Annotated in this window: 45 protein-coding genes (1 of these 45 running past the window's edge); 34 read left to right on the forward strand and 11 right to left on the reverse strand. The window is 68.7% G+C overall.

Going from position 1 to position 57,671, the window contains the following annotated elements; genetic code table 11:
* From LGN17_RS18155 to LGN17_RS18200, 10 genes are all read left to right on the forward strand, one after another.
* Positions 1 to 401, forward strand: partial view of a DUF3304 domain-containing protein gene (locus LGN17_RS18155; protein ID WP_226198011.1) — the 3' portion only. 220 nt of this gene lie to the left of the window's left edge; 401 of the gene's 621 nt are visible here — the last part of the coding sequence; its start codon lies beyond the left edge, outside the window; its stop codon occupies positions 399 to 401.
* The gene (locus tag LGN17_RS18160; protein ID WP_226198012.1) at positions 398 to 2,797 is read left to right on the forward strand and encodes a T6SS phospholipase effector Tle1-like catalytic domain-containing protein; all 2,400 of its coding nucleotides are present in this window, start codon (positions 398 to 400) and stop codon (positions 2,795 to 2,797) included. The genes LGN17_RS18155 and LGN17_RS18160 overlap by 4 nt, the downstream gene beginning before the upstream one ends.
* A 61-nt stretch (positions 2,798 to 2,858) precedes the next feature.
* A complete protein-coding gene (locus LGN17_RS18165; RefSeq protein ID WP_226198013.1) occupies positions 2,859 to 6,575 on the forward strand; it encodes a type VI secretion system Vgr family protein in 3,717 nt (1,238 codons plus the stop codon).
* A 20-nt stretch (positions 6,576 to 6,595) separates the two neighbouring features.
* Positions 6,596 to 7,501 (forward strand): hypothetical protein, encoded by a 906-nt coding sequence (locus LGN17_RS18170; RefSeq protein WP_226198014.1) that lies wholly within the window; start codon positions 6,596 to 6,598, stop codon positions 7,499 to 7,501.
* Between the two features lies 1 nt (position 7,502).
* Complete coding sequence (locus LGN17_RS18175; protein ID WP_226198015.1) at positions 7,503 to 8,519, forward strand: hypothetical protein; 1,017 nt, start codon at positions 7,503 to 7,505, stop codon at positions 8,517 to 8,519.
* 70 nt (positions 8,520 to 8,589) lie between these two features.
* A complete protein-coding gene (locus tag LGN17_RS18180; protein WP_226198016.1) occupies positions 8,590 to 11,394 on the forward strand; it encodes a type VI secretion system Vgr family protein in 2,805 nt (934 codons plus the stop codon).
* Between the two features lie 5 nt (positions 11,395 to 11,399).
* Positions 11,400 to 12,290, forward strand: coding sequence for a DUF4123 domain-containing protein (locus LGN17_RS18185; RefSeq protein WP_226198017.1), 891 nt, complete (start codon positions 11,400 to 11,402; stop codon positions 12,288 to 12,290).
* Positions 12,287 to 12,673, forward strand: a complete 387-nt coding sequence (locus tag LGN17_RS18190; RefSeq protein WP_226198018.1) for a DUF805 domain-containing protein — start codon at positions 12,287 to 12,289, stop codon at positions 12,671 to 12,673. The genes LGN17_RS18185 and LGN17_RS18190 overlap by 4 nt, the downstream gene beginning before the upstream one ends.
* Positions 12,670 to 13,149, forward strand: coding sequence for a hypothetical protein (locus LGN17_RS18195; RefSeq protein ID WP_226198019.1), 480 nt, complete (start codon positions 12,670 to 12,672; stop codon positions 13,147 to 13,149). The genes LGN17_RS18190 and LGN17_RS18195 overlap by 4 nt, the downstream gene beginning before the upstream one ends.
* A gap of 5 nt (positions 13,150 to 13,154) precedes the next feature.
* Positions 13,155 to 15,278: a phospholipase effector Tle1 domain-containing protein gene (locus LGN17_RS18200; protein ID WP_226198020.1), complete on the forward strand. Its 2,124-nt coding sequence runs from the start codon at positions 13,155 to 13,157 to the stop codon at positions 15,276 to 15,278.
* Between the two features lie 65 nt (positions 15,279 to 15,343).
* Here the strand turns inward: LGN17_RS18200 and LGN17_RS18205 are convergent, their stop codons facing one another.
* Both LGN17_RS18205 and LGN17_RS18210 read right to left on the reverse strand, forming a co-directional pair.
* Complete coding sequence (locus tag LGN17_RS18205) at positions 15,344 to 16,579, reverse strand: transglycosylase SLT domain-containing protein (protein WP_226198021.1); 1,236 nt, start codon at positions 16,577 to 16,579, stop codon at positions 15,344 to 15,346.
* 414 nt (positions 16,580 to 16,993) lie between these two features.
* A complete protein-coding gene (locus LGN17_RS18210) occupies positions 16,994 to 18,154 on the reverse strand; it encodes a porin (RefSeq protein WP_226198022.1) in 1,161 nt (386 codons plus the stop codon).
* 482 nt (positions 18,155 to 18,636) lie between these two features.
* On the opposite strand from LGN17_RS18210, the gene LGN17_RS18215 reads away from it, so the two are divergent.
* From LGN17_RS18215 to LGN17_RS18230, 4 genes are read left to right on the forward strand one after another with little or no spacing between them, the layout of a single operon-like run.
* Complete coding sequence (locus LGN17_RS18215) at positions 18,637 to 19,146, forward strand: sigma-70 family RNA polymerase sigma factor (protein WP_175953068.1); 510 nt, start codon at positions 18,637 to 18,639, stop codon at positions 19,144 to 19,146.
* Between the two features lie 3 nt (positions 19,147 to 19,149).
* Positions 19,150 to 20,136 carry a FecR domain-containing protein gene (locus LGN17_RS18220; RefSeq protein ID WP_226198023.1) on the forward strand — a complete coding sequence of 329 codons (987 nt, stop codon included), beginning with the start codon at positions 19,150 to 19,152 and terminating at the stop codon, positions 20,134 to 20,136.
* A 53-nt stretch (positions 20,137 to 20,189) separates the two neighbouring features.
* Positions 20,190 to 22,730 carry a TonB-dependent siderophore receptor gene (locus LGN17_RS18225; protein ID WP_226198024.1) on the forward strand — a complete coding sequence of 847 codons (2,541 nt, stop codon included), beginning with the start codon at positions 20,190 to 20,192 and terminating at the stop codon, positions 22,728 to 22,730.
* Positions 22,731 to 22,785: 55 nt separating this feature from the next.
* Positions 22,786 to 23,565, forward strand: coding sequence for a hypothetical protein (locus LGN17_RS18230; protein WP_226198025.1), 780 nt, complete (start codon positions 22,786 to 22,788; stop codon positions 23,563 to 23,565).
* Positions 23,566 to 23,773: 208 nt separating this feature from the next.
* Here LGN17_RS18230 and LGN17_RS18235 read toward each other — a convergent pair whose 3' ends face one another.
* The gene (locus LGN17_RS18235) at positions 23,774 to 24,649 is read right to left on the reverse strand and encodes a LysR family transcriptional regulator (protein ID WP_226198026.1); all 876 of its coding nucleotides are present in this window, start codon (positions 24,647 to 24,649) and stop codon (positions 23,774 to 23,776) included.
* A gap of 112 nt (positions 24,650 to 24,761) precedes the next feature.
* Here LGN17_RS18235 and LGN17_RS18240 point away from each other — a divergent pair, with 112 nt between their 5' ends.
* Together LGN17_RS18240 and LGN17_RS18245 are read left to right on the forward strand one after the other, a co-directional pair.
* A complete protein-coding gene (locus LGN17_RS18240) occupies positions 24,762 to 25,187 on the forward strand; it encodes a VOC family protein (RefSeq protein ID WP_226198027.1) in 426 nt (141 codons plus the stop codon).
* A 133-nt stretch (positions 25,188 to 25,320) separates the two neighbouring features.
* The gene (locus tag LGN17_RS18245; RefSeq protein ID WP_226198028.1) at positions 25,321 to 25,905 is read left to right on the forward strand and encodes a flavin reductase family protein; all 585 of its coding nucleotides are present in this window, start codon (positions 25,321 to 25,323) and stop codon (positions 25,903 to 25,905) included.
* 42 nt (positions 25,906 to 25,947) lie between these two features.
* On the opposite strand, the gene LGN17_RS18250 is transcribed toward LGN17_RS18245, so the two are convergent.
* The gene (locus tag LGN17_RS18250; protein ID WP_226198029.1) at positions 25,948 to 26,844 is read right to left on the reverse strand and encodes a LysR family transcriptional regulator; all 897 of its coding nucleotides are present in this window, start codon (positions 26,842 to 26,844) and stop codon (positions 25,948 to 25,950) included.
* 97 nt (positions 26,845 to 26,941) lie between these two features.
* Here LGN17_RS18250 and LGN17_RS18255 point away from each other — a divergent pair, with 97 nt between their 5' ends.
* From LGN17_RS18255 to LGN17_RS18265, 3 genes are read left to right on the forward strand one after another with little or no spacing between them, the layout of a single operon-like run.
* Positions 26,942 to 28,240, forward strand: a complete 1,299-nt coding sequence (locus tag LGN17_RS18255; protein ID WP_226198030.1) for a CitMHS family transporter — start codon at positions 26,942 to 26,944, stop codon at positions 28,238 to 28,240.
* A 40-nt stretch (positions 28,241 to 28,280) separates the two neighbouring features.
* Positions 28,281 to 29,639 (forward strand): acyclic terpene utilization AtuA family protein, encoded by a 1,359-nt coding sequence (locus LGN17_RS18260; protein ID WP_226198031.1) that lies wholly within the window; start codon positions 28,281 to 28,283, stop codon positions 29,637 to 29,639.
* Complete coding sequence (locus LGN17_RS18265; RefSeq protein ID WP_226198032.1) at positions 29,639 to 29,950, forward strand: hypothetical protein; 312 nt, start codon at positions 29,639 to 29,641, stop codon at positions 29,948 to 29,950. The genes LGN17_RS18260 and LGN17_RS18265 overlap by 1 nt, the downstream gene beginning before the upstream one ends.
* Before the next feature lie 30 nt (positions 29,951 to 29,980).
* Here LGN17_RS18265 and LGN17_RS18270 read toward each other — a convergent pair whose 3' ends face one another.
* On the reverse strand, positions 29,981 to 30,802 hold the full coding sequence (locus LGN17_RS18270) for a nitrilase-related carbon-nitrogen hydrolase (RefSeq protein ID WP_175953057.1): 822 nt from the start codon (positions 30,800 to 30,802) through the stop codon (positions 29,981 to 29,983).
* Positions 30,803 to 30,975: 173 nt separating this feature from the next.
* A complete protein-coding gene (locus LGN17_RS18275) occupies positions 30,976 to 31,767 on the reverse strand; it encodes a response regulator transcription factor (protein WP_226198033.1) in 792 nt (263 codons plus the stop codon).
* A 105-nt stretch (positions 31,768 to 31,872) separates the two neighbouring features.
* On the opposite strand from LGN17_RS18275, the gene LGN17_RS18280 reads away from it, so the two are divergent.
* Together LGN17_RS18280 and LGN17_RS18285 are read left to right on the forward strand one after the other, a co-directional pair.
* Complete coding sequence (locus tag LGN17_RS18280) at positions 31,873 to 32,640, forward strand: hypothetical protein (protein ID WP_226198034.1); 768 nt, start codon at positions 31,873 to 31,875, stop codon at positions 32,638 to 32,640.
* 56 nt (positions 32,641 to 32,696) lie between these two features.
* A complete protein-coding gene (locus LGN17_RS18285) occupies positions 32,697 to 33,509 on the forward strand; it encodes a topoisomerase IV (protein ID WP_226198035.1) in 813 nt (270 codons plus the stop codon).
* Positions 33,510 to 33,551: 42 nt separating this feature from the next.
* On the opposite strand, the gene LGN17_RS18290 is transcribed toward LGN17_RS18285, so the two are convergent.
* On the reverse strand, positions 33,552 to 34,481 hold the full coding sequence (locus tag LGN17_RS18290; protein WP_175971775.1) for a phosphatidate cytidylyltransferase: 930 nt from the start codon (positions 34,479 to 34,481) through the stop codon (positions 33,552 to 33,554).
* Between the two features lie 37 nt (positions 34,482 to 34,518).
* Positions 34,519 to 35,151 carry a lysophospholipid acyltransferase family protein gene (locus LGN17_RS18295; RefSeq protein WP_166962972.1) on the reverse strand — a complete coding sequence of 211 codons (633 nt, stop codon included), beginning with the start codon at positions 35,149 to 35,151 and terminating at the stop codon, positions 34,519 to 34,521.
* Positions 35,152 to 35,617: 466 nt separating this feature from the next.
* Here LGN17_RS18295 and LGN17_RS18300 point away from each other — a divergent pair, with 466 nt between their 5' ends.
* From LGN17_RS18300 to LGN17_RS18315, 4 genes are all read left to right on the forward strand, one after another.
* A complete protein-coding gene (locus LGN17_RS18300; RefSeq protein WP_041492804.1) occupies positions 35,618 to 36,223 on the forward strand; it encodes a CDP-alcohol phosphatidyltransferase family protein in 606 nt (201 codons plus the stop codon).
* Between the two features lie 81 nt (positions 36,224 to 36,304).
* Complete coding sequence (locus LGN17_RS18305) at positions 36,305 to 38,074, forward strand: bifunctional alpha/beta hydrolase/class I SAM-dependent methyltransferase (protein ID WP_226198036.1); 1,770 nt, start codon at positions 36,305 to 36,307, stop codon at positions 38,072 to 38,074.
* Positions 38,071 to 39,477 (forward strand): phosphatase PAP2/dual specificity phosphatase family protein, encoded by a 1,407-nt coding sequence (locus tag LGN17_RS18310; protein WP_226198037.1) that lies wholly within the window; start codon positions 38,071 to 38,073, stop codon positions 39,475 to 39,477. The genes LGN17_RS18305 and LGN17_RS18310 overlap by 4 nt, the downstream gene beginning before the upstream one ends.
* Entirely contained in the window at positions 39,477 to 39,929 is a 453-nt protein-coding gene (locus tag LGN17_RS18315; protein WP_226198038.1) for a hypothetical protein, read from the forward strand. Before LGN17_RS18310 ends, LGN17_RS18315 begins: the two co-directional genes overlap by 1 nt.
* An 81-nt stretch (positions 39,930 to 40,010) precedes the next feature.
* Here the strand turns inward: LGN17_RS18315 and LGN17_RS18320 are convergent, their stop codons facing one another.
* On the reverse strand, positions 40,011 to 41,033 hold the full coding sequence (locus tag LGN17_RS18320) for a sensor domain-containing diguanylate cyclase (protein ID WP_175971770.1): 1,023 nt from the start codon (positions 41,031 to 41,033) through the stop codon (positions 40,011 to 40,013).
* A 478-nt stretch (positions 41,034 to 41,511) separates the two neighbouring features.
* Here LGN17_RS18320 and bcsB point away from each other — a divergent pair, with 478 nt between their 5' ends.
* The 9 genes from bcsB to LGN17_RS18365 are packed head-to-tail and all read left to right on the forward strand — an operon-like array spanning position 41,512 to position 56,173.
* Positions 41,512 to 43,818 (forward strand): cellulose biosynthesis cyclic di-GMP-binding regulatory protein BcsB, encoded by a 2,307-nt coding sequence (gene bcsB / locus LGN17_RS18325; RefSeq protein ID WP_226198039.1) that lies wholly within the window; start codon positions 41,512 to 41,514, stop codon positions 43,816 to 43,818.
* A 3-nt stretch (positions 43,819 to 43,821) separates the two neighbouring features.
* A complete protein-coding gene (gene bcsZ / locus LGN17_RS18330) occupies positions 43,822 to 45,051 on the forward strand; it encodes a cellulose synthase complex periplasmic endoglucanase BcsZ (RefSeq protein WP_226198040.1) in 1,230 nt (409 codons plus the stop codon).
* Positions 45,036 to 48,902, forward strand: coding sequence for a cellulose synthase subunit BcsC-related outer membrane protein (locus LGN17_RS18335; protein WP_226198041.1), 3,867 nt, complete (start codon positions 45,036 to 45,038; stop codon positions 48,900 to 48,902). The genes bcsZ and LGN17_RS18335 overlap by 16 nt, the downstream gene beginning before the upstream one ends.
* A 9-nt stretch (positions 48,903 to 48,911) precedes the next feature.
* Positions 48,912 to 50,885: a cellulose biosynthesis protein BcsE gene (gene bcsE / locus LGN17_RS18340; RefSeq protein WP_226198042.1), complete on the forward strand. Its 1,974-nt coding sequence runs from the start codon at positions 48,912 to 48,914 to the stop codon at positions 50,883 to 50,885.
* Complete coding sequence (locus tag LGN17_RS18345; protein WP_226198043.1) at positions 50,882 to 51,100, forward strand: hypothetical protein; 219 nt, start codon at positions 50,882 to 50,884, stop codon at positions 51,098 to 51,100. The genes bcsE and LGN17_RS18345 overlap by 4 nt, the downstream gene beginning before the upstream one ends.
* On the forward strand, positions 51,097 to 51,876 hold the full coding sequence (gene bcsQ / locus LGN17_RS18350; RefSeq protein WP_226198044.1) for a cellulose biosynthesis protein BcsQ: 780 nt from the start codon (positions 51,097 to 51,099) through the stop codon (positions 51,874 to 51,876). The genes LGN17_RS18345 and bcsQ overlap by 4 nt, the downstream gene beginning before the upstream one ends.
* Positions 51,873 to 54,410 carry a UDP-forming cellulose synthase catalytic subunit gene (gene bcsA, locus LGN17_RS18355; protein WP_226198045.1) on the forward strand — a complete coding sequence of 846 codons (2,538 nt, stop codon included), beginning with the start codon at positions 51,873 to 51,875 and terminating at the stop codon, positions 54,408 to 54,410. The genes bcsQ and bcsA overlap by 4 nt, the downstream gene beginning before the upstream one ends.
* Before the next feature lie 27 nt (positions 54,411 to 54,437).
* The gene (bcsG, locus tag LGN17_RS18360; protein WP_226198046.1) at positions 54,438 to 55,994 is read left to right on the forward strand and encodes a cellulose biosynthesis protein BcsG; all 1,557 of its coding nucleotides are present in this window, start codon (positions 54,438 to 54,440) and stop codon (positions 55,992 to 55,994) included.
* On the forward strand, positions 55,976 to 56,173 hold the full coding sequence (locus LGN17_RS18365; protein ID WP_175971761.1) for a hypothetical protein: 198 nt from the start codon (positions 55,976 to 55,978) through the stop codon (positions 56,171 to 56,173). The genes bcsG and LGN17_RS18365 overlap by 19 nt, the downstream gene beginning before the upstream one ends.
* A gap of 148 nt (positions 56,174 to 56,321) precedes the next feature.
* Here LGN17_RS18365 and LGN17_RS18370 read toward each other — a convergent pair whose 3' ends face one another.
* Positions 56,322 to 57,221, reverse strand: coding sequence for a pirin family protein (locus tag LGN17_RS18370; protein ID WP_226198047.1), 900 nt, complete (start codon positions 57,219 to 57,221; stop codon positions 56,322 to 56,324).
* 30 nt (positions 57,222 to 57,251) lie between these two features.
* A complete protein-coding gene (locus LGN17_RS18375; RefSeq protein WP_226198048.1) occupies positions 57,252 to 57,644 on the reverse strand; it encodes an OsmC family protein in 393 nt (130 codons plus the stop codon).
* Positions 57,645 to 57,671: the final 27 nt, after the last annotated feature.

The following is a 57,671-nucleotide window of genomic DNA, read 5'->3' on the forward strand; positions in this document are numbered from 1 at the left end:
TCGGTGCGTTCTACGTCGACGGCACCTGGGGCGGGACGGTGCCGGCGCGCATCGGCAGCGGCGGCGGCGCGATCATCTGCTGCGTCGCGTTGCCGAAGCAATGGCATCCGGGGCTGACCGTCAATCTGCAGTGGCGGGACGACAACCTGTACAGAAAGGATCCGAAGGCGCTCGCGAGCCGGGTCGTGCCGGTCGAGCGCTACGACACCTTCTCGGACGGCTTCCTGTGGGTCCTGTTCTTTCCGCACGACCGCATCAAGGTTTATGCGTCGCAGTGGATGCCCGGCTACCGCGGCTTCCCCGAAAATCTGCAGGCGCCCGACGAAGCGTGTCCCGGGCACTTCACGCTGCGCAACAGCGACCCGCAGTGCCCGAATCCCGACAGGAGGATTGCGCGATGAGTTTCCGCTTCGCGAGCGCCGATCGGCCTGACGTCGGCGTCGTCACGCGGGAGGAGCAGGACGCGATCATGCGCCGGTTGCACGACGACGACGGGATGAGTTGCTGCAAGACGCTGCATGTGGGCATCTTCTTCGACGGCACGCGCAACAACGCCGATCGCGATCGTGCGGGCGGCAAGCACAGCAACGTCGCGCGGCTGTTCGACGTGTTTCCCCGCGACAAGTATCACAGCGCCATCTACGTGGCCGGCGTCGGCACGCCGTTCGTCGACGAGATCGGCGACCAGGGCGTCGGGCTGCAGGCAGCGGCCGGCGCCGCGACGGGGTGGGCCGGCGAGGGACGCATCAACTGGGCGCTGCTGCAGATCCACAACGTCGTGCATGCGCACGCGTTCGGCAATTCGCTGTCCGCGGCGCTCGGCAAGAGCGACAAGGAACTCGCGAAAGCCGTCAGCGTCGACCTGAATTTCAAGGGCATCGATCTCGGCGGTACGCCGCCCAAGCCGGGCAGTCTCGGCGACATCAACGCACGCGGCAGTTCGAGCGTCGGTGCGCTGAAGCTGATGGCCGCCGAGCAGAACGGGATCGAACTGACCTGGGATCGGGACACGATCTGGGCGCAGCTCAAGGGCGAAGTCGATACCGCGAACTGGACCGCGACGATGCGTGCGTGGGACGAGAAACGCCGCGTCGCATTGCGGGCCCGCTGCGCGCAGTTGCAGGCCCGCGTCGGCGATCTGCTGGTCAAGGGCAAGCCGAAACTGCAGCGCATTCGGCTGTACGTGTTCGGTTTTTCGCGCGGCGCGGCCGAGGCCCGCACGTTCTCGAACTGGCTGGCCGATGCGCTCGATCCCGATTTCAGCCTGTGCGGCGTACCCGTGTCGTACGACTTTCTCGGCATCTTCGATACGGTCGCGTCGGTCGGCATCGCGCAAAGCACGGCCGCAACGCTGTTCGACGGGCACGGCGGCTGGGGGCGCAAGGAACTGATGAGCGTGCCGCAGTACGTGCGCCGCTGCGTCCACATGGTCGCGGCCCACGAGCCGCGCGGATCGTTTCCGCTCGACCTGATCGACGCGTCGCTGGACGGGCGTGAGGAGATCGTCTATCCGGGCGTGCATTCGGATGTCGGCGGCGGTTACGGGCCGGGTGAACAGGGGCGCGGCACCGGCGATGCGGACAAGCTGTCGCAGGTGCCGCTGCTCGACATGTATCGCGAAGCGCGCAAGGCCGGTGTCCCGCTCGACATCAAGGGGCCGGGCGTCGCCGCCGAAGCGGCGGCGGCGTTCGCGATTTCGCCGGCGCTCACGCGCGCGTTTTCCGCGTACGTGAACACGAGTGCGAGCTACTACTACGCGAAGGAGTACGGCACGCCGGGCCTGATGCGTGCGCACTACGGGCTTTACCTGCGCTGGCGGAAGATGCGGCTCGACAATTTGCGTTCGCAACCGTCGTTTCTCGCCGCCAAGGCCGCCTATCCGCAGGATGCCGTCGATCTCGACAGTGCGAACGAGGAACTGCGGCTCGAATGGCGCGACCTGCTCGAATGCGAGAAAGCAGGCGGACCGACCGTAAGCCGGTACGCGGGCAACGCGGTCAGCCGGAAGATCACGCAGAACCCGAAGGCGGCGGCCGTCATGTCGCCGGCCGTCCTGCCGATCGCCGCGGGCCTGCAGTCCTCGATTCCGTTCGTTGGCCCGCTGGTGCGCGCGAGCGCCAAGCGCGCCGAGGATTTCTTCCAGCTGCAGCTCGACGAGAAATGGAAGCAGTGGCTCGAGGTGCGCGGTGACTGGAACATGGGGCCGCCGGAAGCGCCGATCAGCACGCTGTACGACAACTTCATGCACGATTCGCGCGCGTGGTTCAAGCCGCTCGGCGACGACGACGACGTGTGGAATCACAACCAGATCAACGCGCTGAAAACGCGCCAGGCCGAGTTCGAGCGCCGGCATGCCGAGTGGAAGAAGCGTCAGCAGCTCGGCGTGCCGGGACCGTCGCAGATCATGCAGGCGATGGGAGCAGGGGCGCTCGGGCTCGGGCCGGCGGTCAACGTTGCGCCGGAGCCTGAACCGCGTTCGCCGTTGACCGCGCAGCAGATCGATGTTCTGAAACGCTACGACGCCGCGCAGCAGGCCGCGCAGAAGGCTCGTGCGGCCCGAGACGCAACCGCGCCGACCGATAGCGCGATCCTGACCGACCCGAAAGTCACCGGGGGGCTCGCGCTGCAGGATTCGGGGCGCGAGTTTTCGTTCGTCTGGGGCTACCTGCGCTGGCGCACCGTCTACGTGAACGGCGTGCGCTGGGACGCGCCCCATGTGCCGAGCGTGCAGGAAGACATGGAAGCGATGCGCCAGCAACTGCAGCGCAACGTCGACATGAGCAAGCTGTTCCGATGAACCGATTCGATACGAACCAGCCGGCGCGACACGCATGCGCGCGCGATTGCCGAGAAACGACATGGATCTAATTGCCGCATTGACAGGGTACGGGCAGGCGACCCGTCATATCCAGATCGATACCGCGATGCCGGGGGCCCTCGTGGTCGAGCGCTTTCACGGTCGTGAAGGGATCAGCGAATCGTTCCGGTTCGAGATCGACGTACTGTCGAGCGAGCCGTTTCTCGATCTCGCGCCGCTGATCGGCAGCGCCGCGCGGCTGCGTCTGGCGACGGCATCGGGCGAACGATGCTGGAACGGCTACGTCACGCATGCCGCTTATGCGGAGAGCGACGGCGAATTCACGCGCTACCGGCTCACGATGGAATCGTGGCTCGCGTTGCTGCAGCTGCGCCGCAATTGCCTGTATTTCGTCGATCTCGATGTCGAGGGTATCTGCGATCGCGTGTTCGGCGACTATCCCGAAGCGAAGTGGCGCCATGAACGCGTCGAGCCGCTGCGATCGTTTCGCTTGCGCGGCCAGTATCGCGAAACCGATCTCGAGTTCGTGTTGCGGCAGTTGTCCGAAGCCGGATTGTCGTTTCGCGTCGAGCATGGGCAGGATGCGGGGAAGGCGCCGTCGGGCGACCATACCGTCGTCGTGTTCGACCGCCATGCGCGGTTGCCCGACGGCAGCGCGATCGCGTTCAATGCGCAGGACGTCGGCGATCCGGACGGCGTGATGACGCAATTCTCCGATCGGCGTCAGCTCGTGCCGGATCGTGTGGTGGCGACGAGCTGGAAAGCCAGTGAACTCCATGCGATCGCCGGCCATGTGCAACAGCCGGCCGATGCCAACGCGCCGCTGCTGCCGGTGCGGGAAATCTTCGACGGCCAGCGCGCCGGCCGCTTTGACACGAGCGGCGACGCGCAGCGTTACGCCGAACAGCGTCTCGACGCGCTGCAGCTCGCGAAGCGGATCTACCGCGGTGGCGGCTCGTCGCGCACGCTCGAGACCGGCAAGGTACATACGCTGAACGATTATCTGGGCGGCGCCGTTCGTTTCGTGCCGCTGTCGATCGAGCACGAGGCCGTGAACAACCTCGGCGCGCAGATCGGGCAGCTGTTCGGACGCGGCGAGCTCGACAAGGGGCTGTATCGCAACCGTTTCGTCGCGGTGCCGGAAGGCACGCCGATCGTGCCGCCGTTTCGCGACCGGCCGACGGTATATGGCGTGCAGACCGCGATCGTGGTCGGCGAGCCGGGCGGGCGGGTCAGCAGCACGCGCGATCACCAGGTGCGCATCCAGTTTCCGTGGATGCGCGGTGTCGCGCCGTTGCCGGGCGGGCTGACGGAGACGGCAAGCCGGTCCAATCCGGCCGGCCATGCGCCGGGCGATCACCGTTCGGGCATCCTGGTTCGCGTCGCCGAACAGGCGGCCGGGCCGAATTTCGGTCATGCGTTTGCGCCGCGCGTGGGGGCGGAAGTGGTGGTCGGCTTCGAGTCGGGCAACATCGATGCGCCGGTCGTGCTGGGCCAGGTGTATGGCGGCCGCGTACGTCCGCCGTTCTCGGCCGGCGAGGGCAGCGATGCCAATCATCCGGGAACGCTGACGGGCCTGCAGACGCAAACCCTCGATGGACAGCCGGGCAGCCGCTGGGTGATGGACGATGCGGCCGGGCAACTGCGTCACGAACTGAGCAATTCGACTGCCGGCACGCGACTCGCGCAGGGCTATCTGATCGACCAGCAAGGCACGATGCGCGGCGCGTATCGCGGAGAAGGCTTCGAACTGGCGACGCAGGGGTGGGGTGTCGTGCGGGCCGGCGCGGGCGTGCTGATGTCGAGTACCGCGCGCCGGCTCGGCGCGTCGACGCAGATGGATGTCGCCGAACGCGTGGAGCAATTGAAGGACGCGGCGAAAACGGCGCAGGAACTCGACACGGCGGCGACGGGGGCGCAGGCGGTCGGCCTGAGCGCGAACGCGGCGCAGACGGATTTCCTGAAGGCGATCGATCCCGCGCAGGACGGCAAGTATGCGGGTAGCGTGGGCGGCCAGAGCGCGACCAAGCCGACCGGGACGCAGCGCGACGGCGGCAACCCCGTCGAGCGATTCGCGACGCCCGCGGTGCTGATGGAGTCGCCGGAGAACATCGTGGTGACGACGCCGGAGAGCGCGGTGTCGTATGCGGCACGGCATGTTCACCTGACGTCGCAAGGCGATGCGCACGTGGGCGCCGGTGCGACCGTGGCCGCTGCGACCGGCGATGCGATGAGCCTGTACAGCGTGGCGGGCGGGCTCAAGGCGATCGCGGGCGAAGGGCCGGTGAGCGTCGAGGCGCACGCGTCGACGATGGAGATTCTCGGCGACCAGACCGTGCGCGTGACGTCCACCGACGAGCGCGTCGACGTGCTCGCGCAGGAGGCGATCGTGCTGCAGCAGGGGCCGAACCGCATCACGCTGAAGGGCGGCGACATCATCGTCGAGACGCCGGGGCAGTTCGCGGTGAAGGCAGGCGGGCATCCGTTCCCGGGGCCGCGCGCGACGAGCATGAAGCTGCCGGCGCTGCCGGTGTTGCCGCAGGGCGATCCGTGCGACTTTCTCGTGCAGGCGCTGGCGGCGAGTCCGGCGGGGCGGGGGGCGGTGGGGGCGGGCGGAAGTCTGGCGGGTGCGGCGAGTTCGGTCGCCGGTGCGACGGCATCGGGGGCGAGTGGTGCGGTGGGCGCGGCGCGGACGTTCGCGAGTGCATCGAACCAGCCGATCTCGATGCCGACACTGCCCGCTCAGCCGGCCGCAGCCGACTCCACATTGTCGCGGGAGCCGCAACTCGGACATTCGGCTCCCGTGCCGGTGTCGGACGAACTCGAGGGACTACCCAAGAGCGGCCCTAGCGGGTCCGTCGCCCCATGCAACCTTCATGTTCCGCCACTCAAGGAGCGGGAATATCGGCCGGATATGGGGCTTGTCGACTACTATCAGACTGACGCGAACGGCCGAGCAGTGCTCGAAAATCAGAAGCCGATTCTGCTTCGCTTTTCCGGGTCGACCGGCATGTACGACATCGAATACACGCCGGCAACGGCTACGTTGACCGCAACGGTTCGCCTTCGGGTCGTGCTCATGGATCAGCATGAGTATACGAACGGCCGGTTGCTGGTGGACAGGAAAACCGGTAAGCCGGTTTCGATACCGTACGACGGCGATGGGCCGCAGGATGACAGGGTCGTCTGGGAGAAGGTCGAGAGGCCTGGCAATTCGGCCGATCTCGCGGGTTTCAAGCAGCGGATCGAAAGCGGCCTGAACCGAAACCACTACTACATGCAGCCGAAGAAATGTCCGCTCGGCAAGAACTGTACCTGCAAGGTGAAGTTGAAGCAGGAAATCGAATTCGTCACGACGACCGGGCCATTTCACAGCACCATCAGTCTGTACCCGATGGAGGCGCGGGCAAATTCGGAGAACTGGGGCGAGGTGCAGGTCACGTGGGATCCAGTGAAGAAGAAGGCAACGCGTGAGGCTACGCAAAACGCCATCATTCACGAGGCAGGACACCACTATGGCTGGCCGGACGAGTACTTCGAGAACAAAGGGACCGTTTACGGCGCCTATATTAATGCGCAGAAACTAGTCGACGTCACGATGCCGCAGCTCCAGGACAATTGGCAGCGGACTTCTTCGACGAATCTGATGGGGGAGGGGATGTTTCTGCCGCATCCCGAGATTCCGAAGTACTACATGTACGGATTCCGCGACTGGTTCCAGAAGAAGACCGACATCGAGTGGGAAGTCCTGAAATGATGCGTTTTACACGGGTTCTGATGGCGATGACACTGATTCTTGGAGTGACGGACATGGCGTCTGCGAAAAACGAGCGTGGCTATTTCGAAATCCGCAGCGGGTCCGGACAGACCAACCCCGCGCCGACCATGGTGATCAAGGATGACGGCAAGACGCTTTCCTACTATTCGCGCGGAAGAGACCTCGATCACAGTTCGCAGGGCCGCTATCTGGGCATCGGGAAATATACGGTCGAATCGAGCGACACCTATGCGGGACAGCTCGCGGAAATTCGGCACGTGTTGAGCAAACGTGATGCGGCGGTCCGGGACGCGGTCAACGCGGGACCTGTTCTGTCCTATTCGTTCGACATGGAAGGACACCACTACGAAGGTGCGTTCAACTACCAGGCGGAAAAGCCGGTACAGGACAAAATCATCGCGTTGTATTCGCTTGCGAAGGAACTGTTGAGCCACGGAGAACCCGAGATCAATCTTCGTCCGGCATTGTCGATTCGTTCCGACTCGAATCGCTTGCTGGTCGAAGTCGAATTCCGGAACGAAGGCCGGCGCGAGGTCGTCATCGATGGTCCGGATACCTGGACGGACAACCTTGCGATCCCGAGTCGGCAATACGTCGAAATCCGGGGGAGCAACAGCGCGGGCGCCGACTTCAAGGTCCGCCTCTGCAGCAAGTATCTGATCGAAACGTCGCGCCGCTACGCCGGTGGAATCACCGTCAAGCCGGGCGACGTGATCCGGCTTGGGTTCGCGGTTCCCTACGATGCTTTGTCGTTCGACAGCGATTCGCCCATTCAGCGCATGGAAACCGGCACCTACGATTTTGTCGGTCGCATGCAGGGCAATGTCGACAAACCGGACGAGATGTCCGGCAGGTTCCTTACATGGACGGATCCGGTTCCGTCAGTCGGTTTGACGCGGGAATGACATGATTCAGGCTGAACGCACGCCGCGCGCGATAGCGATGATCCGAAGGAGAAAAGGTGCTCGCCGAGCGGGAAGCCGCGCGGACGGAATCGCGCGACGCGTGCCGTATTTTCTGGCGGCGGTGTTTCTGTTCGGCGCGACGGAAGCCGCATTGGCCGGAGAAGCTGGGGACTACTTCACGATGGAAAACAGTCCAGGGCAAACCAATCCTTCACCCCCACTGGCGTTCAGGTTCGATGGCAATCGCGTTGCCTACTATTCGCGCGGACGGGATCTGGATATCATGCCGCCGACGAAGTACACGGGCATCGGAAAATACACGGCAGAACTGAACGATCGTTTCCGACCGGAGATCGAGCAGGTCAAGCGGATGCTGGCCAATCACGAGATTGCTTCGGTACCGGGCCGGAATATCGGATCGGTCCTGAGATATTCGTTCGAGCAGAACGGGACGCGTTACGAGGGCCAGCTTCAATATCGATCCAGCGACGCGTTCAGTGGCAAGCTGGCGTTTCTTTACGACCTCGCGCAGGATCTGCTTGACCACGGCACGCCCGAAATCAATCTGCATCCGGAGTTTGCCGTGCACTCTGCATCGCGGGATCTGGTGGTGGATGTCGTGTTCAGGAATGATGGGGAACAGGAGGTCGTCATCGACGGTCCGGAGCAATGGTCGCCAAAGTGGGCACACCCGAGCGTGCAATACTTTCAGATCCGGGCATTCGGTGACTCCGGTATCAGGTTCAAGGTCAAACTGTTTGCAAAGTATCTGAGCGCTGTCTCCCGCTCTTATGCGTCGGCGATTTCCATCAAGCCGGGACAGCCGGTCAAGATCGAATTCGTGGTGCCCTATGCGGATCTGGAGTTCGATCCGGATTCCTCGGCACGGCAGATTCTGGCGGGTGCGTACCGGATCGGAGCCGTGGCCAACCTCAATATCCAGACGCCCGATGAAATGAATGGAAAGGTGTTTACGCGAATGGATTCGCTGCCCGCCGTCGAACTGACCGAACAGTAATGCGAATGCCGGGCACGTCGAACTTCCTGATTCAAGATACCGCCCCCCGCGAACCCCGAACCTACCCACCATGTCGACCCAATCCGACCTCATCCAGACGTTCTTCCGCGGCTGGTCGCAGCACGACCGGTTTCTATGGCTGACCACGCCGCTTGGCGCGGACAAGCTCGTCGCCGAGAGCCTGCACGGATGGGAGTCGCTCGATCGCGGCGGCTTCCGGTTCAAGGTCACCGCGCTGACCGAGCGTCCTGACGTGCCGCTCGACAAGCTGATCGGTGCGCCGATCCTCGTCGAATGGCAGGTCGCGGACGGGCACGACGCACGGCGCCCGTTCCACGGCCATGTGATGGCTGCGGAACTCGTCGGCTACAACGGTGGCCTCGCTCGCGTGCGGCTCGTCGTCGAACCGTGGCTCGCGCTGCTGCAGCAGCGCGTCGACAGCTACAACTTCGTGAACGCGAGCGTGGTCGAGATCAGCGAGCAGATCTTCGCGCACTACGCGCGTGGCGCGATCGCGCCGGCATGGCGCTGGGCGCTCGCCGATCCGGCGAGATATGCGAACCGCAGCCTGACCGCACAGGCCGGCGAATCGGATTTCGCGTTTCTCGAGCGACTGTGGGCGGAAGAGGGCATCTTCTACTGGTTCGAACACGAAGGCGATGCGCAGTCGACGGACCTCGGCAAGCACACGCTCGTCCTCGCCGATACGAACCAGCGTTTCGTGCCGGCTGAACCCGAGGTCGTCGGTTTCCATCAGACGAGCGATGGCGACCCGCGCGGCGGTATCCGGCAGTTCATGAACGCGCGCCGCTGGCGCATCGGAAGCGTCGCGCGCGCCAGCTGGGATCATCGAAGCCTATCGACCCGTCCGGTCGGCGTGCGCGCGAGCGGCGCGGTCGCACCGGGCGAGGATCGCGATGTCGCGGGTCCCTACGCGTTCCAGACCGCCGCGATCGGCGACCAGCGTGCCCAGCAGCAACTCGACGCGCAGCGTGTGGCGGCGCTGCAGGCCGAAGGCAGCGGCACGCGGCGCGATCTGCGGCCGGGGCTGCACTTCGCGATGTCGCAGCATCCGTCGCTCGACCCGTCGCGCGCGTTCGTGTGCCTGCGCGTCGAGCACGACGCGCGTGCGAACGTGGGCGCCGACGTGCATGGTGCGATCGCGCAACGGCTGGGCGCGATTCCGCCGATGCTCGATGCGGCGCCCGGCGAGCGCGGCGGGGCGCAGGCGCTGCACGCGGCATTCGACGCCGCGACGCACGCCGGTGGCGCGCTCGTGGACGGCGGCGCGGTGTACGGGAACCGCTTCACGGCGCTGCCGTTCGACCAGCCCTACCGTCCGTTGGCGCCGAACGGGCACGGTGCGCGCGTGCATCCGGTCGCGGTGATGCCGGGCGCCCAGACGAGCATCGTGGTGGGAGCGGGCGATCCGATTCACACCGAACGCGATCACCGGATCCGGATCCAGCATCATGCGCAGCGCGGGCCGCGTTCCGCGAGTCGCGAGGAACATCCGCGCGCGGCAAATGCACCGGCCGATCACGGTGCGGGCACCTGGACGCGCATGGTGACCCCGGTCGGCGGCGACAACTGGGGCGGGGTGAACGTGCCGCGCGTCGGTCAGGAAGTCTGGACCGAATGGCTGGAAGGCCAGCCCGACCGGCCGGTCGCGGTCGCCGCGCTGTACAACGGGCAGGGCAACGCCGACGCGCAGCACAATGCGCTGGCGGGCGGCCCGAGCGGCAGCACGGCCAATGCGGCGGCGTGGTTCGCCGGCAACGAACACGCGGCCGTGCTGACCGGCTTCAAGACGCAGGACCTGGGCGCGAGCCAGACCGGCGCGGGCGGTTCGCGGCAATTCATGCTTGACGATACGGCCGGCCAGTCGAGTGCACGCCTTTATACGACCGATCACGGCAGCGGCTTGACGCTCGGGCACATCAAGCAGGTGCAGGACAACCGGCGTCTGGCCGATCGCGGCTACGGCGCGGAACTGTCGACGCAGGCGGCCGGTGCGCTGCGCGCCGGGGCCGGCTTGCTGATCAGCACCGCGCCGGGCGTCAACCAGATGGACGCGAGTGCGGCGAGCCAGGTGCTCGCGCAGCAACGCGAGATGCTGCAGGGGCTCGCGAACTTCGCGCGCAAGCAGGGCGCGGAGCCGGGCATGAGCCCGGCGCAGCCCGGTGCCGCGACTGCAGGCGGCACGACCCAGCAGCCCGCGGCGATCGAGGGGCTGCAGCAAAGCCAGGCATCGATCGGCGCGACACGCGAAGGCAGCGGCGCGGGCGGTGCCGGCGGCGGCACCGCGCTCGCGTGGCACCATCCGCATCTCGTCGCGCACGGCGCGGCCGGCGTCGCCGTGCTGAGCGCGCAAAGCCACGTGTGGACGTCGGGTACGCAAACCATGCTGAGTGCCGGACGCGACGTGCAGGTCACGGTCGAGGGCAAGTCCAGCATCGTTTCAAAGGAAGGTATCGCGCTGTACACGCACGGCGACCCGGGCGGCAGCCGTCCCGTGTCGGCTGTCGGAATTGCGCTTCATGCTGCGACGGGAGCCGTCGCCGTGCAGGCGCAGAACGCCGGGACGCTCGACGCCCGTGCGCAACGTGCGGTGACGGTATCGAGCGCGCAGGCGAGTGTCGCGCTGCAGTCGCCGAAGCGGCTGTTGCTCACGGCCGGCAACGCGTTCCTGAAGATGGAAGGCAACGATATCGTGATCGGCGCGCCCGGCAAGGCGACGTTCCACGCGGCCCAGCACACGCTGACCGGCCCGCGATCCGCGAACGTGCAGCTGCCGCCGATGAACAAGCCCGCATGTGTCGAATGCATGCGGGATCTCGCGCATCGCCACGAAGCGATCGCCACGCGCGGGTGACGACGATGACCGCGCTGCTCCAGGCATGGGAAACGACGGCAGCCGCCGAGCACGCGGCGTTTCCGGATGCTCATCGCTATCTGCTGGCCGATGGGTCGCAACTGCCGGTCAACGCGGCGCCCTGGCGCGAGTTGATCGCGCAAGGGCAGGTTCACAACGTGCTCGCGGGCCAGCCGGAGGCGAGCCATCCGGAGGTCTGCGCACTGGTGTGCGATTACCGTGCGCCGCACGTGCCGGTGTTGCTCGAACGGCAGATCGCGCGGCGGCCATTCGCGTTTCTGTCGCTGGTCAGCGTGTATCCGCTCGATGAACTCGCGCCGAAACTCGCCGTGAGGACGCGCGTGACACTACCCGACGATCGCGACGGGCTGCTGCGGTTCTACGACGCGGCGGTGTTCCAGGCGCTGGCGGGCGCACTGTCCGAGTCCCGCTATCAGGCGCTGCTGTCGCCGTGCGTGTCGTGGACCTGGGTGCGTCGCGATGGCACCGTCGGGTCGGTGCGGCATCCGCGTCGGCACGAACGGCTCTTCTACCCGCGTGTGGATGTCCGCGAGCTCGACGCGTTGCGGCGCGACAGCCGGCCGGACGCCGTGCTCGCCGAATTGCGACGCAACGGCCGGATCCCCGTCGACGCGGATCCGTTCGACACCTATGCGCGGATGCGTCGTCTGTTCGACGTGCTGGACGCGCAGGAGCCGGGTGACGAGCGGCTCGCGTACCGGATCGGCGCGACGCTGGCGATGGTCGGCCACGTGCAGCTCGACGATGCGAGCGTTGCCGAATGCATCGCCGCCCATCGGCACGATCACGACGCGCTGTGCGATGCATTGCTCGATCGCCTGATCGAGCTGGGCGATGCCGCGAATGCCGAGACGGAGCCGGAGGTGCAGCGATGAGCGTGGCTGCTTTGTTTTCGTTGCGTGGCCGGGCCGGGCGCATGCAATGGTGGCGCGTGACCGTGCCGTTGCTGCTCGCCGGCTCCGTGCTCGATGCGCTCGCCGATCTGCCCGCCGCGCAGCGGGCGCAGACATTCGTGGATCTGGCCGGATGGGCATTCGCGATCGTGATGATCTGGCTGCTCGTCGCGGTGTCGGTACGGCGCTGGCACGACATCGGCAAGTCCGGATGGTGGACGCTCGTCCATGCCGTTCCCGTCGTCGGCGCGTTCGTCGCGATCGCGATGAACGGGTTCGTCCGCGGTGACGACGCACATAACCGGTTCGATCCGCCGTTGCGCGGTGAACGCAACAACGACGCAAGTTTGCGAGGGTATCGATGAAATTCAGGGCAGGGATGCACGTTTTGGCGCTGGTCGGGCTCGGTGTGCTCGCCGCATGCAGCAAGCACGGTGTCGACGTATCAGCGCAGCCGCATGACGTGTGCGTCACCGGATACAACGAGTACGGACGCAAGCTTCACGAATTCTGGCTCGACAATGAGCACAAGTCCGGATGCTTCGGCAATCCGTCGGCGCGCGAGGACGGCGAGGCATTCGGCGGCGGCGGCGGCTTCGCCTGCGGCTGCAAGGTGACGCCGGGACAGACGGTGAAACTGTTCTGGGAATTCGCGCAGCCGCTGGACGACATTCAGCGCGGCATCCAGCCCGAACGCAAGACGATCGACGTGACCATTCCTCAGCCGGAATCGCCGACGTCGCGCTATCTGCGCGTGTATTTCCGCAAGAACGGCACCGCCGAGCTGCAGTGGGTCGACGACATGAACGCGCCCGAACTCAAGCCGACGCAGGAGAAGTGAGCCCCATGGCCGACATCAACCTGAAAAAGGACGCCGTCTCCGCGGAGACGGACCGCGTCAAGGCGGAGGCCGAACAGATGTGTCCCGCATGCGAACACATGCTGTGGGTCAGCTTCTATTTCGACGGCTTCAGCTTCGGCGAGAAGGACGGCCCGCGAACCAGCATCCTGAAACTGTTCAACGCCGCGTACGACAAGAAGAACAAGAACATGCGACGCTTCTACTATCCGGGGCTCGGCGCGGATTTCGATCCCGAGACCGGTGTGCTGAGCGAGGTCCTGAAGGACAAGGCGACGGATACGCTCGGCGAGAAGGCCGGCGACAAGCTCAAGGAGCAGACCGTCGACAAGGCGAAGGAAAAGGCGCAGAAGGCCACCGAGGACGCGTGGAAGCGGAGCGGAAAGATCAGGAATCCTACGTTCGGAAATCGCGTGAGCGACACGTTCGATACGCTGGTCGGGAAGGCGAAAGACGGCTTGGGCGACGCGCGCAAGCGAATCGAACGCGCGATCGAGCGGCCCGGGTCGGAAAAGAATCGTGCGCTGCGCTATCTGCGGCACGAATGGAAAGGTTTCTGGCGCGACGTCGTCAAGTATCCGTACCGGATTCCGAAGACCGTGCTGAAGGAGGTCGGCAAGGAATCGCTGGGCGCATTGGCCGAGTCGTTCCAGCTCACGCGCGATACGAAGCTGGGCGCCGCGCTGTTCAATACGGGCGTGGATACGCGCCTGAAGGCGGCGGAAGGGGATTTCAAGGCGGCGGTGGCCGGCGCGAAGCAAGCCGGCACGGTGAACAAGATCCATGTCGCGATCTTCGGCTACGACATGGGCGGCGGCCTTGCGCTCGCCTTTGCCAAGCAATTGCTCGACGAGGTGGCCAAGGGCGGCCAATACGACGGCGTACCGGTCAAGATCAAGTTCATGGGACTGTTCGATTGCGTGACGAACCGCTTCGACGACAACCTGCTGACGGGCTACATCCCGCTGAGCAATGCGGTGTCGTCGGATCTGATCCTGTCGCCGGACATCGAGAAGTGCGTGCACTACGCGGCCGCCCACGAACTGCGCGTGTACAAGCCGCTGACCATGCTCGGTGTCGACCCGTCCGACATGCGCGGCCGGCGCCAGGAGCGCCTGTTTCCCGGTGCGCAGGTGGACGTGGGCGGCGGGGCGATCGAAGGTGAGGACGGCATTTCCGACAAGCTGGCGCGCGTGCCGCTCGAGATGATGTACCACCGCGCATATGGCGCGGGCATTCCGATGCCGAGCCTGAGCGCGCTGGCGAACGAGGACGGTGCGCTGTATCAGCAGATCGTCGCGCCGCCGGAGATCCAGAATTTCCAGCTCGACTACCGGATGGCGGTCAAGAAGCTCGTGGCGACGACGCGCGAAATTCCGCCGCTGATGCTGCTGGGCACCGGCATCGGCTATCCGTCGGCGGCGCTCAAGCCGTCGATCGGGCCGCTGGACTTCCTCAACCCGAAGCCCGTGCCCGACATGACGGACGGGTGCCGCGTGCCCGATCCGGCGCCGCCGCGCCCGGTCGTCGTGACCGATCTGCCGAAGGACATCCAGGGCGAGCTGAAGGGCCACATGGTCGTGTATGTCCAGTGGCTGCGCATGTGGTACGACCAGGCCGAGAATCGCACGGCCGCGGCGCAGCGCAAGCCGGGCTGGCTCGGTGGCGCGGCCAATCCGCTGGCATACGGGCGTTACGAGAAGCTGGTGCGCGAGATCGATTACCAGAAGCAGCACGGCACACGCCCGGGATATGGGTTCGATCGCAAGCAGGCGATGAAGCAGCTCGACGGCGAGTTGCCGCCGTCGATTTTCAACACCGATCCGCAGGCGCAGGCGCTGTTCTGGCTTTGGAACAATCCGGGCGAGCGCCTGCCGCAAGTCGAGGCGATGTATCCGCTCTTCGTGAAGCACGTGCACGACAGCATGGCCGAGAGCGACATCGAGTCGGTGTGGAGCCACCTCGTGTCGATCAAGAACTACATGAATACGCGGGCGATGCAGAAAATCGCGACCGCGCCCGACAAATCGTTCCTGGACCGCGTCGCGGACGTGTACCACTCGCTGGTATCGACCGTCTCGGCACCGTCCGGCACGACCGTCGCCCGATAGCCCGATAGCCCGATAGCCCGATAGCCCGGCTCGCGCCGGCCGAGCGCGCGCAGCCTGCCCGCGCGCTATTTCGAGATATACCAGAGTGCGTCGGTGCTGACGCGCGTAGCCGGCTTGGCCGCGGCGGGCGCCTGGGGCGTCGCGGGCGGCGGCGTGTTCGACGTGACCGCGGTGGGCCACGTGGCTGGCGGGTTCGACGGACTCGACGCGGGCGGGGTATTCGCCGTGCTCGCGGTCGATGCCGAACCCGACGTCGACGGCGTGTCCAGATACCAGAGTGCGTCGGCCGACGCCGTGCGCTTGGCCGATGCATTCGCGGCCGGTTGTTTCGCTGCGGGCGCCGCGGTAGCCGTCGGCGAGGGCGCGCCCGAGCGCTGCGTTCCCGTTCCAGCCCCGCCCTGAGCGGTCATCCCCGCCGTCCCCCGCTGCGCGCGCGCCTCGAACGGCCCGAGCTGGAAGATCAACGTTTGCGCCGGACGCGTCAGGACGGCATACGGAAACTGCAGCTCCCACGACATCAGTACGCGTCCGGACGACGTCTCGGTGAAGATCGCCGGCACGTGTTTCATGTCGCTGAACTGCACGTACACCCGCGCGCCATCGTCGAAGACCTGGGTCGGCTTCGCCTGGTCGGCGCCCGTGACCGTCCATCCGAAGTTGTACGAGCCGGCCGGGCCGGCGGGGCCGCCCTGTGGCGGCGGGGGTGGCGGGGCCGACGAGATCGTGCGCGGACGCGTGACCTGCTGCGGTGCGGACACGCTCAGGCTCGCGAACGGGTTGTACGCCTGGGCCTGTTGCGGCGGCGTAAAGGACGGTGGAAGGATAGGCATGGGAGTATCCGGCGAATCCGGCATGGTCCGGATTGCATCATAGACCTTGCGTGCATACGCGAGGCGCTTGTCGGGCGATGCGGAGTTGTACGCGCCGATCGCGTTCCAGTTGGCGCCGAGCTGGCGAATGTTCTGCGACAGGATCCACGCGCCGACATACGCGTTCGTGCACGCATCGAACAGGCTTTCCCGCGTGATGCCTTCGCGCGCGAGCGTCGGCAGCCAGGTGCTGTTGATCTGCATCAGGCCGATGTCGACCGTGCCGTTCGTATTGGTGTTGACGGCGTTCGGATTCATGCCCGACTCGACCTGCGCGATGCCGCGCATCAGGCTGACACTCACGTGCTGGAACGCGGCCGCATCGTCGAGGCAATCGGCCCGGGCGACGTCGTGCAGCACGCACGACATCGCGATCGTCGAGGCGATTTTCAGCGTTTCTCGGCTGATCGAACGGGTTGTCTGACGCGGCATGGCAGGATGGGGCGGAATCCGACCGCCCGGTGCAAGGAAATTACGCAGACGCGAAGTGTGCCATAGCGAGCAGGCAAATGGCTCGCGTCAAACTTTCCTTTGCATTTGCCCATGCGTTCGCCCCGCATTTTTATCGCGTCCGATCGCGGGGGGCGGCGAAGCATTATCGGTAAAAATGGCCGGATTATCGCGCGAATACCGGGGCAGTGACGGTGCCGGAATGCTGACGCATCGCGTCATTTGTTGGGGGGAAATCGGTGCTGAATCAAACGGGATGGCAATCGCGCGGCAGTCGATATCCGGGCTGGAAAGGGCGATGACGCGGCGATCCGGAAACAACGGCGGCCGATGCCGCCGTGTCGGCCAATGCGGATTCGACCGGCCGCGCGACGCGCAGCCGGCCGTTGTTTTGCATCAGAAGCGGTGACGCAGGCCGAGGTTAACCATCGTCTGCGAGCTCGTGCCCGCATAACCGTACGACCCGATCGAGGCCTGCGCGGCCATCGAGCCGCCGTTGCCGTCGCCGGTCCGGCCGCTGGCGTGCTGGTACGCGGCGGTCAGGTAGACGTCGGTGCGCTTCGACAGGTTGTAGTCCGCGCCGGCCGATACCTGGTGATAGGTGGCCGACGTGTCGCCGCCCGAGCGCGTGTAGCTGTAGCCGACGCCGACCAGCAGCGCGTTGGTCGCCTGGTAGTTCACGAAGCCTTGCCCCGTGTTGTAGTGCTCGTTCGAGCCGAACATCGAGCTTCCATCGCGGCGGTACTGCGCGTTGCTGTAGCCGAGGCCGAACGTGAACGGGCCGGCGACGTACTGGCCCGCGATGCGGGCGATGCCGATCGAGTGCGCGCTCGCATAGCCGTTGTTGATCGGGCCGTCGAACGTGCCGTCCGACGAGCTGGTCCAGCCGCTGCGCAGGCTGCTCGACGCAGGGCTGTTGGTTGCGTGGAAGTAGCCGCCCGCGACGCTGAACGGCCCGTGGTTGTACGACACGGCGGCCGAATACGAATTCGCGGCGCCGGTGCTGCCGGCGATGCCGCCGAACGAATACATCGCCGCGAACTGCAGGCCCGCATAGACGGCCGACGTGTACTTCACCGCGTTGTCGACGCGGAAGCTGTTGTCGTAGTTGTCGACGTCGCCCGGCGTCGCGAACGCGCTGCCCAGATAGTTGTCGGCGGTGATGCCCTGCACGAGATCGACGAGCGGATCGTACTGGCGGCCGAACGTGAGCGTGCCGTAGCGGTCGCTCGTCAGACCGACGAACGCCTGCCGGCCGAACATGCGGCCGCCCTGGCCGAGCCGGCCGTTGCTCGGGTCGAAGCCGTCCTCCAACTGGAACAGCGCCTTCAGCCCGCCGCCGAGATCCTCGCTGCCTTTCACGCCCCAGCGGCTGCCGGCCAGGTTGCCCGCGCTGCTGTTGCCGAGCATCCATGCGTTGTCCTTGCCTTGCGCATGGTTCACGTAGGTGATCGACGTGTCGATCACGCCATACAGCGTGACGCTCGACTGCGCATGTGCGACGGGTATTGCCGCGAATGACGCGATGGAAATCAGAGAGAGGGTCGTGCGTTTCATGTCATCTCCTTGCGCATGGGTGTGTTCGTGATCCGGAATGGCAGGAGACTACCGAGTCGCAATCAAGCGGCAAAAATGAAATTCTCCGTTGTGGCCTGATCCCGACAGGCGTGTTCCCGGAAATTCATTTTTGAGGGATTTGAATTATTGATCGCTTCGTATCAATGGGTTGCCGTTTCGCGATTTTTTCATTGCGTTTTGCGTCGGGCGTGATAATTCGGCGCGATTTTCGGGCGAATTGCCGCAATCTCAATATTGTTATCGATTCGTCAAATCATTATTGAACGAATCGAATTGGCCGGGTTGGAGCGGATGTGATAACCGCGTGCGGGTCGTAGTCGGCGGACGGTACGCGGCTTGACCATCCGTCGCCGCAGCGACGTCGCCCGCACGCCAAAGCAGTAGTCGCCACCTTACTTTTGTATATAATAATCATTCTCATTTACAAAATCGTTGACGCGTGCGCACCCCGGAACCCGGCCATGTCCGCTGACAAGCTGCTTCTTCATCGAGAAATCGACGCTCTCTACACCGGCCACCACGCGTGGCTGCGCGGCTGGCTGAGCCGGAAGCTCGGGTGCGCGCATCGCGCGGCCGATCTCGCGCACGACACGTTCATGCGCCTGCTTGCGCGCGACGAGCCGATCGGTGCCGACGAGCCGCGTGCGTTCCTGACGACGGTCGCGCAGCGCGTGCTGAGCAACCACTGGCGGCGCGAGCAGATCGAGCGCGCGTATCTCGATGCGCTCGCGCTGCGCCCCGAAGCGCATGCGCCGTCGCCGGAGGAGCGGGCCGTCGTGCTCGAGACGCTGCTCGAAATCGACCGGCTGCTCGACGGCCTGCCGCTCGCGGCGAAGCGGGCGTTCCTGCTCGCGCAGCTCGACGGGCTCACGCAGGCCGAGATCGCGCGCGAACTCGGCGTGTCGCTGGCGACGGTGAAGCGCTATCTCGTGAAGGCCGGCACGCAGTGCTTCTTCGCGATGGCGGCCTGACCGATGGCCGCCCCGGGAACGCCGGCGGTGCCGCCGCAGGTTGCGCGTCGCGCGGTCGAATGGTGGGTCGACCGGCAGGCCGGCCGTACCGATGCAGCGTTCGACGCCGCGCTCGCGCAATGGCGCGCGGAGGATCCCGCGCACGACGCGGCATGGCGCCACATCGAGACGATGCAGCGCAGGTTCGGCGGGCTGGCGGCCGGGCTCGACCCGCAGGCCGCCCACGCGGCGCTGCTGCCGCCGCGTGCGGGCCGCCGCCGCGCGGCCGTGAAGACGCTGGCCGTGCTGCTGTTCGCGGGCGGTGCCGCATGGATGGCCGAGCCCGCGCGGCGTGCGGCGATCTGGCCGGCGGACCTGCGCACGGCGGTCGGCGAGCGGCGCACGGTGACGCTCGCGGATCGCACGGTCGTCGTCCTCGATACCGACACGGCGCTCGACGTGCGCCTCGACGATACGGTGCGCCACTTGCGCCTGCTGCGCGGCACGGTCATGGTGACGAGCGGCCACGACGATCGCGTGCCCGCGCGGCCGCTCGTCGTCGCGACCGCGCAGGGCGAACTGCGGCCGCTCGGCACGCGCTTCGCGGTGCGGCAGCGCGACGGCGCGACGCGTGTCGAGGTGTTCGCCGGTGCCGTGCGCGTGCGGCCCGACGATGCGTCGGCCGGCGCGCGCGTGATCGCGGCCGGAGAGGGCGCGGAGTTCACGCGCGACACGATCGACGCGCCGGCGCCGCTCGATGCGTACGCGTCCGCGTGGACGAGCGGCATGCTCGTCGCGTCGCGCATGCGGCTGGCCGATCTCGTCGCCGAGCTCGACCGCTATCGCCGCGGCAGCCTGCGCTGCGATGCGACCGTGGCCGACCTGCGCGTGTCGGGCACCTATCCGCTCGACGATCCCGCGCGCGTGCTCGACACGCTGAAGGCGACGCTGCCGATCGACGTTCACTACCTGACGCGCTACTGGGCGACGGTCGTGCCGGCCCGTTCGTGAGCGCATCAAAAAATTTTCCGCCGACCTGAGCTGTTTCTCGATGGTCGCGTGACATGGGTAATGAAAGCCGCACTGACCCATCGTCCACCGACTTCCCGATCATGGTTTCCATCCGTCTCACGTATCGGCGCCGTCCGGCGCCTGCCCGACATCTGCCGCGCGCGTCGCGCGCGGCTGCGCCCGCCGCGCCGGGTCGCCTCGCGCGCCGGCTGGCCGGCGCCGTCCTGGTGTCGGCGCTGCTGCCGCTGCCCGCGCTGGCCGACACCGACACCGACGCCGATGCGGCGCCGGCCGCGCAGCGCGCGGCGCGCCGCGCGTTCGACATTCCGGCCGGGCCGCTCGAAGCGGCGCTGAACCGGTTCGGCCGCGACGCGGGCATCCTGCTCGCATTTCCGGCCGAGCTGACCGCCGGCCTGAAGAGCGGCGGCGTGCAGGGCCGCTTCGACGTTGACGGCGCGCTCGACCGCCTGCTCGCGGGCACGGGGCTCGTCGCGTTGCGACAGCCGGGCGGCGGTTATACGCTCAAGCGCGCGGGCGCCGAGTTGCCCGCGATCAATGTGCGCACGAGCGCGCTGCGCGCCGAAAGCTATCGCGCGCCGAAGGAAGCGGGCGTGCTGCGTTCCGAGATCCCGCTGCTCGATACCGCGCAGGCCGTCAACATCGTGCCTGCGCAGGTGTTGCGCGACCAGCGTCCGCGCAACCTGGACGACGCGCTCGGCAACGTCAGCGGCATTACGCAGGGCAACACGCTCGCGGGCACGCAGGACACGATCATGAAGCGCGGCTTCGGCGGCAATCGCGACGGTTCGGTCATGCAGAACGGGATGCCGCTCGTGCAAGGGCGCGCGTTCAACGCGGCGGTCGACAGCGTCGAGGTGCTGAAGGGGCCGACGTCGCTGCTGTACGGGCTGATGGACCCGGGCGGCGTGGTCAACGTCGTTACCAAGCAGCCGCAGCTCAAGCGCTACAACGCGATCTCGCTCGGCGCGTCGACGTTCGGGCACGGCAAGAACGGCGGCGGCGCAACCTTCGATTCGACCGGGCCGGTCGGCGATTCGCGGCTCGCGTACCGGCTGATCGTCGACCAGTCGAACGAGCAGTACTGGCGCAACTTCGGCGAATACCGGCAGACCTTCGTCGCGCCGTCGCTCGCGTGGTACGGCCGCGATACGCAGGTCGCGGTGTCCTACCAGTACCGGAAATTCCATTCGCCGTTCGATCGCGGCACCGCGCTCGACCCGCGCACCAACGCGCCGCTCGACATTCCCGCGCGGCGGCGCATCGACGAGCCGTTCAACAACATGGACGGCGAATCGCACCTCGCGCAGTTGAGCGTCGATCACCAGTTCAACGCGGACTGGAGCGCGCATTTCGGCTACAGCTACAACCGCGAGACCTACGACGCGAACCAGTTGCGCACGACGGGCGTCGATCCGGTGAAGGGCACGATGAAGCGCAGCAACGACGCGACGCGCGGCTCGCTCAGCACCGACAGCTACGGGATCGGCTACGTGAACGGCAAGCTGATGCTGGGCGGGATGCGGCACGACGTGCAGGTCGGCTTCGATACCGAATACCGCCGCATCTACCGCAAGGACATGCTGCGGCAGGCCGTGAAGACGCCGTTCAGCTATCTCGATCCCGTCTACGGGCTGCTGCCGCCGTCGAGCACGGTGTCGGCGAGCGACAGCGACCAGACCGACACGCTGCACGATGCGTCGGCGTTCGTACAGGACACGATCCACCTGACCGACAAGTGGATCGTGTCGGGCGGGTTGCGCTACATCACGTACAACCAGGTCGCGGGGCGTGGGCGGCCGTTCGTCGCGAACACCGATCTCAGCGGCTCGAAATGGCTGCCGCGCGCGGGCGTCGTCTACAAGTGGACCGACACGTTCTCGCTGTACGGCAGCTATTCGCAGTCGCTGAAGCCGTCGTCGTCGATCGCGCCGATGACGGGCTACATCATCGACGGCGCGACGCCACCCGAGGAAGCGACCGCGTGGGAAGTGGGCGGCAAGCTCGACCTGCCGGGCGGGATGACGGGCACGCTCGCGTTGTTCAACATCGACAAGAAGAACGTGCTCGTCTCGCAGTACAACGACGCGACCAAGCTGACCGACTGGCGCACGTCGGGCCGGGCGCGCTCGCGCGGGATCGAGCTCGACGTGTCGGGCAAGCTCGGCGAGCGCGTGAACGTGATCGCGAGCTACGCGTACATCGACGCGAAGACGACCGAGGATCCGCTGTACACGGGCAACCAGCTATGGAACGTCGCGCGTCACACCGCGTCGCTCGCGGCCGTCTACGACTTCGGCACGGTGGTGGGGGGCGACGACCTGCGCATCGGCGCGGACGTGCGCTACGTCGGCGCGCGGCCCGGCGATTCGGCGAACAGTTTCACGCTGCCTTCGTACGTGCTTGCCGACGCGTTCGCCACGTACGACACGCGGATCGGCAAGCAGAAGCTGTCGTTCCAGCTCAACGTGAAGAATCTCTTCAATCGCACCTACTACCCGTCGAGCGCGAACCGTTACTTCGTCGCGATCGGCGATGCGCGACAGGTGTCGCTGCTCACCACGCTGCAGTTCTGACCACGCAATCGCCGCGCGGCCGTCATGGCGGCACGCGGCTTCGGAGACGATCCAGATGAACCGGAACATGAAGACCGGCGCCGTGCGCGCCGTTGCCGCCGGCGCGCGGCGTCGCGCATTGCGTGCAATCGCGGGCTCGGTGCTCGCGATCGGCGCGGGCCTCGGCCTCGGCGCAGGGGCGGCCGCCCCCGCGTTGGCGGTCGATGCACCGCAGGCCGTCACGCGTGTCGCGATGCTCGTCCAGCTGCGCGGCCCGAACCTGAAGGTCGACGAGCGCATCGGCCAGCATCTCGGCGAACGCGGCTATGCGGTGCGGCTGATCGACGAGTCGGCCACGCCCGATGCGGCGCGCGACGCCGACCTGGTCGTGATCTCGTCGACGGTGTCGTCGAAGAACGTGCGGCCCGGCTGGCGCACGCTCGACAAGCCGCTCGTGACCTGGGAAAACGACCTGCTCGACGATCTCGCGATGACGGGCAAGCGTCATGACGTCGACTTCGGCGAAACGGGCAAGGAGCGCTACCTGTGGCTCGTCAATGCGCCGCACCCGATCTCGGCCGGGTTGCCGGCCGGCGCGACGAACGTGTACGGCAAGCAGGCGCCGATGAGCTGGGGCAAGCCGGGGCTCGGCGCGATCACGATCGCGACCGTGTACGGCCAGCCCGACAAGGCCGCGATCTTCGCGTACGAGAAGGGCGCGACGATGGACTACGAAGCGCTCGCGCCGGCGCGCCGCGTGATGTTCTTCCTCGACAACGACACGTTCACGAACCTGTCGCCGGCCGGCGTCGCGCTGTTCGACGCGGCCGTCGACTGGGCGGCCGGGCGGCGCTGATTTGCAATATCGGCCCCAGGGCCAGTTCACGCTAATAACGGGCTTGCGAACGTGCGTTGCCGGCTGCAGAGCAAGAAGCAAGGAAGCGCCGTTTGGCCGAGCCGGACAAGCGACGCGCGACGCCGCAATGCGGCCGGCAACGCACGTTCCCCTGTTTGGAAAAATCATTCGTGGGGCCAGCGCACGCCCGTTATTAGCGTGAACAGGCCTAGGCCGCCTGCCGCGACGCCGCTTCGATCAGTCGTGCCAGCACCTGCGCCGGTTCCGACATCGTCCGCCGCGCGCGATGCACGAGCCCGATGTCGCGGTGGAACGTATGGTGCCCGAGATCGATCGCGCGCACGCCGGCCGGCCAGCGGCGATACGCGGCGGTCTGCGGGACGATCGCGACGCCGACACCGTTCTCGACCAGCTTGACTATCGCGTCGAGCTCGTCGAGTTCGCAGGTGTCGCGCACCGCGATGTGCATCTTCCTCAGGAAACGGTCGACCTGGCGGCCGCCGAACGACGCGCGGTCGTAGCGCACGAACGGCTCGCTCGCGAGCAGCGCGGCCCAATCCTTGCCCTTCACGCCGCGCGGCACGATCAGCCGGAACGGTTCCTGCGCGAGCGTCGTCCAGTGCAGGTCGCTCTGCAGCGAAAACGGCGGCCGGATGATCGCGGCCAGGTCGATCTCGCCCGCATCGACGCGGTTGACCAGCTCGATCGACAGCCCCGGTATCACGCGCGTGCGGCACGCGGGATGCCGGCGATGGAACTCGGCGAGCGCAGCCGGCAGCAGCGCGCTCTGCACCGACGCGATCGCGCCGATCGTCACGCGCACGTTGGCAGGCGAACCGGGGGCCGTCGAGCTCAGGTTCTCGTACAGGCCGATCAGCGCCTGCGCCTGGTCGAGCACGTGATGACCGCGCTCGTTGAGCCGGGCCGACCGGCCTTGCCGGTCGAACAGCGCGAAGCCGAGCTCGGCTTCCAGACGCTGCATCTGCGCGCTCACGGCCGCCTGCGTGAGCCCGATGCGATTGCCGGCCGCGGCGAACGTGCCTTCCCGGGCGACGGCGACGAGGGTTTTCAGTTCGCGGATCATTCATCAATTCCATTTGTGAATGAAGAAACTATATATTGATTTAATTTCTGTTTGACCTTGACTACCATGGTGCCGTCCTCGCGCCACGCGAGCGTTCCATCACGAGGCAACCATGAGTCTTTCCCCGTTTCACCTGGCGATCCCGGTCTACGACCTGCCGGCCGCGCGCGATTTCTACGGCCGTGTGTTCGGGCTGGCAGAGGGGCGCTCGAGTGCGCAGTGGGTCGACTTCGACTTCTACGGGCACCAGCTCGTGATCCACGAGCATCCGAAGACCGCGTCGCAGGAAGGCGCGCATACCAACGCGGTGGACGGTCACGACGTGCCGGTGCCGCATTTCGGGATCGTGCTCGACTGGCCGAGCTGGGAGGCGCTGGCCGAGCGGCTGAAAGCGTTCGGCGTGACCTTCGCGATCGAGCCGTATGTGCGGTTCAAGGGGCAGGTCGGCGAGCAGGCGACGATGTTCCTGTTCGATCCGTGCGGCAATGCACTCGAATTCAAGGCGTTCCGCGACATCGGCCAGTTGTTCGCGAAGTGACGGATCGGGCGAGTCTGCGCCGATTGAAATTGGGTGCGAGAATGCGGCCTCCGGCCCGGCTGCGCGCACGCGCGCCGGCCGGCGCCGCGCCGCACGGCATCCGTCCGTGCGCGACGTTCTCCAAGGAACCCGTATGGACAGTCACATCGCTCCGGTGGAGCTGAAGAAGGCCTACCGTCTCCTCAACCACGGCCCGACCGTGCTCGTGTCGGCCCGCCACGATGGCGTCGACAACGTGATGGCCGCCGCATGGGCGTGCGCGCTGGACTTCCTGCCGCCGAAGCTGACGGTCGTGCTCGACAAGACCGCGAAGACGCGCGAGCTCGTCGAGCGCAGCGGCACGTTCGTGATCCAGGTGCCGACGGCCGCGCAGATTCGGCTCACGCATGCGGTCGGCAGCCACAGTCTCGCGGAGCGGCCCGACAAGCTGCGCGAAGCGGGCGTCGCACTGTTCGACGTCGAAGGCCACGATCTGCCGTTCGTCGCCGGATGTTCGGGCTGGCTCGCGTGCAGCCTGATTCCGGAGCCGCACAACCAGCAGGCCTATGACCTGTTCATCGGCGAGGTGGTCGCGGCGTGGTCCGATACGCGCGTGTTCCGCGACGGCCACTGGTATTTCGAATCGGCCGATCCGGCGCTGCGCAGCCTGCACTACATCGCGGGCGGCAATTTCTATGCGATCGGCGAATCGCTGCACGTCGATCCGGACGCGAAATAAGCGTCGGGCGGGCGACCGGTCCCGCCGATCCTGGCGCGCGGTTCACGCGCGCTTGTTCAATTCCGTCAGCATGGTTTCGGCGAACGCCTGCGCGACGCGCGGCAGCGTGCGGCCGCGCTTCGTGACGAGTGCGATCGGCCGCACGAACGCGGGGTCGTCGATCGGCTTCGCGACCAGCTCGGGCTCGGCGCGCACCTCGCGCGCGGTCGCCGGCAGGATCGTCACGCCGAGGCCGCCGCGCACCATCGCGACGGCCGTCATCATGTAGGTCGGCTCGCACGCGATGTCGGGCGTGCAGCCGGCCGCGTCCAGCGCGGCATCGACGACGCTGCGCACGCTCGTGCCCTGCGCGGTGAGCACGAGCGGCACGGCCGCGACGTCGGCGGTGCTCACGCGGCGCTTGCGCGCGAGCGGGTGATCCCTCGGGCATACGGCGACGAGCCGGTCGGCGCCCGCATACAGCACCTCCAGCGACGCATCGAACGCGTCGCCGCCGGTCAATCCGAGATCGGCTTCCTCGTTGCGCACGAGCGCGGTGACGAGGCTCGCGACGCCGTCGCGGATCTCGAAGCCCGCGCGCGGCACGTCGCGCCGGAACGACTGGATCAGCTCGGGCAGCAGGCTCGATGCGAAGGTCGGCAGGCACGCGAGCCGCACCGTGCCGCTCGTGCCTTCGCCGAGCGCGCGCGCATCGCGCAGCACGCGCTCCATGTCGTCGAGCGAGCGTTGCAGCAGCGGCAGCAGTTCGCGCCCGGTCTGGGTGAGCGCGACGCTGCGGCTGTTGCGGTCGAAGAGGCGCGCGCCGACGATCTCCTCGAGCCGGCGGATCTGCACGGTCAGCGCCGGCTGCGACAGGTGCAGGCGCGCGGCCGCACGCGTGAAGTTGCCGGCCTGTGCGACGGTGACGAACGCGCGAATGTCGCGAAGGTTCAGATCCATAACGACTCGTGATTGCTGCGATCAAATCATTTCAATTGTGCTATCGCTGCGCCGACCTTACGCTCGTCTCCAACAAAAGACAAGGTAGGAGACACGGATGCTGCCGTTACTCGGGCTTGGCACGATCGTCGTGCTGCTGGCCGCGATTCTGTCGAAGCGGATGTCGCCGCTCGTCGCGCTGATCGTCGTGCCGATCGCCGCATCGCTGATCGGCGGCTTCGGGCTGCACACGAGCAAGTTCGTCATCGACGGGCTGAAGGGGCTCGCGCCCGTCGTCGGGATGTTCGTGTTCGCGATCCTCTATTTCGGGACGATCACCGACGCCGGCACGCTCGACCCGATCATCGATCGCATCCTGCGTGCGGTCGGCACGCGGCCGACGCGCATCGTGATGGGCACGACGCTGCTCGCGCTGCTGATCCACCTCGACGGCTCGGGCGCCGTCTGCTTTCTCGTGACGATTCCGGCCGTGCTGCCGCTGTACGACCGGCTGAAGATGGACCGGCGCGTGCTGGCCGCCGCGGTGTCGATGGCCGCGGGCATCAACTTCCTGCCGTGGACGGGGCCGATGATTCGTGCGTCGGCGTCGCTGCACCTGCCGGTGTCGGCGCTGTTCAATCCGCTGATCCCGGTGCAGGCGATCGGGCTCGTGTTCGTGTTCGGCGTCGCGTACTGGCTCGGGCGGCGCGAGGAGAAGCGGCTCGGCCTGTCGCGCGACGATGCATCGGTTCCGCTGCCGAAGCGCGAGCTGACGCCCGACGAGCAGGCGCTGCGCCGGCCGCACCTGTTCTGGTTCAACCTGGTGCTGACGCTCGTCGTGCTCGGCACGATGGTCGTGATGGGCGAGAAGATTCCGCCCGCGATCATGTTCATGGTCGGGCTGTGCATCGCGCTGATGGTGAACTACCCGGACGTCGACATGCAGCGAAAGCGCATCGACGCGCATGCGCGCGCCGCGCTGATGATGGCCGGCATCCTGCTCGCGGCCGGCGTGTTCACGGGGATCATGCAGGGCAGCGGGATGCTGAAGGCAATGGCGCAGGCGGCGGTCGGCTTCGTGCCGCCGTCGATGGCCGGCCACATTCCGGTGGCGCTCGGCCTCGCGTCGATGCCGCTCAGCATGCTGTTCGATCCCGATTCGTTCTACTTCGGCGTGCTGCCGGTGATCGCGGAGGTGGCCGGCCAGCTCGGCGTGCCGGCCGTGCAGGTCGGGCAGGCCGCGCTGCTCGGCCAAATGACGACCGGGTTCCCGGTCAGCCCGCTGACGCCCGCGACCTTCCTCGTCGTCGGCCTGTGCGGCATCGAACTCGCCGAGCATCAGAAATTCACGTTCCCGCTGCTGTTCGGCGCGTCGATCGTAATGACGATCGCGTGCGTCGCGCTGGGCATTTTTTGATCTTTCCCGGCGGCGAAACCCGCCGGACGACGGTACGGACATGACAGCAAAGCAACCTGAACGGCGCGTTCGCATCGGCGCGGGCGCCGGCTACTCGGGCGACCGGATCGAGCCCGCGGTCGAACTGGCCGCACACGGGCAGCTCGACTATCTCGTCTTCGAATGCCTGGCCGAGCGCACGATCGCGATCGCGCAGCAGGCGCGGCGCAAGGCTCCGGCACTCGGCTACGACCCGCTGCTCGATGCGCGGATGCGCGCGGTCTTGCCGGTCGCCGCGCCGAACGGCGTGCGCATCGTGTCGAACATGGGCGCGGCCAATCCGCGTGCGGCCGCACGGCGCACTGCACAGATCGCGCAATCGCTTGGCCTCGCGAAGCTGAAGGTCGCGGCGGTCGAAGGCGACGACGTGCTCGACGTGGTGCTGCGCGGCGCATTCCGCTTCGAGGAATCCGGCGACGACGTCGCCGCCTATCGCGACCGCATCGTGTCCGCGAACGCGTACCTCGGCGCCGCGCCGATCGTCGATGCGCTTGCGGCCGGCGCGGACGTCGTGCTGACCGGGCGCGTCGCCGATCCGTCGCTGTTCGCCGCGCCGCTGATCCACGCGTTCGGCTGGCGGATGGAGGACTGGGACATGCTCGGGCAGGCGACGGTCGTCGGCCATCTGCTCGAATGCGCGGGGCAGGTGACGGGCGGTTATTTTGCAGACCCCGGCTACAAGGACGTGCCGGACCTCGCGCGGCTCGGGTTTCCGATCGGCGAAGTCGCGGCCGACGGCGCGGTCGTGATCACGAAGGTGCCGCACGCGGGCGGCCGCGTGAGCGCGGCGACCTGCAAGGAACAGCTGCTCTACGAGATTCACGACCCGGCGCGTTATCTGCAACCCGACGTCGTCGCGGATTTCACGCGCGTGGCGGTCGTGGAGGAGGCGATCGATCGCGTGCGCGTGACGGGCGGGCGCGGCACAGCGCGTCCCGATACGCTGAAGGTGTCGGTGGCTTACGTCGACGGCTGGATCGGCGAAGGCCAGATCTCGTACGGCGGCCCGGGTGCGCTCGAACGCGCGCGCCTCGCGCTCGAGATCGTCCGCGAACGGCTGGCGCTGACCGGCGTCGCCGCGACCGAGTTGCGCTTCGACCTGATCGGTGTCGATTCGCTCTATGGCGACGCGACGCCGGCCGTGCGCGGCGAGCCGGCCGAGGTGCGCGTGCGGGTGGCGGGCCGCGCGGCGAGCGCCGATGAAGCGGCGCGGATCGGCAACGAAGTCGAGACGCTCTATACGAACGGGCCGGCCGGCGGCGGCGGCGCGTTCAAGTCGACGCGCGAGGTGATCGCCGTGCAGTCGGTGCTGCTGCCGCGCGCGGCCGTGACGCCGTCGTTTTCATTCGTGGAGGCATGATGCAACTGCGTGAACTCGCGCATGCGCGCACCGGCGACAAGGGCAATACGCTGAACGTGTCGGTCATCTGCCGCGATCCGCGCCATTACGATCACCTGCGCATGCATCTGGATGCCGACGCAGTGAAGGCGTGGCTCGCGGGCATCGTGCATGGCGACGTCGTGCGTTACGAATTGCCGGCGCTCGGTGCATTCAATTTCGTGCTGCGCGATGCGCTCGGCGGCGGCGTCACGCGTTCGCTCGCGCTCGACGCGCACGGTAAGTCGGTCAGCTCGGCGCTGCTGGCGATCGAGGTGCCCGACCCGACGTAACGGATGTCGCCGCCGCGGGCGGGCAAGTGCTTACGGAATCAGCAGTTCGCGAAGGCCGTTGGCGTGCTCGATGCGTTCGCCCGCGATGGGCAGGCGCTGATCCCGGCGATAGTCGTAGACCGCACGCGACGCGGCGAGCTGGTCGAAATCGAGTTCGACCGCATGACGCGATTCGGTATGGCCGGCCTCGAAGATCAGGTTGCCGAACGGATCGGCCGCGAGGCTGCCGCCCGCGAACACGACGTCGTGCGTGCTGCCGCCGACGCGGTTGGCGACTACCGCGAACACCTGGTTCTCCATCGCCCGAGCCGTTGCCGACGTGCGGTGGACCGGGCGGTACGGCTCCATGTTGCCGTCGGTGATGAGGATCAGCTCGGCGCCGAGTGCGGCGAGCGCGCGACCGGTTTCGGGGAATTCGTTGTCGTAGCAGATCAGCAGGCCGATCCGCGCGCCGCGCCATTCGATCGTCGCGTAGCGGTCGCCGGGCAGGACGACGCCGCGCTCGCTCACCCACAGGTGGGTCTTGCGATAGCGCAGTGCGATGCCGTCCGGCGTGACGAACACGGTGGTGTTGTAGAAGCGGCCGCCGTCGTTCTCGATCAGCCCGACCACGACCGCCACATCGCGTGCACGTGCGGCCGCGATGACCGCCGCGACGCTCGCGCCGTCAAGCGGTTCGGCGCATTCGGCAAGATTCGACGGATCGAGGAAGCCGGTGAGCTGCGCTTCCGGAAACATCACGATGTCGGTGCCCGGTGCGCAGGTGGCGATCGCTTCGAGCGTGCGCTGCAGGTTGTAGTGCGTGTCGCCGTCGCGGCCGGCGAGCTGGACGATATCGAGCTTCAGTTTCATGGCGATGTCGGTGGCAGGGGCCCGTCGCCGGTGGCGCCGGAAGGGGTAAGGAGGCCCCAGTATGCGCCGAAGCGGCGGATTTCCCATCCCGCCGGCGCGTTAACCCTTCGGGGGTATTGATCGTGACGCCGCCAGTGGCGGCGAGCGCCGACCCGCGTGACCCGCGACGCGTGTCAGGTGCCGGCCTGCGCGTTCAGGAACAGCGAGAACAGCTCCGATTGCGAGTTGATGGCGAGCTTTCCGTAGATGTTGCGTCGATGCACCTTGACCGTTTCGGCGGAAATCGACAGCTTGTTCGCAACCTCCTTGTTCGAGCGCCCGCTCAGGATCAGCCGGATCACGTCGAGCTCGCGTGCGGTCAGCGGCGTGCCGAGCCGCGCCATCGCCTGCTCGAAGCCGTCGTGCGCGCCGGGCCGGCGCGACGGCGCAGCGTCCGCGGATGCAGGCTCGAACGCGAGCCGCTGCCGCATCAGCGCGGCCACCCACGGCCGGATCAGGTCGAGCAGCGCAACCTGCTCGGGGCTGAAGCGCCGCTTGCTGCCGAGCGACAGGCACAGCGTGCGTACATCGTCGAGCACGACGTTGAACTGCACCTCGTCCTCGACGACGTTGTGCGTGAAATAGCGCGTGTAGTACTCGGTATCGCGGAAGCACTCGGGCGCGACGTCGGACAGCCGGAACAGGCCGCTCTTCGGTGCGTCGCGGTTCGCGATGTAGAACGGGTCGAGCTGGTACAGGCCCTGCACGTAGTCGCGGAACAGCGGGTCGGGGCCGCCGCCCTCGTACGGGCATTCGGCGAACACCTGCGGGCGGCCGTCGCCGAACGTCAGCGCGACCCAGCTGTCCACCGCGACGTATTCCTCGATCAGCCGGATCAGCGCCAGCCAGAAGCTCGGCTGGTCGAGCGACTCGATGAGCCGCCCGACCGAGCGGTGCCATGCGACATCCTGCAAGGTGAGGTTCATGCGTAGGTCCATGTCGGCAGGTGCGATGCGCGCTTGCGGTGCCGCGCCGTGCGTGTACGCTACGGGCTCGCGGGCAGATTTCCGCGCGCATCGAACGGAGCCTGGGTGAAGAACGAGATCGTAACGCCGGCCGGCGCGAATGGCGAGGCCGTGCGCCGCCGCCGGTTCGCCGCGGTTGCCGCCGTGCATGCTGCCATGGCATGGTCGGGCGCAATGGCCGTACAGACGGCCGCCGCCGCGCCACTGGCGTCGTGCAACGATCAGCTGACGCGGTTGATCGTGCCCGCACTGCGGCAGACACAGATGAACCGGCGCGACATCCGTGCCGACGTGGACGAGCGTGACGGCGACGTCTACCGCGTCAGGCTGTACACGATACCGGACCACTCGGGCACCCCGAATCGCGAGGCGACGATCGGCTGGGTGACGCTCGATCCGCAGGCGATGCGTGCGCTCGACGTCACGCGCGATCCCGACCGGCCGGACGTGCTGAATATCGACCGGCGCGCGTTGTCGCGATTCGTGTCGACGTGCATTGCCCCGGCGGCGCCGGCCGCCCCCATGCGCAACGCCGTCGATTGCGATGCGCTGAACCGCCGCGCGCAGGCGCAGGGTGATGATGTGACGGGCAGCGACGCCGGGCGCGTCGTCACCGGCAAGGGGCGCCTGCCGTTCTATTCCGCGCCGGACGACGCATGCCGGATCGACGGGCTGTTCATCGTCGAGCACGACCACGTCGATGCGCGCACCGACTATGGCCGCTTCACGTCGGTCGTCTATCTGAATCCGCGCACACGCGGCATCGCCGAAGGGTGGGTGCCAGCCGCGCGGCTGAAGCCGGACGGCACCGGCATCGCGCCACGGCAACCGTGATCGTGTGTGCCCGCCACCCTTCGCTCCACACCTTTTCGACCAGAACGATCCTCGTCATGACAGTCCCGCACCGGAACAAGCATCTGAAGCCGCTCGCCGCGCTGGGCGCACTCGCGGCGCTCACCGCACTCTCCGCGTTGTCGCCCATCCAGGCGGCCGAGCCTGCGCAGCCTGACCATCAACTGAAAACCTTTCTCCACGACACGTACGGCAAGTGGCGCGCGGACCGCAAGGGCTGGCAGGCGGACGGGGACGATTTTGTCCATGCGCCGTGCGGTTCGCTGCGCGTCGCGACCGCGGACGGCCCGCGCACCCTGCTCGCGATGTGCGGCGAGACCGCGGCAGCGGTGCAGAACGGGATGCCGGGCATGGATTCGGACGCGACGACCGGCACGATCGACCTGTACGTGCTGAAACCGGCGGCCGACGGCAAGACGCTCGAGCCGGTCATGAAGAAAACAGAGATCGCGTCGGGCGGGCGCGGCGAGCCTGGCACCGTGCGCATCGAGCGGCTCGGGCCGCACCTTTTCGGTTTCGTCATCGGCGAAAGTGACATGCGGCAAGGCTATTCGCAAAGCTTCCGCTCGATCTGGCTGCCGGTCGGCAATGCACTGGTGCTGGCGGCGGCGCGCATCGACGAGGCGCTCGACAACGCTGAGTCGACCGAATGTGCGAACGCGCGGGCGCGCTGCGAGGAACGTCGCTTCGAGATCGCGCCCGACACGACCGGCACCGGCGACGTGTATCCGTTGACGGTCACGGAAACGGGTACGCGCGGCGACAAGGCGATCCGCGCGCGCTACACGGTGAAGTTCGACGCGGCGCGTGGCCGCTACGTCGTGCCGAAGGCATTGCGCGAAGGGTACTGATCCTTCGCGCGCGGGAACGGGCGGCGTTGCGCCGCCCGCGCATCACACGTACAGATACCGCACGAGGTGGAAGAACACCGGCGCGGCGAAGCAGATCGAGTCGACGCGATCGAGCATCCCGCCGTGGCCCGCGATCATCGAGCCCCAGTCCTTGGTGCCGAGCGAGCGCTTGACGGCCGACAGCACGAGGCCGCCGACGAAGCCCGCGATCACGATCGCGAGCGAGATGCCGAACGCCGACCCGAAGCTGAACGGCGTCACGCGATACAGCGATGCGCCGCACAGCGTGGCCAGCAGGCCGCCCCCGATGAACCCTTCGATCGTCTTCGACGGCGACAGCTGCGGCGCGATCTTGCGCTTGCCGAACAGCTTGCCGACCACGTACTGCAGCACGTCGCTGATCTGCACGACGAACAGGAAGAAGAACAGCAGCAGCGCGTTCTGCCCCGTGTAGTGCGGAATGTCGAGGATCAGCACGGCCGGCGCATGGCTCAACCCGTAGACGCACACCATCAGCGCCCAGTTGATCTTCGCGTTGCGGCTCAGGAATTCGCGCGTGTCCTGCGTGAGCGCCGACACGAGCGACATCGCGAAGAACAGGTGCACGGGCACGAAGATCGAATACATCCCGTACCAGTTGATCCCGAGCAGCAGGTACTGCACGGGGATCGCGATGAAGAACGCGATGAACAGCGTCGTATGGTCGCTCGCGGTGGTGGGCGTGAGCGTGATGAATTCACGCAGCGTCAGGTAGGACAGCACCGCGAACACCAGGTACGTGATGTTGTTGCCGAGGCCGATCGCGATGGCCATGATGGCGATCATCGCCCACCATGCGCGGATGCGCTGGTTCAGGTTGACGATGGTCGCGTTCGTGCCGCCGCTGCGTGCGCCGAGGATCGCGCCGATCACGGTCGCGACGACGAGCACGCCCGTGACGCCCGCGACCAGTTCCCAGAAAATTGTTCGCATATTCGATATCCGGAAAAGGGAGAAGAGGGCGCCGCGTTCAGCCGGCCGGCCGCTGCGGCGGCGCGAGCGCGACGATCGCGTCGCGCATGCGGGCGAGGAACGTCGGCTTGTCTTCCTGGGCGCCGAGCGCATCATTCGCACCGAAGTGCACCTTGCAGATCAGCGGCACCGGCCAGATCGCGCCCTTCGGCATGATCCGTTGCAGGTTCTCGAGATAGACGGGCGCGAGTGCGACGTCCGGAAACTCGGTCGCGAGGTGGAACAGCCCGCTCTTGAACGGCTGCGGCAGGATCTCCGCGCCGCGCGTGCCTTCCGGGAAGATGATGATCGAATGGCCCTGCTTGAGCGCGTCGCGCACCGGGTCGAGCGGATCGCCGCCGGATTCGCGGTGGCGGTCGATCAGCACGACGTTCAGCAGCTTTTGCGCGATGTGGCGCTTCATGTCGCTGCTGTCCCAGTAGTCGCGCGCGGCGACCGGCCGCACGACCGCGCGCACGTTGCGCGGCAGCGCGGCGAGGATCGCGAGCGTGTCGATGTGGCTCGTATGGTTCGAGAAGTAGATCTTCTGCGTCGGCGACGGCGGCGCCTGATGCCAGACCGGATACGCGCCGGCGACGAGCCGCACGATGGACAGCAGGAAATCGCGCTGCCAGACATTGAGGATGTTCATCGGCGCTGCGCCTCCTGCCTGCATGCATGGCCCGCTGCGCACGAGCAGCGGGCGGAGCCCCGGAATGCCGGCGCGGCAGGATGCGCGCCGGACGGCCCTTGTTTAAATTTTTTCAAATTCGTGGCTGCCTGTCGCAGGTCCGCGATAATCGGACGATTCGCCGTCTCACGCTGATGCGTCGCGGCGAATGGGCCGGTCGGCGGCGTGATAATCGGCTGTTGCACGAGTGCCCGTTTGCAGTTCGAATGGATCTCGCTGCGATCGGGCCAGCGGATTATCGCGAGTTTCCGTCGAAAACGCCAGATTCGCGCCGCGCGTGCGGGCCGGGCGCATGCTTGACGCATCGGGGCCGCTCGGCGACGATTAGGCCCGTCCATGGAAGGCCCTTCAAGGCCCTTCAAGTCCGTTTCGCCGCCCGGGGCATGGTGGCGGGAAACGTATCCGACTGTGCCGCACAAATAAAACGATGAGCCTCTACGCACTCAAACCCAAATTCCAGAATCGTCTGCGCCCGTTCGCGAACGCGCTCGCCGAGCGCGGCGTCACGGCCAACCAGGTCACGCTGTTCGCGGCCGGCGGCTCGATCGTCGTCGGCGCGCTCGCCGGCCTCGGCGTGTTTGCCCGCGCACTGTTCCTGCTGATCCCGCTGTGGCTGTTCGCGCGGATGGCGCTCAACGCGATCGACGGGATGCTCGCGCGCGAACACAACCAGAAGAGCACGCTCGGCGCCTACCTGAACGAACTCGGCGATGTCGTGTCCGATATCGCGCTGGTGCTGCCGTTTCTCGCGATTCCCGTGTTCGCTCCGGCGGACGTCTGGCTGTTCGCGCTGACGGCGGTGATCGTCGAATGCGCGGGGCTGATCGGCCCGCTGGTCGGCGTGAGCCGCCGCTACGACGGCCCGTTCGGCAAGAGCGACCGCGCGCTTGCCCTCGGCGCGTTCGCACTGTGGATCGGGCTCGGGTTTCCGGTCGGCGGCGTTGCCGCATGGCTGTGGCGGCTGTTGATCGTGCTGTCGATCGTGACCGTGGTGCGGCGCGTGCAGGCCGGCATCGCGGAAAAGGGCGGTTGAAAGGGGAGTTGGAGCGGTTGCGGTACCGGGCGCCGGAGGGCGGCGCACCAAGATTCGAATAACGAAACGAGAGAGAAACGCATGAGCGCACGCATGGCCCGCGAGGCCGACTTCATCACGCACGACGGCGAAACGCTGTTCTATCGTCACTGGCCCGCCACGGGCGCACGCTGTCGCGGCGCAATCGTGCTGCTGCATCGCGGCCACGAACACTCGGCGCGCGTCGCGCACCTGGTCGACGAGCTCGACCTGCCCGAATTCGCGTTCTTCGCGTGGGATGCGCGCGGCCACGGCCGCTCGCCGGGCGCGCGCGGCTACAGCCCAAGCGCGGCCGCGTCGGTGCGCGACCTGCAGACCTTCGTCGAACATATCCGCGACACGCACGGTATCGCGATCGAGGACATGGCCGTGGTCGGCCAGAGCGTCGGCGCGGTGCTCGCGGCGACCTGGGCGCACGATTATGCGCCGCCGATCCGCGCGCTCGTCGTCGCGTCGCCGGCGTTCCACATCAAGCTCTACGTGCCGTTCGCGCGGCCGGGCCTGCGGCTGATGCACAAGCTGCGCGGCCTGTTCTACGTGAACAGCTACGTGAAGCCGAAATTCCTCACGCACGATCCCGAGCGGATCGCGAGCTATGCGGCCGATCCGCTGATTACGCGGCCGATCGCGGTCAACATGCTGCTCGACCTGCACGACACCGCGCGGCGGATCGTCGCCGACGCGGCCGCGATCACCGTGCCGACGCAGCTGCTGATCTCGGGCGCCGACTGGGTCGTGCATCGCGGCCCGCAGGACCGCTTCTTCGAACGCCTCGGCGCCGCGCGCAAGGAGCGCATCGTGCTGCCGGGTTTCTATCACGACACGCTCGGCGAACGCGACCGTGCACAGGCGCTCGCGCCGCTGCGTGCATTCGTGTTGCGCGAATTCGATGCGCCGAGCCCGCGCGTGTCGCTCGCCGACGCCGACCGGCGCGGCGCGTTCCACGATGAATACGCGGCGCTCGGCCGGCCGCCGGCGAATGTGTTCGCGCGGGCGTACTGGGCGCTCGCGCGGGCCGGCCTGAAGGCCGGTGGCGCGCTGTCGGACGGCATCGCGCTTGGGCTGCGGCTCGGCTTCGATTCGGGCTCGACGCTCGACTACGTGTATCGCAACCGCGCACAGGGGCGGTTCGGCGTCGGGGCGCTGATCGATCGCACGTATCTCGATTCGCCGGGCTGGGTCGGCATCCGCCAGCGCAAGGTGCATCTGCAGGAACTGATCGGTGCGGCGATCGGCCGCTTGCGCGGCCACGGCGCGCCGGTGCGGATCGTCGACATCGCGGCCGGGCACGGGCGCTACGTGCTCGACGCGATCGCGTCGGTCGCCGAACGCGACGGCGCGGCGCCCGACGACATCACGCTGCGCGACTACAGCCCGCCGAACGTCGAGGCCGGGCGCGTGCTGATCGCGCAGCGCGGCCTCGAGCCGATCGCGCGCTTCGAGCGCGGCGACGCGTTCGACGAGGCGTCGCTCGCGGCGCTCGAGCCGCGTCCGACGCTCGCGATCGTGTCGGGCCTCTACGAGCTGTTCGGCGAGAATTCGCTGATCGAGCGCTCGCTGCGCGGGCTCGCGCAGGCCGTGCCGCCGGGCGGCTATCTCGTCTATACGGGGCAGCCGTGGCATCCGCAGCTCGAATTCATCGCGCGCGCGCTGAACAATCACCGCGGCGAAGCGACCTGGGTGATGCGCCGCCGCTCGCAGGCCGAGATGGACGAGCTCGTCGCGCGCGCGGGTTTCCGCAAGCTCGACCAGCGGATCGACGCAATGGGCATCTTCACGGTCAGCCTCGCGCAGCGGGTCGACGCGTCATGAGCGCGCTCGACGGCGGCGCGAGCGGCCTCGCCGATGCGGCCTCGGCGGCCGGCGCGCGCGACGCGTCGTTCGCGCTGCGCTTCGGCTGGCTCGCGGCGATGGGCGCCGTGTTCTTCTCGACCTACGGCTTCGCGAACTGGCTCGCCGCGCGCCGCGCGGCGGTGCCGACCTTCGCGTTCGGCTGGGAGCACGCGATCCCGTTCGTGCCGTGGACGATCGTGCCGTACTGGTCGATCGACCTGCTGTATGCGCTGTCGTTCTTCTTCTGGACGCGCCGCGCCGACCTGCTCGACCACGTGAAGCGGCTGTTGACCGTGCAGTTGATCTCGGTCGCATGCTTCATCGCGTGGCCGCTGCGCTTCGGGTTCGAGCGGCCCGACGCGGGCGGCGTGGCCGGTGCGCTGTTCACGCTGCTGATGGGCTTCGACAAGCCGTTCAACCAGGCGCCGTCGCTGCACATCGGGCTGCTCGTCGTACTGTGGGCCGTCTATGCGAAGCACCTGCGCGGCACGCTCGCGCGTGCCGTGCTGCACCTGTGGTTCGCGGCGATCGGCGTGTCGGTGCTGACCACCTACCAGCATCACGCGATCGACGTGCCGACCGGCGCGGCCGTCGGCTGTCTCGCGCTGTTCCTGTTTCCGCTGCGCGATGCCGCGGGCCGGCTGCCGGGCGCCGATGCGTCGCCGTGCGCGGCCGGCCGTGCGCTCGCGCGCCGCTATGCGCTCGGCGCGGCGGCGGTCGCGCTCGCGGCGCTCTGGTGCGTGCCGCGCGCGCCCGGCTGGGCGCTGGCGGCAGGGTGGGTCGCGCTGGCGCTCGCGTGTGTCGCGTGGATCTACCGGCGCGGCGCGCCCGGCGCATTCCAGAAGGACGCGCACGGGCGTTTTCCGGTCGTCATTCGCTGGCTGCTCGCGCCGACGATTGCGGGCGCGTCTATCAATTCGCGGCTGTGGACGCTTCGGCAGCCGGCGCCGGTGCGGATCGACGAGCGCGTATCGATCGGCCGCACGCCGACGACACGCGACGTGCGCCGCCACGGCTTCACGGCGCTGGTCGACCTGACCGCCGAAATGCCGCGCTGGACGTCGGTCGATGCAGCGCTCGCGTATGTGACCGTGCCGCAGCTCGACCTCGTCGCGCCGACGGCCGGGCAACTCACGCAGGCCGTCGCCGCGCTCGAACGCCTGCACGGGGAAGGGCGCGACGTGCTGGTCTGCTGCGCGCTCGGCTATGGGCGCAGCGTGCTGTGCGCGGCCGCATGGCTGGCGGTGCGACGCGGGCTCGGCGATGCGCGCGACGCGCTGGCCGCGGTGCGCGCGGTACGGCCGCATGCGGTGTGGTCGGATGACGGCGTGGCCGTGCTTCAGCACTGGATCGATCGCCGCCGTGGTGCGGGAGGTACGTGATGCGCGACCCGTCCGCAGCGTTCAGGATTGCCGCCGCGCGCGGCGCGCTCGATGCGGGCGCGTGGGCGATCGCGGCTGCGCTGGCCGCGTCCGGCGCGGGCTGGTGGATCGCATCGGGCTGGGCGCCCGCGACGATCGCCCGCGTGCTGCTGGCCGTCGTCAGCACCGGGTCGGGGATCGCGGCGCTGTGGTACGCGGTGCGGATCGAGATCGACCGCCGGTTGTTCGGCGCGCTCGCGCGGGCGGCGGCAGGCGAGGGATCGGTCGACGACGGGCTCGCGGCGCTCGACCGCGCGCTCGCCGATCTCGGCTGGATCGATGCGTCGAAGGCCGGACGCGCACTCGACGCGCGCGTGCGCGGTGCGGTCGGGCTGTGCCGGGCCGCTGTGCTCGTCGCGATCGTCCAGTGGCTCGCGGTCGGGCTCGCGATCGCCGTTCCGCCGATCGGCTAGCGCCCGTTCAAGCCAGCCGCGGGCGTTTGACGGCGTCGTTCCGCCCGCCGGCTCGTCAAGGTAGCCGCCTTCGAGTGTGCGTCATGCGTGCGCCGCCCGTTTCGACCGCGTGCGCTTCACTTCATACATCGCCTTGTCCGCATGCTCGATCAGCGCGTTCATGTCGGTGCCGTCGTCGGGCAGCAGCGCGATGCCGACGCTGACGCCGAGTTGCATCGGGCGCCCCTCGAATTCGAACGGTTCGCCGACCTGACGCGCGAGCCGCGCGCTTTGCGCATGCGCATCGTCGCGGTTGCCGATGTTCGGCAGGATCACCGCGAACTCGTCGCCGCCGATCCGCGCAACCGTGTCCGAACGCCGCACCGCGCCCCGCATCCGCGTGGCGATCTCGCGCAACGCCGCATCGCCCGCACGGTGGCCGAACCCGTCGTTGATCGGCTTCAGCCCGTCCATGTCGATGTTGAGGATGCCGAGCCGGCCGTTCGCGCGCAGCGTCGTGTGCATCGACTGCCGCAGGCGGTCGTAGAACAGCGCGCGGTTCGGCAGGCCCGTGAGCGCGTCGTGCGTCGCGCGCAGGTACAGTTCGTTCGCCTCGTTGCGCGCCGCGTGGAACATGGCGGCGGCGATCAGATCGGCCGTCAGCCGCAGCGTGCCGGCGTCGGCTTGCGAAAAGCCGTCGACTTCCGGCGACATCACCTTCAGCACGCCGACGGTCGTGTCGGCATGGGTGAGCGGCATCACGAGCATCGAGCGCAGGCCGACGCGCCGGCATGCGTCGCGATCGACGCGCGGGTCGGTTTCCGAGTCGGTGCAGTGCAGCAATTCGCCTTGCTGCACGCACAGGCCCGACAGGCTGCCCGAGCGGCGCAGCCGCAGGCCGAGCATCCCGGCCGCGGTGCCCGACGCGGCGCGGTACACCATGTCGTCGCCCTCGGCGAATTCGACCGCGGCGGCGCTCGCGCCGGTGAGCTGCGGCACCTGCTCGGCCACATAGGCCATCACGCTGCCGAGATCGAGGCCGAGCTTCGCGATCTCGGTCTGCGCGGCAATGATGCGCAGCAGCGTATCGGGGGACGGAGTAGCAGTGCCGACGATTTGATTCAAGTCAGTTTTCCGTGAAAGAAAGCACGTCCGTGCGGCGCGGGATTGCGGTAGCATACGCGCCGCCTCGCGGCAGCGAGTTCCGGCGGGGCGGTTCGCAACGAACCGCCGCCGGCCAGCCGCACCGCGCCGGCAGTATGCCGTTCGGCTTGCCGGGCGACAACGGCGCAATTCTTACCATTCATTCCTCTCGCGCAGCATTTCCGACCGGATCGAGGTTTTTTCGCTCGAACGTTGCGAATCGGGGTAAGTTTTGTCCTATTTTTGAGATAGTGTGACGAATGGGCAGGTGCCGGTGCCAGGCGCGTAGCCCGACGACGCGCGATTAAAGAAATCGCCGCGTTGTTTCGATAAATGAATCAGGCCAGTTAGATATATGAGGGGAAGCAGTGGGGATGTTCACTCACGGGCATGGCTGCTTTGCGCGCATCGGTTTCGATGCGACGGATGACCGGATGATCCTGACGACACGGAGCGGCGCATGAAGCCGGCCGTGTCGCTGCTCGTCCTCTCGGCCGCCATGGTCGGCGCTTTGCATGCCGCCGCGGTGTCGGCCGCGCCGATGCCGGCCGTGCCGGCTGCCGGCGCCGCATCCGGCGCTGCGCCGGTGCTCGCGGCTGCGCCCGCGGCGCCTAGCGCGTCCGCCGCCGGCCTGCCGGCGACGACGGTGCGCCTGCCGTTCGCGGTGCTCGGCGCGTTCGATCCGCTGCGCCTGCGCGGGGCCGATGATGCACGCACGATCAATGCGGGCGTGCGGCTCGATCGCGTGGTCACCGGCGCGCGGCTGCGCCTGACCTACGCGTATTCGCCGTCGCTGGTGTTCCCGATGTCGCACCTGAAGGTGTCGGTGAACGGCGAGGTCGTCGCGACCGTCCCGTTCGACGCCGCGCAGGCGGGCCGCACGGTCACGCAAGAGATCCCGATCGATCCGCGCTACTTCTCGGATTTCAACCAGATCGGCCTGCGCCTGATCGCGCACTACACGCTCGACCATTGCGAGGATCCGGCCAACTCGGCGCTGTGGGCCGACGTGAGCCCGAAGAGCGAGCTGATCCTCGACGAATCGCCGGTCCGCCTGCCGAACGATCTCGCGCTGCTGCCCGCGCCGTTCTTCGACCGCCGCGACAACGGCCGCGTGCGGCTGCCGTTCGTGCTGCCGGCGTCACCCGATTCGGCGACGCTGCGCAGCGCGGGCGTGCTGGCGTCGTGGTTCGGCGCGCTGGCCGACTACCGGCACGCGCGCTTCCCGGTGTCGTCCGGGCTGCCGGCCGACGACCAGGCGGTGGTGATCGGCACGGCCGCGACGCTGCCGGCCGGCCTCGCGCTGCCGTCGATCGACGGCCCGCTGCTCGCGGTCGCAGACAACCCCGCCGCGCCGGGGCGCAAGCTGCTCGTCGTCACGGGCCGCACGGCGGCCGAGGTCGACGATGCTGTCGCGACGCTCGTGCTGGGCCGCGTGGCGCTGTCGGGGCCGTCGGCGACGGTCGCGCACGTCGATCTCGGCGCGCCGCGCAAGCCGTATGACGCGCCGCGCTGGCTGCCAGTGAACCGGCCGATCGCGTTCCGCGAGCTTGTATCCGACGTGCGCGAACTGGAAGTGCGCGGCACGACGCCCGACGCCATCCGCCTGAACCTGCGGGTGCCGTCCGATCTGCATTCGTGGAACGGCGCGGGCGTGCCGATCACGCTGCGCTACCGCTACACGGCGCCGACGGTGCAGGACAACTCGACCCTCGCCGTCGAGATCAACGACCAGCTCGTGAAGTCGTACCGGCTCGGGCCGGCTCATGCCGAGGACGCGCACGGCCGCATGCAGTTGCCGCTCCTGTCGGTGCCCGAAGGGCGCGTGACGAGCGACGTCGACATCCCGGCGTTCCGGGTCGGCAGCGGCAACCAGCTGCAGTTCCGTTTCACGCTCGACTCGCAGAAGACGGGCCTGTGCTCGAGCACGGCGACCGAGCCGCAGCGTGCGGCGATCGATCCCGATTCGACGATCGACTTCTCGCACTTCGTCCATTACGCGCAGTTGCCGAACCTCGCGTTCTTCGCGAACAGCGGCTTCCCGTTCACGCGTTTCGCCGACCTGTCGCAGACGGCCGTCGTGATGCCTGACCGGCCGTCGCCGCAGGAGCTCGAGGCCTACCTGACGATGCTCGGCCACATGGGCGAATGGACCGGCTTCCCGGCGCTGCGCGTGCAGGTCGCGCGGCCCGGCGACGTCGCCGCGCTGTCGGGCAGCAAGGATCTCCTCGTGATCGACGGTTCGCCCGCGTCGCCGCTGCTCGCGCACTGGCGCTCGGCATTGCCGCTCGTGATCGGCGAGCAGGGCAGCGCGGGCGGCGAAGGCGCCGCGCGCGTCGCGTTCTCGGTGAAGGAGCGCTGGCGCAATGGCGTCGGCCTGACCGAAGGCGGCGCGCATATCGAGCAGACGGGCTCGCTCGCGGCGCTCGCCGGGTTCGAGCTGCCGGGCAGCCAAGGGCGCAGCGTCGTCGCGCTGACCGCGACCGACCAGCCGCGCCTCGGCGATCTGCTCGACGTGTTCGAGAACGCCGGGCTCGTGTCGCAGCTGCAGGGCGACCTTGCGCTGGTGCGGCCGGGGCAGGTGGACAGCCTGCGCGTCGGCGAGCCTTACGTGGTCGGCTTCGTGCCGTGGTATGAGCGCGTGTGGACGCATGCGGCGCGGCATCCGGTCGTGCTTGGCGCGGTCGGCGTCGTGGCGGGGCTGCTGCTCGCGCTCGGCGTGTTCAGCGTGCTGCAGAGAATCGCCGCGCGTCGACGGGGGATGTAACGGATGGCGCGGGCAATGGCGAAGCGACGGGCAATGCGGCCGGCGCGGCGCGGCGGCGCGGCACTCGCGCTGGCGCTGGCGGTGACGTGCGCGGCGGCCGGCATGGCCACGCGCGCGCAGGCCGCGGGGGCCGGTACGGTCGATGCTGCCGACGCGGGATGCGGCGCGGCGTGGCCGCGCTGGGACGCGTTCAAGCGTGATTTCATTTCGGCCGACGGCCGCGTGATCGACGTCGGTTCGGCCGATTCGCGCACGGTGTCGGAGGGGCAGGCGTATGGACTTTTCTTCGCGCTGGTCGCGAACGACCGGCGCATGTTCGACACGATCCTCGCATGGACCGAGAACAATCTCGCGCAGGGCGACCTGAGCGCGCACCTGCCGGCGTGGCTGTGGGGCCGTGCGCCCGACGGCGCGTGGCGCGTGCTCGACGCGAACGCGGCGTCGGACGCCGATCTGTGGATCGCGTATGCGCTCGTCGAGGCCGGGCGGCTGTGGCACGAGCGCAGCTACACGGCGCGCGGCGCGCTGCTCGCGAAGCGCGTGCTCGACGAAGAGACGGCGGCCGTGCCGGGCCTCGGCCTCACGCTGCTGCCCGGGCCGACGGGGTTCAAGCTCGCCGACGGCCAGTGGCGCGTGAATCCGAGCTATTCGCCGCCGCAGGTGATCCGCGCGCTCGGCGCGCGCCTGCCCGACGACAAGCGCTGGGCCGCGCTCGCCGCCAGCACCGGACGCGTGCTGCTCGACACCGCGCCGAAAGGTTTTTCGCCCGACTGGGCGCTGTATCGCGCGGGCACGGGTTTCGGGCCCGATCGCGAGACGAAGGCGGAGAGCGCGTACAACGCGATCCGCGTGTATCTGTGGGCCGGCATGCTCGACCGTGCCGATCCGCTCGCCGCGCCGATGCTCGCGCGTTTTGCGCCGTTCGCCGACACCATCGCCGCACATGGCGCGCCGCCCGAGCGGGTCGATACGACGACGGGCGTCGCCGGGCCGAACGACGGCAACGGCGGGTTCTCGGCGGCGGCCGTGCCGTTCCTCGACGCGCGCGGCCAGCGCGCACTCGCGGATGCACAGGCGGCGCGTGTCGATACGCTCGCGCGCCAGTCGGCGCCGGGTTACTACACGAGCGTGCTGACGCTGTTCGGGCTCGGCTGGCGCGACGGGCGCTACCGGTTCGGCGCGGACGGCACGCTCGACGCCCGCTGGGGAGGCCGCTCGTGCGCCGCCCGCTGAAGCGCGCCGCGCCGCACGTCGCGGGATTCGCGTGGCTCGCGTCGTCGGTGTGCGCGGCGGCGCCGGGCACCGCGGCGGACGCGACGATGGCGAACTCCGCGACACCGGCGACTTCCGCGTCCGCCGATGCGCGGCGTGAGCTCGACACCGCGCGGATGTGGGGCGTCAAGCATCGCGACGACCTCGCGCGCGATGCCTTGCGCAAGGGGCTGCTGATCGCGCCGGGCGATCCCGAACTGCTGGCCGAACAAGTGCGCGTGCTGCTGCGGCTCGGCGACGCGAAAGGCGCACAGGCGTCGCTCGCGCGCCTGCAGGCACAGTCGCCCACTGCGCCCGCCACGCGGCGGGTTGCCGACGAATACCGCGTCGCGACGAGCGGGCGCGGCGAGATGGCGCAGATCCGCCTGCTCGCGCGCAGCGGCCGCGCCGACGAAGCAGCCCGGCGGATCGTTGCGTTGTTTCCGAACGGCGCGCCGTCGGGTGCGCTCGGCGCCGAGTATTACCAGATCGTGTCGAATGCGCCGGGCGGGCGCGAGCCGGCGATCGCCGCGCTGCGCCGCGCGGTCGCGGCCGATCCGCAGGACACGAGCGCGGCGATGGCGCTCGCGCGGCTCTTGAACCAGCGCGCCGACACGCGGCCGGAGGCGAACCGGATCGCCTGGGCGCTTGCCCGGCGCGCCGACGCCGACCATACGGAGGCGATGGCGCTGTGGCGGCGCGTGCTGCAGTCGGCCGGCAGCGATCCCGCGTATCTCGATGCGCTGCATGCGTATCTCGCGCTCGTCCCGGACGATACCGAATTCGTCGACCGGGCGGCGACCCTGGATCGCCAGCGCGACGCGCAGCGCCGGCTCGAACGCAATCCCGACTACATCGCGCAGCAGCGCGGCCTGCAGGCGCTCGCGCGCGGCGACCTGGCCGGCGCCGATCCGCTGCTGACGCGCGCCGCGCGCGCGCGTGCGGACGACGCCGACGCGGTCGGCGGGCTCGGCCTGCTGCGCCTGCGCGAAGGGCGGCACGACGAAGCGCGCGCGCTGTTCATGCGCGCCGCGACGCTTGCGACCGACCAGCGCGGCAAATGGCAGGGCCTCGCGCGCACCGCGCAATTCTGGGGACAGCTCGCGCAAGGCCGCGCGGCCGCCGCCGCGGGGCGTCCGCAGGACGAAGAGCGCGCCGCACGCGCGGCACTCGCGATGCAGCCGGACAGCCCGGACGCGAAGCTGCAGCTTGTCGACGCGTTGCTCGCGCAGCGCGACTGGGCGCGCGCCGAGCCGTTGCTGCGCGCGCTGCTGGCCGCGCGTTCGCCTGACCTCGCCGCCGTGCGCGGCACGGCCATGCTGTATGAGAACACCGGCCGCGCGGACCAGATCGGCCCGCTGCTCGACGCGCTGCAAGGCCGCGTGACGGGCCGCGACGATCGGCGTGCGCTCGACGGCCTGCGTGCCGACCTGCTCGCGAACCAGGCGCGCGCGCTTGCGGACAAGGGCGAACGCGGGCCTGCGGCGCAGCGCTACGAGGCGGCCGTGCGCGCCGCGCCCGACGCGCCGTGGACGCGCTTCGCACTGGCGCGCCTCTATCGCGACATGGGGTTGCCGCAGCTCGGCCGCACGGTGATGGACGACGGGCTTGCGCAAGGCGCGACGCCCGAGATGCGCTATGCGACCGCGCTGTACCGCAATTCGCTCGACGACGTGGCGGGTGCGCGGGCCGCGCTCGCGCCGCTCGACGATGCGCACCGTTCGGACGGGATGCGTGCGCTCGCGCGCAAGCTCGACGCCGAAGGCGCGCTGGCCGATGCACGCGGTACGCTCGCACGCGGCGACCGCGCGGCGTTCGCCGCGTCCCTCGCCCAGGCGCAGGCGAGTGCGCCGGACGACCCCGACATGCTCGCCGCGATCGGCGCGCAATGGATCGACGCGGGCGAACCCGAGCGCGGACTCGCGCCGTTGCGCGACTGGATCGCGGCGCACCCGCGCGAAGCCGATGCGGACGTGCGGCTGCGCTACGGCGACCTGCTCGGCAGCGCGGGGCGTGACGACGCACTCGCCGCGTGGCTCGACACGCTGCGCCGCGAACCGTCGCTGACGCCCGCGCAGACGGCGAGGCTCGAGGACCAGTCGCTGCGGCTCGTGCTGCGGCAGACGGACGATGCGATCGCGCGGCAGGACTACGCGCAGGCGCGCACGCTGCTCGATCGCGCGAGCCCGGCCGGACGCGCGGACAAGCGCTATGCGCTCGAACTGGCGGATCTCGAGCGCGCGCAAGGCCATTACGACGCGGCACGCGCGGCGCTTGCACCGGTCGTCGCCCGCACGCCGGACGATGCCGATACGCAGCTCGCGCTGGCACGCATCGACGAGGACAGCGGCAATCGGGCAGCGGCGCTGGCACGCGTGCAAGCTGTGCTCGCCCGCACGCCGGACGACGACGTCGACACGCAACTGTCGGCCGTGCGCCGCCTGAACGCGCTGCGTCGCCCGGACGAGGCCGCGCAAGTGATCGATCGGCTGCAGGCCGCGTATCCGGCGCGTGCGGACGTGACGGTCGCGGCCGGGCGCGTGGCCGAGGCACAGGGTCGCTACGACGACGCGGCGTCGCTGTACCGGTTGTCGCGGTCGCAGGAACGCACGGCGGGCGTGGGCCCGGGCCGCGACGGCCTGACGCCGGCGCAGGCGGCATTCGCGGATCTCGAACAGCGGCGCAATCCCGAGATCGAGACCGGCTGGACGCCCGCGTACAAGTCGGGCGACGAAGGCATCTCGTCGTATCGCGCGCAGCAGGTGCCGATCTACCTGCAGGTGCCGATCCGCTACGACGGGCATGTGTTCGCGCAGATCGACACCGTGCATCTGGATCCGGGCACGCTCGACACGAGCAACCCGGACGCGTATTCGCTCAGCACGTTCGGCAGCTACGCGTCGCTCAAGGCGCGGAACGCGCTGACACCCGCAGAGATCGCCAATCCGCCGGGCTCGCTGCACCAGACGGCCACGGGTGTCGCGCTCGGCGCCGGCTATCTGACGGACGCATGGCGCTTCGACCTCGGCACGTCGCCGCTCGGGTTCCCCGTGCATTACCTGGTCGGCGGCGTGCGCTATCGCTTCGACGCGGGCCCGGCCAGCTTCTCGGTGAATGCGTCGCGGCGGCCGGAAACGAGCAGCGTGCTGTCGTACTCGGGGATGCGCGACCCATGGACGGGTGCGGTCTGGGGCGGCGTCCGGCGCGATGGCGCGAACCTGCGCGCGTCGGTCGACGTCGGCCGCACGAACCTGTTCGCGGAACTCGGCGCGGGCGTGCTGTCCGGCCGCAACGTCGAACGCAACGCGGAAGTCACGCTGCGCACGGGCTTCACGATGCCCGTGTACGAGCGTTCGACGATGAAGGTCAGCACCGGGCTCGTCGGTAATGCGTGGCACTACGCACAGAACCTGCGCTACTACACGTACGGGCAGGGCGGTTACTACAGCCCGCAACGCTACCTGTCGCTCGGCGTACCGATCGAATGGGCGGGGCGGCACGATGCGCTGTCGTGGGACCTGACCGTCACGGGCGGGATCTCGAACAGCTACGAGAAGGATTCGCTGTATTACCCGCTGTCCTCGGACCAGCGGGCCGCGCTCGTGTACGCGGGCAGCTCGACGCGCGGCGTGTCGTTCTCGTACGGCGTCAACGGGATCGTCGAGTACCGCGTGAACCCGCACCTGAGTGTCGGCGCGCAGTTGCAGGTCGACCGGTCGCACGACTACGCGCCGAGTTCGGCGCTCGTGTACCTGCGCTATGCGTTCGACGCACGCGCGCAACGCAGCTGGCTCGTCACGCCGACGCCGGTGCGGCTTTATTCGGATTACTAGGGGAACGCCGTGACTACGGAACTCGATGCTACCCGTCCCGCGCTCGGCGCCGCCGGCCTGCTGGGCCGCCTGCGTGCGCGGCTGGGCGCGGGGCCGGCCGGCGGCCGCGCCGGCCCGGTGAGCCGGCTCGCGATCGACGGCTTGCCCGATGCCTGGACGCAACTGGAAGCCGGCGGCCTGTACGCGATCTATGCGGCTGGCGGCACGCCGGCCTGCGATGCGCTCGTGTGGGAGAGCGCGCGACAGGCGCGCACGCGCGACGTGACGGTCGTGCTCGCGCGCGAGGCGGCGCACGTCGCCGAACAGATGCAGGCGCGCGGCTTCGCGGGCGGCGCGCTGCCGGCCGGCTGGCCGCGCAACCTGAACGTGCTGGCGATGCCGCCGGCGGCGGAACCGGCCAACGGTGACAACACCGGCGCCGGCGCCGCGGCGGACGCACCGCGCCGCGCGGCGCCGGGCCCGTTCGCCCGGCTGAGCGGTGGCCTGCGCGCGATGAAGCGCTACGGCTTTCGCGCGCGCTCGCTGTATTTCGTCGAGGGCGCGCAGCGCTGGTTCAGCTGGGACGACCCGATCGCGCTCGCCGACGAGGCGCACGCGCTCGCCGAATGGTGCCGCACGCGCCGGATCGCGCTCGTGCTGCTGCTCGATCCCGAAGCGACCCGTGCGGGCGACGCAGCGCGCACCGACGATGCTCCGCTCGTCCGCGACACGGCTCGCACGACGCGCGGCGGCTTCCACGGTATCTGCTCGGGCGTCGCGCAGTTGCAGCGCACGCACGGCGAGCTGCTGTGGGTCGTCGATTTCTGGCGTGCTGGCGATACGCTCGCGGCCGGCGAAGTACGGCCGCTGCGCTTTGCGCCGGGCGGCCGGCTGTCGGCGAGCATCGACGGCGGGCTGACCGGGCCCTCGCACCGGATGAAGCTCGCGAGCGACGAGGATCGCGTCGTCGCCAGCCGCGCGGTGCTCGACGGCGCGAACCGCGCGCCGGACGGCTGGGAGATCGTCGAGGACAACGCGGCCGTCGTCGCGGCGTGCGCGCGTGCCGAGGCCGCGACCGCGGTGCTCGTGTTCCGCTCGCATGCGCAGCTCGAAGCGCTCTGCGCGGACGTGCACACGCTGCGCCGGCAGTGCGGCGGTGCGCTGAAGATCGCGGTCGTCGAGCGCGGCGAAGTGCTGCGCCAGCAGTTCGAGATGCTCGTGCTGAGCGTCGGCGCGAGCCGCGTCGTCGCGCGCGACCTGCCGGTATCGCGGATGCAGGCCGCCGTGCACGCGCTGCGCGGCCAGCTCTATGCGCGGCCCGTCGCGGCCGACTATCGTGCGGCGCTCGCGGCCGCGCTCGGCGATTCGGTGCTCGGCTACCTGCCGGTCGGTGCGTTCTGCCAGCGGATTCGCGCGGTGCTCGATCGCGGCGCCGTGCTCGCGCTGCCGCACACGCTCGCGAAGATCGCGCTGCTGCCGGGCGTGTCGCACGTCGACGCGCTGCGGTTTTGCCGGCCGCGCCGCACGGGCGATATCGTGACCGCCGATGCCGCGCACCTGTACGTGTTCCTGTTCGCGTGCGAACCGGCCGATGCGGAGGACGCGCTCGCGCGCATCTTCGACGTGCCGGTCGATACGCTGTCCGACCGTGTCGTGTGCCTCGGGTCCGGCAGCATCGACACCGAGCTCAATGCGCTGAAGGCCGAGAACCGGCGCGCGCCGATTGCCGACTACAGCGATCTGTTCGCGGCCACGCAGCCGGCGGGCGCCGGGCGCACGCCGTCCGCGCGCACCGATCCTGGCGCGGCGCTGCCCGACCCGCGCGAAGTGAGCGTGGCGATCGACGCGATCGATACGATCGTCGCGCTCGAGGCGATCGGGGCGACGCCGTCGGCCGCGGCCGCGGCCGCCGACGCATCGGCGCCGGAATCCGTCATTCCTGCCGCGCGCAAGCGCGGCGCCATCCGCAGCGCGATGCCGCTGCGCAAGCAGGGGGTCGCATGATCGCCGACATCGTCATCGGTTTCATCGTCGGCATCGTGATCGCGGTGCCCGTGTGGATCGTCGCGCAGCATCTCGGCATCGGCCGCGGTTTTCAGGCGCCGCGCGGGATCGACCGGCGCGACGCCGTACCCTGCGAACTCGTGCCGGTGGCGCTGCGCGGGCGGCTGCTGCCCGATGCCGAGCCCGGCCAGCGTGCGGACGAGGCGGCCCTATGAAGACGATCGCCATTACGTCGACCACGGGCGGCGCGGGCCGCACGACGCTCACGGCTGCGCTCGCGGTGCTGCTGGCGCGCCGCGGCCGCCCGGTCGTCGCCGTCGAATTCGACGCGCAGAACCTGATGGGCGCAACGCTCGGCCTCGACACGCTCGCCGAGCACGGCCTCGCGCAAAGCGTGCTCGGCGGCGCCGAGCCGTGGCATGCGCAGACGTGGCGCAACGCCGACGGCGTGCTGTTCGTGCCGTACGGGCAGCTCGACGCGGCCGGCGCCGCCGCGTGCGATGCGCGGCTCGCGGCCGATCCCGCGTGGCTGTCGCGCGCCCTCGACGAAATCGCGCTGCCGGCCGACGGCGTCGTGCTGATCGACACCGCACGGTATCCGTCGACGCAGGCCGAGCAGGCGATTCGCTGCGCGAACCTGACGCTCGTCGTCGTGCCGCCCGAGCCGACCGCGTGCGCGACGACGGCCGCGCGGCTCGGTGCGCTGCGGGCCGGCGGCGGCGAACTGCAGATCGTCGTGAACCGGCTGAATCCGGCGCGCGACATGCAGCGCGACGCGCTGGGCATGCTGCGCGCGGTCGCGGGGCCGGCATCGATGCTCGAGCAACGCATCCACGTCGATGCGGCCGTGCCCGAAGCGCTCGCGCGCGGCAGCTGGATCTTCGACGACGCGCCGTATTCGCAGGCGTCGCACGACCTGAACGGCGTCGCGAACTGGGTCGATACGTGGTTGGCGGCAGGCGCCGCCGGTCGCCGCGGAGCGGCGCGATGAACGCGGGCTTCGCGCCGCGCCTGCGCGCAGTCGGCCGCCGCGCGGCCGACTGGCTCGCACGCGGCATCGGGTTGCCGGCGCAACGCACGCTGGTCGACTGGTTCGTGCGGCTGTTCTTCCACGCGCCGCCGCCGGGCCGGCCCGATCACGTGCGCCGCTGGGTGCGCGTCGCGTCCCTGCGGCTTGCGCACGAGTGGGGCGTGCTGCAGCCGCTCAGTCCGCGCGAATGGCTGTGGCGCACGATCGTGCGCGCGCCGCGCACGGCCGACGCCCGGCCCGCGCGCGATCCGCTCGCGTGGTTCGACAAGGTTGTCGTGCCCGTCTACGTGACCGGGCGCGCGGTCGGCCGGTGGATCAACGCGAGGCTCGAACGCTTGCCGTGGGTGCGCTGGGGCGGCTGGCTCGATGCGCGCGCGAACGGCGTCGGCCGGCGCCGCTGGCTTGCGCCGCTGCTGCTCGTGGCCGGCGCGCTGCTGTGGGCCGCAGCCGGGATGTCGCCGCTGATGCCTGGCGCGCAGTTCGCGTTCTTCGCGATCGTCGCGGTGCTGGCGCTCGCGCTGCGCCGCCTGCCGGGCCATCTGCCGACGCTCGCGCTCGCGTCGCTCGCGCTGCTCGCGACGTTGCGCTACGTGTGGTGGCGCACCACGCAGACGCTCGATTTCCGCGGCCCGGTCGAGGCCGTCGCCGGCTACCTGCTGTATGGCGCGGAAGCCTATACGTGGATGATCCTGCTGCTCGGCTTCGTGCAGACCGCATGGCCGCTCGACCGGCCGATCGTGCCGCTGCCCGACGATCCCGACACCTGGCCGACCGTCGACATCTACATCCCGACCTACAACGAGCCGCTGTCGGTCGTGAAGCCGACGGTATTCGCCGCGCAGAGCATCGACTGGCCGAGCGCAAAGCTGCGCGTGTACCTGCTCGACGACGGCAAGCGCCCCGAATTCGAGGCGTTCGCGCGCGAGGCCGGCATCGACTACGTGACGCGCGACGACAACCGCCACGCGAAGGCCGGCAACATCAACCGCGCGCTGCCGAAGACGCACGGCGAATACATCGCGATCTTCGACTGCGATCACGTGCCGACGCGCTCGTTCCTGCAGACGACGATGGGCGTGTTCCTGCGCGACCCGAAGTGCGCGCTCGTGCAGACGCCGCACCATTTCTTCTCGCCCGATCCGTTCGAGCGCAATCTCGGCACGTTCCGCGAGATCCCGAACGAGGGCAACCTGTTCTACGGCCTCGTGCAGTCGGGCAACGACCTGTGGAACGCGACGTTCTTCTGCGGCTCGTGCGCGGTGCTCAAGCGCAGCGCGCTGGAAGAGGTGGGCGGCGTCGCGGTCGAGACCGTGACCGAGGATGCGCACACGGCGCTCAAGCTGCACCGGCGCGGCTATACGTCGGCGTACCTGCCGACCGTGCAGGCGGCAGGTCTCGCAACCGAAAGCCTCGCGGGCCACGTGAAGCAGCGCACGCGCTGGGCGCGCGGGATGGCGCAGATCTTCCGCATCGACAACCCGTTCCTCGGGCGCGGGCTCGGCCTCATCCAGCGGATCTGCTACGGCAACGCGATGCTGCACTTCTTCTACGGGATTCCGCGGTTGGTGTTCCTGACGATCCCGCTCGCGTACCTGTTCTTCCACCTGTACTTCATCAACGCGTCCGCGGTCGCGCTCGCGAGCTACGTGATCCCGTATCTCGTGCTGGCGAACGTCGCGAACTCGCGGATGCAGGGGCGCTACCGCCATTCGTTCTGGGCCGAGGTCTACGAATCGGTGCTCGCGTGGTATATCGCGCTGCCGACCACCGTCGCGTTCTTCAGTCCGAAGCACGGCAAGTTCAACGTGACCGACAAGGGCGGCAAGATCGACGAAGGCTACGTCGACTGGTCGACGTCGAAGCCGTACCTGGTGTTGTTCGGGATGAACGTGCTCGCGATCGTCGCCGGCCTGTGGCGGCTCGTGGCCGACCAGGGCGACGAGGCGTCGACGATCCTGATCACGCTCGGCTGGACCGTGTACAACCTCGCGATGCTCGGCGCGGCGCTGGCCGTTGCGCGCGAGACCAGGCAGGTGCGCGTCACGCACCGGATCGCGATGCGCGTGCCGGCCACGCTGCTGCTCGCCGACGGTTCGACGGCCGCGTGCTTCACGAGCGACTATTCGACCGGCGGCCTGGGCCTCGAAGCGGTGCCGGGGCTTGCGCTCGCCGTCGGCGACACGCTGACGGTGTGCGTGACGCGCGGCGACCGGCCGTTCCCGTTCCCGGTGCGCGTGAGCCGCGTGACGCCGACCCACGTCGGCGTGAGCTTCGAGGCACTGACGCTCGAACAGGAGCGCCAGCTCGTGCAATGCACGTTCGGCCGCGCGGACGCGTGGCTCGACTGGCACGCAGGCGAGCGCCCCGACACGCCGCTCGGCGGGCTGAAGGAAGTGTTGCGTATCGGCCTGGAAGGCTATGTACGGATGTGGAAGGGTGCGGCGCGCGGCCTGCAGGCGATGCTGGCGCCGAAACTCGATCGGGCGCGCGACTGACGCGGCGCTCATCACGGAGTGGGTTAGATGACGTTCTGGAATCTGTATTTCATCCTGAAGTTCGCGCTGTTCGCGACCGGGCACTTGCAGCCGTTCTGGCTCGCGAACCTCGCGTTCGCGGTGGCGCTCGCGGCGAGCGCACCGATCCGGCGGCGTGCGTGGCGCCTCGTCCGGCAGCTCGTCGCGATCGCGATCGCGGTGCCGCTGCTCGCACGCGAGATGCATGCGCCACCGCTCGCCCGGCTCGTCGAGGCCGCGCGCGAAGTGAGCACGTTCCGCCTCGACTACTGGATGGAGCTGCTGCCGCGCCTGCTGCCGCCGGTGCTGCTGCTGACGGTGGCCGGCGCGCTGATCGTCTATTTCATCGTCAATCGCTGGCTGCGCGTCGCGACGTTCGTGCTGGCGGTGCTGATCGTGATGCCGCTGTGGCAGGCCGGCAGCGGGCTGATGGCGCGCGTCGTCGCACCGCCTCCGCAGCAGGCGAACACGACGGGCACGACGCTCGCCGGCCAGCCGGAGGATCACAACGCCGCGCTCGCGACGTTCCGCACGCAGGAATCGCAGCGGCAGGTCGCATTCGGCCATCTCGGCAACGATCCGGCCACGCAGTTCGACGTGATCGTGCTGCACATCTGCTCGCTGTCGTGGGACGACCTCGATGCCGCGAAGGTGCGCAACCATCCGATGCTGAGCCACTTCGACTACCTGTTCACCAACTTCAGCACGGCCGCGAGCTACAGCGGCCCGGCGGCGATCCGCGTGCTGCGCGCGAGCTGCGGGCAGGAAGCGCACGCCGACCTGTACAAGCCGGCGCCGCAGCAGTGCTACCTGTTCTCGCAACTGGCGAGCGCGGGCTACAAGGTGCAGTCGCTGCTGAACCACGACGGCCATTTCGACAACTTCCTGCAGGTGGTCCACGACAACATCGGGGTGCCCGACGCGCCGCCGGTGTCGAACGCGGCCGCGCCCGTCGCGATGCACGCGTTCGACGGCTCGCCGATCAAGGACGACTACTCGACGCTCGCGAACTGGTATGCACAGCGCGCGTCGGTGCCGGGCCCGGTCGCGTTGTACTACAACACGATCAGCCTGCATGACGGCAACCGGCTCGTCGGCAGTTCGCTGACGAGCATCGACTCGTATCCGCAGCGCGCGACGAAGCTGATGGACGACTTCGACCGCCTCGCCGACCTGATCGCACAATCGGGCCGCCGCGCGGTGATCGTGTTCGTGCCCGAGCACGGCGCCGCGCTGCGCGGCGACAAGAACCAGGTCGCGGGCCTGCGCGAGATCCCGACGCCGCGCATCGTGCACGGGCCGGTCGGCGTGCGGCTCATCGGCTTTACCGGCAACCACGGCGCGACGACCGTGATCGATCAACCGACCAGCTTCCTCGCGCTCGCGCAACTGCTGTCGAACCTCGTGTCGAACAGCCCGTTCAAGCCGGGCACGACGCTCGCGCAGTACGCGGCCGACCTGCCGCGCACGCGGATGGTGGGCGAGAACGAGGGCACGGTGACGATGCAGACGGCCGCGGGCTACTCGGTGAAAACTCCGGATGGCGTATGGATCGACGAACAGTAATGCTTCCCGGCGACGCCGATGACGATCGCCTGTCGCAACCGAACGACGTGATCGGTCTCGCGCGGCATCTGCCCGCGCTCGATCCCGAGCGTTACGTCGACGAGCAGGCGCGCCGCGCGTTCATCGAGTCGCTCGACCGGTGGCCGACGCTCGCGAAGCTGATGGGATTGAAGCGCTGAAAAGCGTGGCGGCCGATGCGGTGGGCGGCGGCGGTTGACCCGATGCCACCCGGGTTCGGTCGACACGAAACCCGGGCATTCCGTCATTTGCCGCAGCCCGGCCGGGCTCGTGTGTGACGACTCTCCCGCAGGGGGGGCGCATGTCGCGTCAACTATCCGACGTTGACTGCACCTTGCGTTCCGGCTGGCGCGTCCACTCGTTTTCTTCGCCCGGTACCTTGCCGAAGGTCTGATCGGCCCACGCCGCACGGGCCGCGTCGATCTTCGCGCGCGCGCTCGACACGAAATTCCATTCGATGAAACGCTCGCCCGGCAGGTGCGCACCGCCGAGCAGCATCACGCGTGCGCCGTTCGCGCTGGCGAGCGCCACGGTCGCGCCGGGTTCGAGCACGGCCATCGTCGCGGGGGCGAGCGGGGTGCCGTCGATGGCGAGGTCGCCGTCGACGAGGTACACGCCGCGCTCCTCATGTTCGGCGTCGAGCGCGAGCGTGCCGCCTGCGGCGAATTCCGCATACGCATAGAGCGTGGGCGAGAACACGGCGACCGGCGACGTGAGCCCGAACGCGGTACCCGCGATCACGCGCACGCTTGCGCCGTCTCGCGTGAACGACGGCAGCGTCTCGGCCGCATGATGGACGAACGCGGGCGCGGTGTCTTCATGCTCGACCGGCAGCGCGACCCAGGTCTGGATCCCGTGGACCGGCTGGTCATGCGGCCGGTCTTCGTCGGGCGAGCGCTCCGAATGCACGATGCCGCGGCCGGCCGTCATCCAGTTCACGTCGCCCGGCACGATCTTCTGCCGGAAGCCGAGGCTGTCGTGATGCATCAGCGAGCCGTCGAACAGGTAGGTGACGGTCGCGAGGCCGATGTGCGGATGCGGCAGCACGTCGATGCCGCGGCCGGCCGGCAACACGGCCGGCCCCATCTCGTCGAAGAAGATGAACGGGCCGACGAGGCGCGCGGCGCGCGCGGGCAGCACGCGACGCACGACGAGGTTGCCGATGTCGCTTTCGCGCGGCGTGAGCAGGGTCTTGATCGAGGCGGACATGGTGGGGTCTCGTGGTCGAGGCGGGACGCGTCAGGCGATCGCCGTGTCGATGGTGATCGGATGCGTGAGGATCTTGTGCACCGGGCACGCGTTCGCGATCTGCAGCAGGCGCTCGCGCTGCTCGCCCGACAGGTCGCCTTCCAGCGTGATGCGGCGCACGATCGTGCTGCCGGTGCCGGCCGATTCGTGCGCGAGCTTCACGTGCACTTCGGTGAGCGGCCAGCTCTTGCGCTGCGCGTACATCTTCAGCGTGATCGCGGTGCATGCGCCGAGGCTCGACAGCAGCAGCGCGACGGGCGTGGGTGCCGCATCGCCGCCGCCCAGTGACGCCGGTTCGTCGGCGCGCCACTGGTGGACGCCGTCGCTGAAGTGGACGAGGTAATCGACGGAGCCGATGCTTGCTTCGACGGACAGTTCGCTCATTGCAGTTCCATGGGGAAAAAGGGGAAG

The organism is Burkholderia sp. AU30280 (assembly GCF_020420125.1).
Taxonomy (GTDB): domain Bacteria; phylum Pseudomonadota; class Gammaproteobacteria; order Burkholderiales; family Burkholderiaceae; genus Burkholderia.

Bases quoted from the DNA above. Each gene is read 5' to 3' on its own strand.
- LGN17_RS18160 (WP_226198012.1), top strand. From the start codon at position 398: ATGAGTTTCCGCTTCGCGAGCGCCGATCGGCCTGACGTCGGCGTCGTC.
- LGN17_RS18165 (WP_226198013.1), top strand. From the start codon at position 2,859: ATGGATCTAATTGCCGCATTGACAGGGTACGGGCAGGCGACCCGTCAT.
- LGN17_RS18170 (WP_226198014.1), top strand. From the start codon at position 6,596: ATGGCGATGACACTGATTCTTGGAGTGACGGACATGGCGTCTGCGAAA.
- LGN17_RS18175 (WP_226198015.1), top strand. From the start codon at position 7,503: ATGATTCAGGCTGAACGCACGCCGCGCGCGATAGCGATGATCCGAAGG.
- LGN17_RS18180 (WP_226198016.1), top strand. From the start codon at position 8,590: ATGTCGACCCAATCCGACCTCATCCAGACGTTCTTCCGCGGCTGGTCG.
- LGN17_RS18185 (WP_226198017.1), top strand. From the start codon at position 11,400: ATGACCGCGCTGCTCCAGGCATGGGAAACGACGGCAGCCGCCGAGCAC.
- LGN17_RS18190 (WP_226198018.1), top strand. From the start codon at position 12,287: ATGAGCGTGGCTGCTTTGTTTTCGTTGCGTGGCCGGGCCGGGCGCATG.
- LGN17_RS18195 (WP_226198019.1), top strand. From the start codon at position 12,670: ATGAAATTCAGGGCAGGGATGCACGTTTTGGCGCTGGTCGGGCTCGGT.
- LGN17_RS18200 (WP_226198020.1), top strand. From the start codon at position 13,155: ATGGCCGACATCAACCTGAAAAAGGACGCCGTCTCCGCGGAGACGGAC.
- LGN17_RS18205 (WP_226198021.1), bottom strand. From the start codon at position 16,579: ATGCCGCGTCAGACAACCCGTTCGATCAGCCGAGAAACGCTGAAAATC.
- LGN17_RS18210 (WP_226198022.1), bottom strand. From the start codon at position 18,154: ATGAAACGCACGACCCTCTCTCTGATTTCCATCGCGTCATTCGCGGCA.
- LGN17_RS18215 (WP_175953068.1), top strand. From the start codon at position 18,637: ATGTCCGCTGACAAGCTGCTTCTTCATCGAGAAATCGACGCTCTCTAC.
- LGN17_RS18220 (WP_226198023.1), top strand. From the start codon at position 19,150: ATGGCCGCCCCGGGAACGCCGGCGGTGCCGCCGCAGGTTGCGCGTCGC.
- LGN17_RS18225 (WP_226198024.1), top strand. From the start codon at position 20,190: ATGGGTAATGAAAGCCGCACTGACCCATCGTCCACCGACTTCCCGATC.
- LGN17_RS18230 (WP_226198025.1), top strand. From the start codon at position 22,786: ATGAACCGGAACATGAAGACCGGCGCCGTGCGCGCCGTTGCCGCCGGC.
- LGN17_RS18235 (WP_226198026.1), bottom strand. From the start codon at position 24,649: ATGATCCGCGAACTGAAAACCCTCGTCGCCGTCGCCCGGGAAGGCACG.
- LGN17_RS18240 (WP_226198027.1), top strand. From the start codon at position 24,762: ATGAGTCTTTCCCCGTTTCACCTGGCGATCCCGGTCTACGACCTGCCG.
- LGN17_RS18245 (WP_226198028.1), top strand. From the start codon at position 25,321: ATGGACAGTCACATCGCTCCGGTGGAGCTGAAGAAGGCCTACCGTCTC.
- LGN17_RS18250 (WP_226198029.1), bottom strand. From the start codon at position 26,844: ATGGATCTGAACCTTCGCGACATTCGCGCGTTCGTCACCGTCGCACAG.
- LGN17_RS18255 (WP_226198030.1), top strand. From the start codon at position 26,942: ATGCTGCCGTTACTCGGGCTTGGCACGATCGTCGTGCTGCTGGCCGCG.
- LGN17_RS18260 (WP_226198031.1), top strand. From the start codon at position 28,281: ATGACAGCAAAGCAACCTGAACGGCGCGTTCGCATCGGCGCGGGCGCC.
- LGN17_RS18265 (WP_226198032.1), top strand. From the start codon at position 29,639: ATGCAACTGCGTGAACTCGCGCATGCGCGCACCGGCGACAAGGGCAAT.
- LGN17_RS18270 (WP_175953057.1), bottom strand. From the start codon at position 30,802: ATGAAACTGAAGCTCGATATCGTCCAGCTCGCCGGCCGCGACGGCGAC.
- LGN17_RS18275 (WP_226198033.1), bottom strand. From the start codon at position 31,767: ATGAACCTCACCTTGCAGGATGTCGCATGGCACCGCTCGGTCGGGCGG.
- LGN17_RS18285 (WP_226198035.1), top strand. From the start codon at position 32,697: ATGACAGTCCCGCACCGGAACAAGCATCTGAAGCCGCTCGCCGCGCTG.
- LGN17_RS18290 (WP_175971775.1), bottom strand. From the start codon at position 34,481: ATGCGAACAATTTTCTGGGAACTGGTCGCGGGCGTCACGGGCGTGCTC.
- LGN17_RS18295 (WP_166962972.1), bottom strand. From the start codon at position 35,151: ATGAACATCCTCAATGTCTGGCAGCGCGATTTCCTGCTGTCCATCGTG.
- LGN17_RS18300 (WP_041492804.1), top strand. From the start codon at position 35,618: ATGAGCCTCTACGCACTCAAACCCAAATTCCAGAATCGTCTGCGCCCG.
- LGN17_RS18305 (WP_226198036.1), top strand. From the start codon at position 36,305: ATGAGCGCACGCATGGCCCGCGAGGCCGACTTCATCACGCACGACGGC.
- LGN17_RS18310 (WP_226198037.1), top strand. From the start codon at position 38,071: ATGAGCGCGCTCGACGGCGGCGCGAGCGGCCTCGCCGATGCGGCCTCG.
- LGN17_RS18315 (WP_226198038.1), top strand. From the start codon at position 39,477: ATGCGCGACCCGTCCGCAGCGTTCAGGATTGCCGCCGCGCGCGGCGCG.
- bcsB (WP_226198039.1), top strand. From the start codon at position 41,512: ATGAAGCCGGCCGTGTCGCTGCTCGTCCTCTCGGCCGCCATGGTCGGC.
- bcsZ (WP_226198040.1), top strand. From the start codon at position 43,822: ATGGCGCGGGCAATGGCGAAGCGACGGGCAATGCGGCCGGCGCGGCGC.
- LGN17_RS18345 (WP_226198043.1), top strand. From the start codon at position 50,882: ATGATCGCCGACATCGTCATCGGTTTCATCGTCGGCATCGTGATCGCG.
- bcsQ (WP_226198044.1), top strand. From the start codon at position 51,097: ATGAAGACGATCGCCATTACGTCGACCACGGGCGGCGCGGGCCGCACG.
- bcsA (WP_226198045.1), top strand. From the start codon at position 51,873: ATGAACGCGGGCTTCGCGCCGCGCCTGCGCGCAGTCGGCCGCCGCGCG.
- bcsG (WP_226198046.1), top strand. From the start codon at position 54,438: ATGACGTTCTGGAATCTGTATTTCATCCTGAAGTTCGCGCTGTTCGCG.
- LGN17_RS18365 (WP_175971761.1), top strand. From the start codon at position 55,976: ATGGATCGACGAACAGTAATGCTTCCCGGCGACGCCGATGACGATCGC.
- LGN17_RS18370 (WP_226198047.1), bottom strand. From the start codon at position 57,221: ATGTCCGCCTCGATCAAGACCCTGCTCACGCCGCGCGAAAGCGACATC.
- LGN17_RS18375 (WP_226198048.1), bottom strand. From the start codon at position 57,644: ATGAGCGAACTGTCCGTCGAAGCAAGCATCGGCTCCGTCGATTACCTC.